Source organism: Pseudomonas sp. SWRI51, from assembly GCF_014268825.1.
Lineage (GTDB): Bacteria > Pseudomonadota > Gammaproteobacteria > Pseudomonadales > Pseudomonadaceae > Aquipseudomonas > Aquipseudomonas farsensis.
Genome location: NZ_JABWRG010000011.1, coordinates 1 through 57,671, shown reverse-complemented (window position 1 = coordinate 57,671; position 57,671 = coordinate 1). Strand labels below are relative to the sequence as shown.

46 protein-coding genes (1 of these 46 running past the window's edge) are annotated in these 57,671 nt (G+C 63.8%); 16 read left to right on the top strand and 30 right to left on the bottom strand.

Annotation, left to right across the window (positions count from 1 at the left end; genetic code table 11):
• On the top strand, positions 1–2,640 hold the 3' portion of the coding sequence (locus HU720_RS06340) for a DUF6543 domain-containing protein (RefSeq protein WP_186518234.1). 1,875 nt of this gene lie to the left of the window's left edge; 2,640 of the gene's 4,515 nt are visible here — the last part of the coding sequence; the start codon falls outside the window, past its left edge; its stop codon occupies positions 2,638–2,640.
• Between the two features lie 45 nt (positions 2,641–2,685).
• Here HU720_RS06340 and HU720_RS06335 read toward each other — a convergent pair whose 3' ends face one another.
• The 7 genes from HU720_RS06335 to HU720_RS06305 all read right to left on the bottom strand — a co-directional run bounded on the left by HU720_RS06335 (position 2,686) and on the right by HU720_RS06305 (position 13,163).
• Positions 2,686–3,459 carry an enoyl-CoA hydratase gene (locus HU720_RS06335; protein WP_186518232.1) on the bottom strand — a complete coding sequence of 258 codons (774 nt, stop codon included), beginning with the start codon at positions 3,457–3,459 and terminating at the stop codon, positions 2,686–2,688.
• Positions 3,460–3,472: 13 nt separating this feature from the next.
• Complete coding sequence (locus HU720_RS06330; RefSeq protein ID WP_186518231.1) at positions 3,473–4,600, bottom strand: acyl-CoA dehydrogenase; 1,128 nt, start codon at positions 4,598–4,600, stop codon at positions 3,473–3,475.
• A gap of 8 nt (positions 4,601–4,608) precedes the next feature.
• Positions 4,609–5,802 (bottom strand): acetyl-CoA C-acyltransferase, encoded by a 1,194-nt coding sequence (locus tag HU720_RS06325; protein WP_186518230.1) that lies wholly within the window; start codon positions 5,800–5,802, stop codon positions 4,609–4,611.
• 12 nt (positions 5,803–5,814) lie between these two features.
• Positions 5,815–6,582 (bottom strand): SDR family NAD(P)-dependent oxidoreductase, encoded by a 768-nt coding sequence (locus HU720_RS06320; RefSeq protein ID WP_186518229.1) that lies wholly within the window; start codon positions 6,580–6,582, stop codon positions 5,815–5,817.
• Between the two features lie 292 nt (positions 6,583–6,874).
• A complete protein-coding gene (locus tag HU720_RS06315) occupies positions 6,875–11,386 on the bottom strand; it encodes an NEL-type E3 ubiquitin ligase domain-containing protein (protein WP_186518228.1) in 4,512 nt (1,503 codons plus the stop codon).
• A gap of 51 nt (positions 11,387–11,437) precedes the next feature.
• Positions 11,438–12,481 (bottom strand): AraC family transcriptional regulator, encoded by a 1,044-nt coding sequence (locus HU720_RS06310; RefSeq protein ID WP_186518227.1) that lies wholly within the window; start codon positions 12,479–12,481, stop codon positions 11,438–11,440.
• A 121-nt stretch (positions 12,482–12,602) separates the two neighbouring features.
• Positions 12,603–13,163: an NAD(P)H-dependent oxidoreductase gene (locus HU720_RS06305; protein ID WP_186518226.1), complete on the bottom strand. Its 561-nt coding sequence runs from the start codon at positions 13,161–13,163 to the stop codon at positions 12,603–12,605.
• Between the two features lie 158 nt (positions 13,164–13,321).
• Between HU720_RS06305 and HU720_RS06300 the strand changes: the two genes are divergently transcribed.
• Positions 13,322–13,540, top strand: a complete 219-nt coding sequence (locus tag HU720_RS06300) for a hypothetical protein (protein WP_186518225.1) — start codon at positions 13,322–13,324, stop codon at positions 13,538–13,540.
• A gap of 36 nt (positions 13,541–13,576) precedes the next feature.
• Here HU720_RS06300 and dnaQ read toward each other — a convergent pair whose 3' ends face one another.
• The 3 genes from dnaQ to HU720_RS06285 all read right to left on the bottom strand — a co-directional run bounded on the left by dnaQ (position 13,577) and on the right by HU720_RS06285 (position 15,650).
• Positions 13,577–14,332, bottom strand: a complete 756-nt coding sequence (gene dnaQ, locus HU720_RS06295) for a DNA polymerase III subunit epsilon (protein WP_186518224.1) — start codon at positions 14,330–14,332, stop codon at positions 13,577–13,579.
• 84 nt (positions 14,333–14,416) lie between these two features.
• Entirely contained in the window at positions 14,417–14,863 is a 447-nt protein-coding gene (rnhA, locus tag HU720_RS06290) for a ribonuclease HI (protein WP_186518222.1), read from the bottom strand.
• A gap of 13 nt (positions 14,864–14,876) precedes the next feature.
• Complete coding sequence (locus tag HU720_RS06285) at positions 14,877–15,650, bottom strand: methyltransferase domain-containing protein (protein WP_186518221.1); 774 nt, start codon at positions 15,648–15,650, stop codon at positions 14,877–14,879.
• Between the two features lie 80 nt (positions 15,651–15,730).
• On the opposite strand from HU720_RS06285, the gene gloB reads away from it, so the two are divergent.
• From gloB to HU720_RS06250, 7 genes are all read left to right on the top strand, one after another.
• Positions 15,731–16,510 (top strand): hydroxyacylglutathione hydrolase, encoded by a 780-nt coding sequence (gloB, locus tag HU720_RS06280; protein ID WP_186518220.1) that lies wholly within the window; start codon positions 15,731–15,733, stop codon positions 16,508–16,510.
• A gap of 100 nt (positions 16,511–16,610) precedes the next feature.
• On the top strand, positions 16,611–18,035 hold the full coding sequence (locus HU720_RS06275) for a lytic transglycosylase domain-containing protein (RefSeq protein ID WP_186518219.1): 1,425 nt from the start codon (positions 16,611–16,613) through the stop codon (positions 18,033–18,035).
• Between the two features lie 276 nt (positions 18,036–18,311).
• On the top strand, positions 18,312–20,141 hold the full coding sequence (locus HU720_RS06270; RefSeq protein ID WP_202883357.1) for an extracellular solute-binding protein: 1,830 nt from the start codon (positions 18,312–18,314) through the stop codon (positions 20,139–20,141).
• Complete coding sequence (locus HU720_RS06265; protein WP_186518218.1) at positions 20,138–21,967, top strand: extracellular solute-binding protein; 1,830 nt, start codon at positions 20,138–20,140, stop codon at positions 21,965–21,967. Before HU720_RS06270 ends, HU720_RS06265 begins: the two co-directional genes overlap by 4 nt.
• Position 21,968: 1 nt before the next feature.
• Positions 21,969–23,042 (top strand): microcin C ABC transporter permease YejB, encoded by a 1,074-nt coding sequence (locus HU720_RS06260; RefSeq protein ID WP_186518217.1) that lies wholly within the window; start codon positions 21,969–21,971, stop codon positions 23,040–23,042.
• 1 nt (position 23,043) lies between these two features.
• Complete coding sequence (locus HU720_RS06255) at positions 23,044–24,063, top strand: ABC transporter permease (protein WP_186518216.1); 1,020 nt, start codon at positions 23,044–23,046, stop codon at positions 24,061–24,063.
• Between the two features lies 1 nt (position 24,064).
• On the top strand, positions 24,065–25,666 hold the full coding sequence (locus HU720_RS06250; protein WP_186518215.1) for an ABC transporter ATP-binding protein: 1,602 nt from the start codon (positions 24,065–24,067) through the stop codon (positions 25,664–25,666).
• Positions 25,667–25,801: 135 nt separating this feature from the next.
• Here HU720_RS06250 and HU720_RS06245 read toward each other — a convergent pair whose 3' ends face one another.
• Positions 25,802–26,263, bottom strand: a complete 462-nt coding sequence (locus HU720_RS06245; protein WP_186518213.1) for an MAPEG family protein — start codon at positions 26,261–26,263, stop codon at positions 25,802–25,804.
• Complete coding sequence (locus HU720_RS06240) at positions 26,260–26,613, bottom strand: DUF2834 domain-containing protein (RefSeq protein ID WP_186518211.1); 354 nt, start codon at positions 26,611–26,613, stop codon at positions 26,260–26,262. The genes HU720_RS06245 and HU720_RS06240 overlap by 4 nt, the downstream gene beginning before the upstream one ends.
• Before the next feature lie 107 nt (positions 26,614–26,720).
• Between HU720_RS06240 and HU720_RS06235 the strand changes: the two genes are divergently transcribed.
• Positions 26,721–27,539 carry a helix-turn-helix domain-containing protein gene (locus tag HU720_RS06235; RefSeq protein ID WP_238337648.1) on the top strand — a complete coding sequence of 273 codons (819 nt, stop codon included), beginning with the start codon at positions 26,721–26,723 and terminating at the stop codon, positions 27,537–27,539.
• Positions 27,540–27,607: 68 nt separating this feature from the next.
• On the opposite strand, the gene HU720_RS06230 is transcribed toward HU720_RS06235, so the two are convergent.
• From HU720_RS06230 to HU720_RS06215, 4 genes are all read right to left on the bottom strand, one after another.
• On the bottom strand, positions 27,608–29,794 hold the full coding sequence (locus HU720_RS06230) for a TonB-dependent siderophore receptor (RefSeq protein ID WP_186518207.1): 2,187 nt from the start codon (positions 29,792–29,794) through the stop codon (positions 27,608–27,610).
• Between the two features lie 304 nt (positions 29,795–30,098).
• Positions 30,099–31,397: a PAS domain-containing methyl-accepting chemotaxis protein gene (locus tag HU720_RS24500; protein WP_186518205.1), complete on the bottom strand. Its 1,299-nt coding sequence runs from the start codon at positions 31,395–31,397 to the stop codon at positions 30,099–30,101.
• A 44-nt stretch (positions 31,398–31,441) separates the two neighbouring features.
• Positions 31,442–33,223 carry a GGDEF and EAL domain-containing protein gene (locus HU720_RS06220; RefSeq protein WP_186518203.1) on the bottom strand — a complete coding sequence of 594 codons (1,782 nt, stop codon included), beginning with the start codon at positions 33,221–33,223 and terminating at the stop codon, positions 31,442–31,444.
• 279 nt (positions 33,224–33,502) lie between these two features.
• On the bottom strand, positions 33,503–34,420 hold the full coding sequence (locus HU720_RS06215; protein ID WP_186518201.1) for a LysR family transcriptional regulator: 918 nt from the start codon (positions 34,418–34,420) through the stop codon (positions 33,503–33,505).
• A gap of 282 nt (positions 34,421–34,702) precedes the next feature.
• Here HU720_RS06215 and lysA point away from each other — a divergent pair, with 282 nt between their 5' ends.
• On the top strand, positions 34,703–35,932 hold the full coding sequence (lysA, locus tag HU720_RS06210) for a diaminopimelate decarboxylase (RefSeq protein WP_238337647.1): 1,230 nt from the start codon (positions 34,703–34,705) through the stop codon (positions 35,930–35,932).
• Positions 35,933–36,108: 176 nt separating this feature from the next.
• Here the strand turns inward: lysA and HU720_RS06205 are convergent, their stop codons facing one another.
• The 14 genes from HU720_RS06205 to HU720_RS06140 form a co-directional block, all read right to left on the bottom strand.
• On the bottom strand, positions 36,109–36,804 hold the full coding sequence (locus tag HU720_RS06205) for a response regulator (RefSeq protein ID WP_186518196.1): 696 nt from the start codon (positions 36,802–36,804) through the stop codon (positions 36,109–36,111).
• Positions 36,801–39,455: a sensor histidine kinase KdpD gene (locus HU720_RS06200; protein WP_186518194.1), complete on the bottom strand. Its 2,655-nt coding sequence runs from the start codon at positions 39,453–39,455 to the stop codon at positions 36,801–36,803. Before HU720_RS06200 ends, HU720_RS06205 begins: the two co-directional genes overlap by 4 nt.
• A gap of 51 nt (positions 39,456–39,506) precedes the next feature.
• Complete coding sequence (gene kdpC, locus HU720_RS06195; RefSeq protein ID WP_186518192.1) at positions 39,507–40,070, bottom strand: potassium-transporting ATPase subunit KdpC; 564 nt, start codon at positions 40,068–40,070, stop codon at positions 39,507–39,509.
• Between the two features lie 12 nt (positions 40,071–40,082).
• A complete protein-coding gene (gene kdpB, locus HU720_RS06190; protein WP_186518190.1) occupies positions 40,083–42,137 on the bottom strand; it encodes a potassium-transporting ATPase subunit KdpB in 2,055 nt (684 codons plus the stop codon).
• Positions 42,138–42,147: 10 nt separating this feature from the next.
• Positions 42,148–43,842, bottom strand: coding sequence for a potassium-transporting ATPase subunit KdpA (gene kdpA / locus HU720_RS06185; RefSeq protein WP_186518188.1), 1,695 nt, complete (start codon positions 43,840–43,842; stop codon positions 42,148–42,150).
• Positions 43,843–43,851: 9 nt separating this feature from the next.
• The gene (gene kdpF / locus HU720_RS06180; protein WP_186518185.1) at positions 43,852–43,941 is read right to left on the bottom strand and encodes a K(+)-transporting ATPase subunit F; all 90 of its coding nucleotides are present in this window, start codon (positions 43,939–43,941) and stop codon (positions 43,852–43,854) included.
• 354 nt (positions 43,942–44,295) lie between these two features.
• Complete coding sequence (locus tag HU720_RS06175; protein ID WP_186518183.1) at positions 44,296–45,348, bottom strand: AI-2E family transporter; 1,053 nt, start codon at positions 45,346–45,348, stop codon at positions 44,296–44,298.
• A gap of 12 nt (positions 45,349–45,360) precedes the next feature.
• Positions 45,361–46,155 carry a DUF4892 domain-containing protein gene (locus tag HU720_RS06170; protein ID WP_186518181.1) on the bottom strand — a complete coding sequence of 265 codons (795 nt, stop codon included), beginning with the start codon at positions 46,153–46,155 and terminating at the stop codon, positions 45,361–45,363.
• Positions 46,156–46,257: 102 nt separating this feature from the next.
• Positions 46,258–47,112: an alpha/beta hydrolase gene (locus tag HU720_RS06165; protein WP_186518179.1), complete on the bottom strand. Its 855-nt coding sequence runs from the start codon at positions 47,110–47,112 to the stop codon at positions 46,258–46,260.
• On the bottom strand, positions 47,109–47,897 hold the full coding sequence (locus HU720_RS06160) for an alpha/beta hydrolase (RefSeq protein ID WP_186518177.1): 789 nt from the start codon (positions 47,895–47,897) through the stop codon (positions 47,109–47,111). The genes HU720_RS06165 and HU720_RS06160 overlap by 4 nt, the downstream gene beginning before the upstream one ends.
• Positions 47,898–47,986: 89 nt before the next feature.
• Positions 47,987–48,379, bottom strand: a complete 393-nt coding sequence (locus HU720_RS06155) for a hypothetical protein (RefSeq protein ID WP_186518175.1) — start codon at positions 48,377–48,379, stop codon at positions 47,987–47,989.
• A 95-nt stretch (positions 48,380–48,474) separates the two neighbouring features.
• A complete protein-coding gene (gene sixA / locus HU720_RS06150; RefSeq protein WP_186518173.1) occupies positions 48,475–48,933 on the bottom strand; it encodes a phosphohistidine phosphatase SixA in 459 nt (152 codons plus the stop codon).
• Entirely contained in the window at positions 48,930–49,277 is a 348-nt protein-coding gene (locus HU720_RS06145) for a DUF4389 domain-containing protein (protein ID WP_186518171.1), read from the bottom strand. Before HU720_RS06145 ends, sixA begins: the two co-directional genes overlap by 4 nt.
• Before the next feature lie 16 nt (positions 49,278–49,293).
• Positions 49,294–50,319 carry an NAD(P)H-dependent glycerol-3-phosphate dehydrogenase gene (locus HU720_RS06140; protein ID WP_186518169.1) on the bottom strand — a complete coding sequence of 342 codons (1,026 nt, stop codon included), beginning with the start codon at positions 50,317–50,319 and terminating at the stop codon, positions 49,294–49,296.
• Between the two features lie 175 nt (positions 50,320–50,494).
• On the opposite strand from HU720_RS06140, the gene HU720_RS06135 reads away from it, so the two are divergent.
• The 5 genes from HU720_RS06135 (at position 50,495) to fabB (ending at position 57,375) form a co-directional block, all read left to right on the top strand.
• A complete protein-coding gene (locus tag HU720_RS06135) occupies positions 50,495–52,609 on the top strand; it encodes a TonB-dependent receptor (RefSeq protein ID WP_186518265.1) in 2,115 nt (704 codons plus the stop codon).
• Positions 52,609–53,499: an ABC transporter substrate-binding protein gene (locus HU720_RS06130; RefSeq protein WP_186518167.1), complete on the top strand. Its 891-nt coding sequence runs from the start codon at positions 52,609–52,611 to the stop codon at positions 53,497–53,499. The genes HU720_RS06135 and HU720_RS06130 overlap by 1 nt, the downstream gene beginning before the upstream one ends.
• Positions 53,496–55,424: a response regulator gene (locus HU720_RS06125; protein WP_186518165.1), complete on the top strand. Its 1,929-nt coding sequence runs from the start codon at positions 53,496–53,498 to the stop codon at positions 55,422–55,424. Before HU720_RS06130 ends, HU720_RS06125 begins: the two co-directional genes overlap by 4 nt.
• A gap of 203 nt (positions 55,425–55,627) precedes the next feature.
• Positions 55,628–56,143, top strand: a complete 516-nt coding sequence (gene fabA, locus HU720_RS06120) for a 3-hydroxyacyl-[acyl-carrier-protein] dehydratase FabA (RefSeq protein ID WP_186518163.1) — start codon at positions 55,628–55,630, stop codon at positions 56,141–56,143.
• A gap of 11 nt (positions 56,144–56,154) precedes the next feature.
• Positions 56,155–57,375: a beta-ketoacyl-ACP synthase I gene (gene fabB, locus HU720_RS06115; protein WP_186518161.1), complete on the top strand. Its 1,221-nt coding sequence runs from the start codon at positions 56,155–56,157 to the stop codon at positions 57,373–57,375.
• Positions 57,376–57,671 lie beyond the last annotated feature (296 nt).

The window sequence follows — 57,671 nt, the reverse complement described above, 5'->3', positions numbered from 1 at the left end:
TTGCCAGCCGAAGACCGGCGTTTCTATAACCATGGGGGCTTCCAGGAACCGCACCTGTTCGTGCCGCTGGATGACACCAGCGCAATCCCCTTCGGCACACCTGCCCCGGCCCGCATAGCGGTCAACGATGCGTTACTGGCGCCGGCCAAAGGCCTGTATCTGGCCTGCGTAAATGAAGCCATCGCGCGGTTTTCCGAACACGCCACCAGCACTGCGCAAGCCCGCTGGGACAGCTGGAAAACCCTCGGCTGGCTGCTGTTTAACAGTTTGTTGCCACTGGCGGGCAGCACCCTTGGCAAAGTGGCCTGGCTTGCTCAGATGGAAGTGGCACTGGCCGAGTACGTCAACACAGAGGCCGAAAGCGACCCGCTGCAACACCGGCTGACGATGATCAACCTGCTGCTGAACATCGCCATGCTGCTGTTTACTCACTCGATGTTCCGCCTGCAGCTGGAACACGGCGAGGTGATCGAGCCTGAAGTCGAACCCGCGCTCCCCGCTACCCCCAATGAGCCCGTGCCCGCGCTGACAGTGAGCACCACTGACAGCATGACCCACCTGGACTTCAGCTGGACCAGTGCCGGCCAACAACTTGGCGCCGTGCACCGCGCCGCACTGGATGCGCTTCAGGCCAGCGTCAAAGCCAAGGTGCTCAGCTCGCCTATTGAAGTGGGCAACCTGCGCGGCCTTTACCTGTATGGGGCCAGCGCGTACACACTGCTCGATGGCAAGGTATTCGAGGTCGCGCTGGACCGTACTCAGGACAAGGCGCGTATCATGGGCCCAGACAAGAGCCTGGGGCCTTGGCTGCGCATGGATGAGGCTGGCCGCTGGCAATTGGACCTGCATCTGCGCCTGCGCGGGGGGCAACCACTGTCCAGCAGACTGCGCAAGTTGGCGCTGGACAAAAACGCTGCCATGGAGACGGTCAACGGGCAACTAAAAGCCGAAAAAGAGCTCATGGATGCCAAACACAAGGAAATGCAGACCATAGATAATCTGGTCGGTGCCAGCAGCGATGATGCCACCTTGCAGCGCCTGCAAACCAAGATGCAGGCGATTTCGGTGTTCTGGAGTACGCATCTGGAACACCTCAAGCAGCGCAACCAACTGCAGCCCGTCAAAGACTTCAAGCAGGTGCACGCGTACGCCCTGTACCAGGACGGCTATTGCCAACGCACGTTGCACAAGATCCTTCACGAGCGCTATCGCCCGCAACGCGAGCAACTGTTAGAGATTGGCCGCCAACAACAGCGCGGGGTAGAACTCACCGCAAGCGATGTCCGCATCGTCAAAGAGCGCCTGGACAACATCGCCCCCCTGCTCGACGACATGCTTGCCAACAACACCGTCTTGCAGCAGATCCGCGACGAGCTGGGCAAGCTGGCCAGTACCCAGCAAGCTGACATCAAGCGCTGGCATGAACTGTCTGCGACCACGCCCGCCAGCCCGACCAAGGAGCTGGTGCTGCGCTTCCTGCGCCTTGAGGGCATGCTCAACCGCGTCACCCTGGTCCATGGCATAAGCGACGAGGCGGTGCCATGGCGCAAACGATTCTGGGGCAGCATAGAGATGGCCATCGCCCAGCGCGCCCGGCTGTACAAGCTCACCGATGCCGACGAGGAAGTCAGTGCGCGGCTGCTGCGCAGCATCAGGGAGCAATTCAAGGCCGGCGAGCGGCAATTGGCGGTACTTGCATCGCTGCTGCCGGCAGAGGCCGCCCAGGCGACCCTGTTGCAGATGAAAACGGAAGTCGAATGGCTGAGCGGCCAGACCGAACATGACTTGGCCGAGCTACCGGACTACCCACCAACTTGCACACTCACGCAACTGCGAAGCAAGGTACCGGGGCTGATCGAAACCAGTGACCACGGGCTGCTACTGGCCGAACCACGCGCAGACGATGCCAATACGGTTGACGTTCCAGGCCCCGATAACAAGAGCGCCTCACGCACCTACCACCTCAAGCACGGCAGTTGGGTCGAGGTGCAGACGGCAAAGCCAGCGCAGCCGGCTGCCCCGCAGGCATCCCTCAAGCATCTGCTCAAAGGCAGCACCACCCTGCTTGCCAATGCCAATGCCGAGCTTGGCAAACTGCGCAAGAACATTACCCGCTACCTGCCGGTGGAGCTTGAAGAGTCGCTGCAGCACCACCGCGATTTGCTTGGGGCCAGGGCAAATGCCATCGAGGCGCGCCTGACCGCCGATAATGAAACCGATGAAGCCGCCCAGGGGCTCGACGCGGAAGGGGTGGCGCGCAGCTTGCGCGAAATGTCCGCAACATTGCAGACCCAAGCCACTGAACTGCGCATAGAGGCTGCGCTCAAGCAAGCGCCGCGCATGGGTGAGGTGCAGTTTCTGCTCGAGCACAAACAAGTGCAGATCCAGCCAGATCGCATGCGGGTGCTCCTGGCCAAGGTTGCCGGACGCCCGGCTGACTTCATCGACGAGTACAGCATCAGCCACAATGGCCAGGTGCTGTGGTATGCGCACTTCCACTACCCGGCGCAGAATACCGCGCGAGAAGGCTTCACCGAAGGGCACCTCAAAACGGCCGAACAACGGCTGATAAAGGGCCCAGAAGTGTATTACTACGGCATCACCCACGCTGCCGCACAGAAAGTGTTCTTCAACCTCTGAAGGCCATCACGCCGGGCGTGACCATGCCGCGCCCGGCCCTCCCCTTTAACGGTCCTTGAACTGCGCCTCGCGTTTGGCAATGAACGCGGCCATGCCTTCTTTCTGGTCTTCGGTGGCGAAGGCTGCGTGGAACACACGGCGCTCGAAACGCACGCCCTCGCTGAGGGTGACTTCGAAGGCACGGTTGACGCTCTCCTTGACCATCATGCTCACCGGCACCGACTTGGCAGCGATGCTGGCGGCGACTTTCAGCGCCTCTTCAAGCAGCTCTGCCTGCGGTACGACGCGGGCTACAAGGCCTGCGCGCTCGGCTTCTTCAGCGCCCATCAGGCGGCCACTCAAACACAGCTCCATGGCCTTGGCCTTGCCCACCGCGCGGGTCAGGCGCTGGGTGCCACCCATGCCCGGCAGCACGCCCAGGTTGATCTCAGGCTGGCCGAACTTGGCGTTGTCGGCGGCCAGGATGAAGTCGCACATCATGGCCAGTTCACAGCCACCGCCCAGGGCAAAGCCCGACACTGCGGCGATGATCGGCTTGCGCCGGTTGGCGATGCGGTCGGCGTCGCTGAACAGGTCGTCGACGTAGATTTGCGGGTATTGCAGCTCGGCCATTTCCTTGATGTCCGCGCCAGCGGCAAAGGCTTTGGCGGAACCGGTCAACACCACGCAACCAATATTGGCATCACGCTCGAGCTGGTCGAGCGCCTGGTTGATCTCGGCGACGATCTGCGCGTTCAGCGCGTTCAGTGCCTGCGGGCGGTTGAGGGTGATCAGGCCGACCTTGCCGTGGATGTCCAGCAGGATGGTTTCGAATGCCATGCGGGTTGCTCCTTCAAAGGTTGCGCGCAATGACCATGCGCTGAATGTCACTGGTGCCTTCGTAGATCTGGCACACCCGCACGTCGCGGTAGATGCGTTCGAGCGGGAAGTCGCTCAGATAGCCATATCCGCCGAGCGTCTGCAAGGCATCCGAACAGACCTTTTCGGCCATTTCCGAGGCAAACAGCTTGGCCATCGACGCCTCCACCAGCGCCGGGCGCCCAGCATCGCGCAAGGCCGCGGCGTGCAGCACCATCTGCCGGGCAACGGCAATGCGCGTGGCCATATCGGCCAGGCGGAAGGCCACTGCCTGGTGCTCCACCAGGGGTTTGCCGAAGCTCTGGCGCTCTTTGGCGTAGTCGCGCGCCACCTCGAACGCCGCGCGGGCCATGCCCACCGATTGGGCCGCGATGCCAATACGCCCGCCCTCAAGGTTAGCCAAGGCAATCTTGTAGCCTTGGCCTTCGTCACCCAGGCGATTGGCCAGCGGCACACGGACGTTGTCAAAGACGATCTGGCAGGTATCGGAAGCATGCTGGCCCAGTTTGTCTTCAACACGCGCCACTTGGTAACCAGGGCTATCGGTGGGCACGATGAAGGCGCTGATACCGCGCTTGCCAGCCTCGGGGTCAGTGACGGCAAACACGATCACCACCCCGGCGGTCTGCCCGGAGGTGATGAACTGCTTGCTGCCAGTGAGCACGTAATGGTCGCCATCGAGCCGGGCACGCGCTTTAAGGCCGCTGGCGTCAGAACCGGCCTGGGGTTCGGTCAGGGCGAAGGCACCGAGCATGCTGCCGGTGGCCAGCGGCGTTAGAAACTGCTGTTTCTGCGCGTCCGTGCCAAAGCGCAGGATCGGCACGCAACCCACCGAGTTGTGCACGCTCATGATGGTCGAGCAGGCACCATCGCCGGCGGCGATTTCTTCAAGGGCCATGGCATAAGCCACGTAGCCGGTGTCGCTGCCGCCCCACTGCTCCGGCACCAACATGCCAAACAAGCCCATCTCGGCCATTTCTGCGATGGCCTCCTTGGGAAAGCGGTGCTCTTTGTCCCATTGCTCGGCAAAGGGCTTCAGGCGCTCCTGGGCAAACCCGCGCACAGCGTCGGCGATCTGTTGTTGTTCGTCAGTTACCAGCATGCTTCACCTCAGTACAGGCATTCAACGGCCATGGCCGTGGCCTCGCCGCCGCCAATGCAGATGGCCGCCACGCCACGGCGCAGGTTGTTCTGGCGCAAGGCCGACAGCAGCGTCACCAGAATCCGCGCGCCCGAGGCGCCAATCGGGTGGCCCAGAGCGCACGCACCGCCATGGATGTTGACCTTGTCGTGGGGCAGGTCGAGCTGCTGCATGGCCGCCAGGGTCACCACAGCAAACGCCTCGTTGATCTCGAACAGGTCGACATCGCCAAGCGCCCAGCCGGTGCGTTGCAGCAGTTTTTCGATGGCACCGATGGGGGCTGTGGGAAACAACGCAGGCGTGTCGGCAAATGCCGCATGGCCATGGATCAGCGCCAGCGGCTTCAAGCCCCGTTGTTCCGCCTGCGAGCGGCGCATCAGCACCAAGGCAGCGGCGCCGTCGGAAATGGAACTTGAGTTGGCTGCCGTGACCGTGCCGCCCTCGCGGAACGCCGGTCGCAACTGGGCGATCTTGTCCAGCCGCGCCTTGGGCGGCTGCTCGTCGTGCTCGATCAGGCGCTGCTGCTTGCCTTCGGTCACTTGCACCGGGGCGATCTCGGCCGCAAAACGGCCACTGCTGATGGCCTGCTGGGCACGGGTCAGCGAGGCGATGGCGAAGGCGTCCTGGGCTTCACGGCTAAAGCCGCCATTCTGCGCGCAGTCCTCGGCAAAGGTGCCCATCAGACGGCCTTTGTCATAGGCATCCTCCAGGCCATCCATGAACATATGGTCAATGACCTTGCCATGGCCCATGCGGTAGCCGCCGCGGGCCTTGTCCAGCAGATACGGAGCGTTGCTCATGCTCTCCATGCCACCGGCGACGATCACCTCGGCGCTGCCGGCCAGCAACTGGTCATGGGCGATGATGGCCGCCTGCATGCCAGAGCCGCACATCTTGTTCAACGTGGTGCACGGGGTGTGCTTGCCAAGCCCTGCGCCCAGCGCCGCCTGGCGCGCCGGTGCCTGGCCCAGGCCTGCGGGCAGCACGCAACCAAACAACACCTGGTCGACGCTGGCGGCATCGATGCCGGCGCGCTCGACGGCGGCGCGGATCGCCGCGCTGCCCAGTTGCGGCGCAGTGAGGCTGCTGAGGTCGCCCTGCAGCCCGCCCATGGGCGTGCGCACGGCGCTGACGATTACGATGGGGTCATTGGCCAATGTCATGTGTTCGCTCCTTTACTTGGCTGCCATGCGCAGCGCGCCGTCCAGGCGGATCACCTCGCCGTTGAGCATGCTGTTCTCGATGATATGGCGGGCCAGGGCTGCGTATTCCTGCGGGCGGCCGAGGCGCGGCGGGAATGGCACACCGGCGCACAGTGAAGCGCGTACTTCTTCGGTCATGCCGGCCATCATCGGGGTTTCGAAAATACCTGGGGCGATGGTCATCACACGGATGCCGAAGCGCGCCAGCTCGCGGGCTGCGGGCAGCGTCAGGCTGGCGATGGCACCTTTGGAAGCGGCATAGGCGGCCTGGCCGATCTGGCCGTCGTAGGCGGCGACCGAGGCGGTGTTGATGATCACCCCGCGCTCGCCACCTTCATTGGCCGGGCCTTCGGCCATGGCCGCAGCGGCCAGGCGCAGCAAGTTGAAGCTGCCAATCAAGTTGACGTTGATGACCTTGGCAAAGCTGCCGAGTGCGTGCGGGCCATGCTTGCCCAGCACTTTCTCGGCGCCGACGATACCGGCGCAATTGACCAGCCCGTGCAGGCTGCCGAACGCTTCGAGGGTGGCATCCACCGCCGCTTGGGCAGCCTGTTCATCACTGATGTCGGCCACGGCAAAACGGGCGTTGCGGCCCAATTCTTCGGCCTTGGCCTGTACAGCCGCCGCATTGAGGTCAACCAGCATGACCCGGGCACCGGCCTCGATGAGCATCTGGGCAGTCGCAGCACCCAGCCCTGAGGCGGCGCCACTGACGATGAAATTGTGCTGAGCGATAAGCATGTCGAAGCTCCCATTGATGCCGCGCACACCAGGCTGCGCAGCTTACGGTCGGGCGATCTGGCTGGATGCCAGGCATGCTTCGATGTTCACGCGGCCAGGGCGGCCGGGCAATGGCCAAACCGATCAATTGCCATGATCGGTTTGGCCGGCCTGGCTCAAGACTGGTCAGGCTTGGCCTTGAGGGCAGAGGTAACTGCGCAACTTGCGCGCAACACTGGCAGATAGCGTGTTGGTGGCACAAAGCCCGCGCGCTACAAGAGGAATGCCTGGGTCAGAGAAACTGTGTAGATTTCTACGCCGTGAGTGCTTCGCGGGTCAGGCGCAGGATCAGGTCCTGACGGGCTTTGTTGCGGTCCGCCGCCAACTGGTTGGCGCGTGTGACGTACTGCTTGTCGTCCAGTTTTTCACGCTCGTCATCGAGCTTTTCCAGGCCGTCCCAAGACGCTTGCTCCGCCGCTGTGAAAGCCTCGGTATGCTGCGCCTCCAGGTACTGCACCCAGAAATCGCGCTGGCTGATGTACTCCGCCAGACCTTTACCGGCCTCCTCGCTGCGCACCGTTGCAGCTGCTGCATCCAGCTGCGCGCGGGTGACCCCGGCGATGGCGCCGAACTGCATGGTGCGGGGCTGCCCCGGCAGGTCCAGTTCGTCGGCAAGCCCGGTGCGGTAGGCCAGGCTGACCTCGATTTCATCTACCTCACGCCCTAGTGCACGAGCCGATGCCATGGCCTCCGTGGCGATGCGCTCGACACGGTCCAGGCGAAACAAACGCCGCGCCAAACTCAAACGCGCCCCCTGGGCCTGCTCGACCGACGCGTCGTGCAGCGCTTTGGCGACCAGCCCACGCACCTCCAGCACGCTATAGCACGACAGCACGCTGTCCACACACGTGCGCGGGTTGGCGGCCAGGCTGAACAACTCCTCGCGCAGTGCAGTGTCGCCGCGCGCTTGCGCCATAAGGCCCGAGACCCGTTCGGCCAGGGCCGTTTGAGCTTGCCGGTAGTCGCTGGTGCAGGTGAGCTCAGCCATCATCTGCATGAAGTGCTCGCTGCCAGGCTCAGCCTGCAAGGCGTCCCACAACGCCCCACGTATTTCGGTGTCGGCCTCGTCCAGACCACTGAGCCACAGGCTGCGCGCCTCTACTACCGTGGGAACGTCACTCGGTACTGCCAGTTCGTCCACGGCTGGCGCTCGCAGTTGAGCGGTGATGGCCGGTGGCAGAGGATTACCTGACAAACGCAAGCTCTGGCGTAACGACGGTGTGGCATTGAGCCAGATCTGTGGCATGGTCGAAATACTGTTGTTGCGCAGGTCGGCGGTTTCCAGGAAACCACACCACTCAAGCCCAGACGGCATGGTCAGCAAGCCGGTGCTACGCAGGTTCAACCTGCGCAGCCGCGACAGGCGCCCGAATTCCAGACTGATCGCGCCGAGCGGGTTGTAGCTCAGATCAAGCTCATGCACCCCGCTAAGTTCGCTCAATAACGCCGAACTGGTCGCCGTGATGCTTAGCTGGTTACGAGCCATGCGCAATATCCGCAAGCGCGGTGCACGCAAGAACATCGAAGGCCAGGTAGTCAGGGCGTTGTTGCTCAGGTCCAGCGCCCGAAGACGGCGAAAAGCCCGAGGAAAGCTTGCGGGTATGCGGTCGAGCCCGAGCCCCACCAGTGTTAGCGTGGTGATGTGGCTGAAGTCACAATCTGCGGGCAGTTCCGGCAAACTTCCAATATGCGAACCGATCAAGGTCAAACGCATCCCTAGTGCTGGGCCATGTGCGTTTGGGTCCAGCTCGCCAATCATCCGCCAGCAACGTCGAAATTCATTGGCGCAACGCCGGCGTGCAACGACGACACTCACCACTGCACTATCGCTGACCCAGGTTTGCAGTGCGACATCCAGGCGTCGATATTGTTGCTCCTGGATGAGTAGGTTGGCGAACGCCGAACGCGGCCGCGTCATCAGTGCGTTCACGTACCCCTCAACTTCCTGGTTAGTGAAGCCGGGATATAGAGCACGCACACGATCACGCAAACGCAGCAGGGTCCCGAACCCCGATCCGCGCCCGCTCATCTGATAGCCAACGCGCCCGTCAGGCAGGCGCTGCATGGGGCTGGGCTGCACGCCCGCCTCACGCAGCCCGGCATCGTTGAGCAGCCCCGCGCGGGTGGCTGGCAGCCAACGCTGCAAGTCGGCGTGCACCCGCGCAGCACCCTCGGCCCCGTCCCAGCCAAGCGCCTGCAGGCGGCTATCAGGGAGCACCGCCAGCAGCACCTCGGCCAGCCCGCAAGGCTCTGCGGGCTGCATCTCAAGCGCCTGTCCATTGCTGCCATAAAGCGCAAAGCGCCCTTCGCGGCGCACCATCACGTTGAGCGTGGCCTCTGCTTGCGGCGCCGGGTCATACCGCGACAAAAGGCGACCGGCAATTGGGTCGTCACGCAATTCGAGATTGACTGAAGCGGGCCAGTTGGCGTGCCGCCGCAGGAGGCTGAACACCACTTCCACCGTTTCGTCGCGATAGCTGTGCTCAAGGAACAGGCTCTCGCGTATGCGCACCAGCTTGGCCTCCAGCAGCAACTGCCGCGCCTGCTGGCTCAACGCCAGGGGAATACGTGACTCGCTTGACATGCGCAGGCGCTGCGCCGCGTCTGCCCGGTCCAGCAGGTGCAGCGCATAGGCATCCGGCAGGCCTGGGAAATCACGTTTGACCAGCCACAGCAGGTCGTCTGCACCGGCCGCGCTGCTGGCAAAGTGTTCGAGCAGCGCCTCGCCCAGGGCTGGCGCGTTTTCCAGCAGGTGTTCAGCCTGCTCGGCCCAAGGCGTGCCTAGCAGTGCCTCACGTTCAATGCACCAGTCAAACAGTTCGCGGTCGATGCCCGCAGCGACGCCTGTGCCAAGCTGCTCGAACAGGGCGCTGATACGGGCATCGATGGCAAAACGCTGCAACGTATCACGCAGCGCCACCGGCAACGGTCGGCGTTCGACCAGCAAGCCACGCAGGGCATCTTCATCCACATCCGCCACCCGCAGGATCTGCTCCACTCGCGACGCCTCAAGTGCCGCCGACGCAGGCCATAGGCGCCCAAGCAACAGGCTGGCGCCCTGCCATTCCAGCGGCCGTTCATGGTTCAAGCACCAAGCCTGCTCGCCATTGGACTCAAGCTCGGGGGCAAAGGCATCGTCGCGCGTTGGGTGCACTAACTGCCAACTGCTGCGCTGCGCAACCGGGCGCACCTGATAGCGATGGCCCTCATGCTCCCACCAACGCCGGTCGCCATCTTCGAACAGACCGTCGTCAGACAGCGGCGCATCGGCCACCTGAACACCTGATCGATAGGGAACCAAGGTGTTGGCATAAAACCGTTGCTGGCCCTGGGCGTTGAGCACCGGCTGCAATTCGTCGACAAATGCACTTCGGGCGAAACTACGCGCCGCCAGCGTCGCGCCGCCGGCTACCGCGGCCGTCACCACCACGGTTTCAGCTACCCCCAGGAAGTGCTCCAGCGCTTCGTGTTGATGCCCCAAGCCCCAGTCCTCGACGCCTTCACACACCTGCACCAGGGTTTGGCGGACCATATCAGCCAGCAGCAAAGCGCCCACCACCGGCACGAACAGACCTGCCAGGTTGAGCAATGTCAGGCCCACGACCTCCAAAGCCTCCGTCCGTTCGGTAGTGGCGGTACGGTCTGCTTGCGCAGTCGGTACTGCTAACTCGGCAGCATTCTCCTTGATACGCTGTACATGGCCACGCGCCACACCGACAAATAGATCGCCGTCAATTGCCTGCACGTTCGCTTGCATGTCAGGCACCGAGTCCATCAGGCGCGTTGCCAGTGTGGTCATGAAGGCGGCGCGTTCCTTTATCGCAACCCGTCTCAGCACGGCGGCGCTGAACGCGGGCTGCGCCATCTTGACTGCCAGGTGTCGGTTAGCAGCCGAAAAGTCCCGAAATTGGCGCAGGGGCTGTTCGTGGTCATCAGGCATATACAGCACAACACCCATGAGCTGCGGCATTGAAGTAACCGGGCCACGAGTACCGCCCAACCAAGTGCCGCTGATGCTGAACGCCAGTGCACCATCCAGCGCACACCCCAGCAATTGCAAGGGGCCGCAGAGCACCTGCTGGCCGAGGCTGTGGGTTATGGCCTTGCCGTCGGCGGCAGTGCGCAACATGCTCAGGTCGAAAGCACTGTGCTGGCCCTTGATAGCAGCAACCTCAACGTCGAACCCCAGCTGCCGCCGCCTGTCATCGGCCAGGCTGGTTGTGAATGCGTCATCCAGGACGCTGTCCAGGTGGGCGCGATACCCTGCGCCGACGTCAACCTTGCGGCAGACTTCGGCGATTTTTTGGCTCGCACTGGACACTACCCGTTCCATCTCACCCGATACCGGGTCAGCCGGGTGCACCAAGGCGGTTTCCTCGAAGAAGGATTCGTTCTCCTTGAAATTCTGCATCAGGTGCTGCAACGCCGGGGTGCGTACGAAGTAAGCGCTGAATTCCTGCACCTGGCCTTGAAAAACCTTCAGCCGCCGCCGCTCATCGCGCCACTGGGCAGTGCGCAGATCGACAGCAATGCCAAGCTCGGATGCCAGCGCGGACTCAAGCGCAGCAGTTGCGTAGTCGTCGAGGGGTTTTAGCGGCTTGAGCGCTTCGTGCACTTGCTGCTGGGAGACGCGCAGCGCCGCTGCCTGTTCGCGCAAAAGCCGAACTTGCGCAGCGCTCGCGCGTTTGAGCCAGTCAGGCAGAATTTCAGCAATGAACTGATCAGTGGCATGGGTGATTTTTTCGGATTCCGCGGGGTTGGTCATGGCAGCAGTCTCGGGCTGAAAAGCCCGGCAGATTGCCCCTGCCCTCCCCATTCAACGAGCCGGAAGTACCTCCCGGTGCAATGCATCTGGTGCATGGATCAGCGCTCGATAAGCTCCGGGATTGCAACCGAACCATTTGCGAAACGCCTTGTAGAAAGAACTGCTGTCGGCAAAGCCGAGGCGCTCGGCGACTTCGCCAAGGCTAGGCTCGTTCTGCGCCAGCCAGGCGACGGCCAACTCTCGGCGCACGCTGTCCTTGAGCCCCTGGACGGTCTGCCCCTCGTCGGCCAAGCGCCGGCGCAGGGTAGCCGGCGACACACATAATTGACGCGCAACCGTGTCGACGTCCGGCCAGGTGCAGGGGTCGCCACGCAGTAAGTCGTTGCGGATGCGCCAGCCAAAGCTGGTTGGGTCGCGGTATTTGACCAGGATGTTGCCAGGTGCTTCGGCGAGAAAACGCTGCAGTTCTTCGGGCGCACGCCGCAGCGGCATGTCCAGGCAATCAGCGGCGATGATCATCCGCGTGCGCGACCGGCAGAAATGCAGGGTCTGCGAGAACATTACCCGGTAATCGTCGCAGAACTGTGGCTCGGCGCAGCGCAGTTCGACAGCCATGATCGGCAGGCGCCGCCCGGCGAGCCAGCAGCCCACGCCGTGCACGATCATCCACAAGGTGAAATAGGTGAAGGCGCGGCGTGGCGCCTGGCGGGGCTCGCTGATGACAATTTCGGCAAGACTTTGCTGGCGCACCAGGGCCGGCTGCAAATCTTCGAGCATCAACCCGAGAAAGGTCAGCGCGGTATCCAGGCCTTCGCCCAAGGTCGGCTGGGCCATCGCTGCCCGGCACAGGAACGCCAGGCTGCCGCGGCGGAGGCCGCGTGGGTCCATGGCGAAGAACTCGTCATTGCAATACCGGGCCAGCAGGCGCCAGAGCCTTGCATAAGCCTCGGCGCTGACCCGCGCCTCGGGAAGCTCAAGCCGCTCGGCATCGATCCCGGCGCGTGCCAGCAACGCAGCGGCCGCCTGAGGCTCAGGACACGCCTGTAGCAACGCCTCACGTACCAGGTGCATGGAGATGGTGTCTTTTTCGCTCATCGGCCGTTCCTTGAAACATTCACCTCAAGCCTGCGCGGTTTTAGCTCGCCTCGCATGCTCAAGGGGATGCATCTTAGGCCGGTCGGGTACGCACAGCTAGCGGCGGAGCCGGGTACAGCCTTTATACCGAGCGGTTCAGCTTCACCCAAGAGGCGAATTTGTCGATGAACGCCTGCAGAAACGGCCGGGTCTTTTCGTTGAGCTTGTCGTGTTCGTCGAACAACGACGCGGCACCACCGATATAGGCCTCGGGCATTTGCATGCAGGGCATATCCAGAAACACCAGTGACTGGCGCACGGCGTGGTTGGCGCCAAAGCCGCCAATCGCCCCAGGCGAGACACTCACCACGGCGGTCGGCTTGCCGCTCCAGGCACTTTTGCCGTAAGGCCGCGAGCCCACATCGATGGCGTTTTTAAGGCAACCAGGCACCGTGCGGTTGTACTCGGGCGTCACGAACAACACCGCGTCGCTTTTGCTGATCTCGTTGCGAAAGCGCTGCCAGGCCGCAGGCGGGGTGTCGGTTTCGATGTCCTCGTTGTACAACGGCAGGTCGCCGATCTCGATGATCTTCAGGGCCAGGCTGGACGAAGCCAGCTCGGACAAGGCGCGGGCCACCTTGCGGTTGTAGGAGTCTTTGCGCAAGCTGCCGACGACAACCGCTACCGAATAAACCTGACTCATGGGGAATGCATCCTCTGCGAAGTAAAGGGACGTCAGTAGTTATAGATGACCGTTCCTCGGTGCTTTGGTTTTTTTCCATACAGCAGAAAACTTCCCGCACCTATTGCTGGTCTATGGCTACAGACATTTCCTACACGTTTCAGAGGGTTCCACCCAAAATGGCAGCAGTAATGGTCGGCCAGTTCCACGCCCGCGACGCCGAAGGCCGTATCTACCCCGTGCATGAATTCCAGGAGTCCACGCTCCAGGCAGATGGCAGCACCCTTGGTGCGCCGATCACCACCTATCGCCTGGCCATTGGCGACCGGGTCAATTATCTGGGTGAAGACCGCTTCGAACTGGCCCAGACCGGAATCGAGATCGTCCGTATTCCCTGAGCCTGCTTCAAGGGCCTGCGCGGCAGGCCCGGTGCATCAACCGGCAGCAGGCTCGGTCAACGCCTGCCACATCGACGGCCCGCCCGCCGACTTGGCCACCGCCGCCAGACGCTCGGCATGGGCCTGCAGTTCTTCCTCACTCGCCATGATCACCCGCCCCGGTGTGCGCCCGGTAATGCGGCGAATCTCGCTGCCGCGTGCGGCTTGGCCGTCCTCACCCACCGCGCCGTCAGCGGCCAGGGACAGGCTGGTCTGCCCACCGGTCATGGCTAGATAAACGTCAGCCAGCAGTTCGGAGTCGAGCAAGGCGCCGTGCAGCTCACGGCCGGAGTTGTCGATACCGTAGCGTTTGCACAGCGCATCCAGGCTGTTGCGCTGCCCCGGGTGGCGCGAGCGCGCCATCATCAGGGTGTCGAGGATCGGGCAGTGCTGGGAGATATCGGCGCGGTCGCGCTGGCCGATCAGGGCAAATTCGTTGTTGATGAACCCAACGTCGAACGCTGCGTTGTGGATGACCAGCGTGGAGCCCTGGATAAATTCGAAGAACTCGTCGGCCACCTCGGCAAAACGCGGCTTGCCGATGAGGAATGCGTCGGTGATGCCGTGCACGTTGATCGCGCCTTCATCACTCTCGCGGTCTGGCTGCAGGTAGACGTGAAAATGCCGCCCGGTCAGGCGCCGGCCCATGACTTCGACACAACCGATCTCGATGATGCGGTGGCCTTCGCCCACCGGCATACCGGTGGTTTCGGTATCGAGCACTACAAACCGTTTGTCTTGCTGCTGCTCCACGCGGTACTCCAACTGCTGCTGCCTGAATTCTGGGCCGAGAGTATAACTCAGCGGTCGGTAGCTTGGCGCCGCCTCGCGGCTGCCCTAGCGCTGTTTGCGCACTTCGTCGACGCCGCGGTTGGCCAACTGGTCGGCGCGTTCGTTGCCTGGGTGGCCGATATGGCCGCGGACCCACTTCCAGGTCACCTTGTGACGGTTGACCTGTTCATCGAGCATCACCCACAGGTCGGCGTTTTTCACAGGTTCTTTGGACGCGGTTTTCCAGCCGCGTTTCTTCCAGTTGACCATCCACTCGTTGATGCCTTTCATCACGTACTGCGAGTCGGTGGTCAGCACCACGTCGCATTCGCGCTTGAGCGCCATCAGCGCCTGGATGGCAGCCATCAGCTCCATACGGTTGTTGGTGGTTTCGCGCTCGCCGCCCCACAGCTCTTTTTCGACGCCCTTGCAGACCATCAACACGCCCCAGCCGCCGGGGCCAGGGTTGCCCTTGCAGGCACCATCGGTGTAAATCTCGACGCTATCGCTCATGTACCACTCGTGTTCAATGCTTGTCAGTGTCAGGGTGGGTAGCGCTGCGGTTGACCTTGGCCAGCGGCAGCGGCAGCAGCTTGCCCATGGGTTCGCGGCGCGCTGGGCGCAGCGGGCGCAGGCCCACGACAATCTTGCGCGCCACCAGCACGTAAACGCCGCCGCCGGCACTTTGCCAGCCACCAGCAACCCGCTCCCAGCCCGCCAGGCGCTGTTGCCAGGCAGGCGATGCAAGCGGCGGACGATAGCACCCGTACCTGCGTTTCTCCAGCGCAAAGCCCAGCAGGTTGAGCCAGTCGCCCACCCGCGACGCCGAGATGCAGCGCGCCTTGCGCAGCGCCCCGCGGCTGAACAGATGGCGCATGCCCCAGCTGCTCCAAGGGTTGATGCCGACAATCAGCAGATGCCCCCCAGGGCGCACCGAACTTGCGGCCTCGCGCAGCAAACCGTGGGGCGACAGGCTGAAGTCCAGGCCATGCTGCAGCACTACTACATCGGCGGCGTGCTCGGACAATGGCCAGGCTTGTTCCTCACAGACGATCTCGACACCCGGCAACGGCGCGCCAAGGCGCACATTGCGCTGCACCTGTGGTGCGCTGGGCGGCGCCTCGCTGCCGGGGCCGTAATGCACCAGGTAGCCGCCAAAGAAGCGCCCGAGCTCTTCGGCCAGCAGCTTTTCTTCTTCTTTGAGCATCAGTTGGCCCAACGGCCCGTCGAACCAGTCACGGGCCAGACGAATCAGCTCGACCCACTCGGGGTCGGCCTGGGCGAAGGCTTGATCGGTCATTGCGTTCTCCCTCGGAAGGTTCTCCGGCCGCGCCATCGCGGCTAAGATGAAGCCATGTCCAGGCTTGGCGAATCCGCACCATGATACAGATCGTTGCCCTACCCGCTTTCTCCGACAACTACATCTGGTTGTTACAGGATACTGCCAATCGCCGCTGCGCGGTGGTCGACCCCGGTGATGCCACGCCGGTGCGCCAGTGGCTGGCCGACAACCCAGGCTGGGTGCTGGAAGATATCCTGATCACCCACCATCACCACGACCACGTCGGCGGCGTCGAGGCGCTCAAGGCACTGACCGGGGCACGGGTATGCGGCCCGGCCAACGAAACCATCCCGGCCCGGGACCTGGCCCTTGAAGACAACGCCTGCGTCCAGGTGCTGGGCATGCAGTTTGAAGTGATCGCCGTGCCCGGCCACACCCTTGGCCACATTGCCTTCTACACCGAGCAAACCCCTGCCCCATTGCTGTTCAGCGGCGACACGCTGTTCGCCGGGGGCTGTGGACGGCTGTTCGAGGGCACCCCTGAACAGATGCACCATTCGCTGCAGCGCCTGGCTGCCCTGCCTGCTGCAACGGCCGTGTACTGCGCCCACGAATACACCCTGAGCAACCTGCGCTTTGCCTGCGCCGTAGAGCCTGAAAACCAGCGGCTGCAGCAGCGCTTTGCCGAGGTGACCCAGCTGCGTGCCGACAACCGCATCAGCCTGCCATCAAGTATTGGCCTGGAGCTGCAAACCAACCCGTTTTTGCGCACTGCTGAAACATCCGTTAAAGAAAAAGCAGACGAATGGAAGGGGCATTGCAACCCAACCCAAGCCACTGTTTTTGCTGCCTTGAGGTCATGGAAAGACGGGTTCTGATAACCCCAAGATATATCGAGAGGTTGCAGCAAAGGTTGACCCGGAGGGGACCGGTTCCTAGAATCGCCCAACTTTTTTGCCCGGATAACCCTTCCAGCCGATGTCTTCCCGTAGCCGCAGAACCTCTCATTCGGTCGCCCTGACGCGACTGGCACAGATCAGTGCACTGGCGCTGGCCGCCACACTGGTGGGCTGCCAGAGCACCCGTCAGCTCGACGAATCCGACAGTGTTCGCGCACACAGCTATCAGGCGCGGATCAAACACAAGCCGGCGCCGGTAGTGGTCAAGGCCAAGGAGCAACCGCAGGCGCCGCAAGACGTCTGGGAGCGTATGCGCCAAGGCTTCGCCCTGCAGGAAAACATGGACGTCAACCCGCGCATCGAGCAGCAGCGCCTGTGGTTCGCCAGCAACCCGTCGTTCCTCGAGAACGCCGGCGAGCGCGGCAGCCTGTACCTGCACTACATCGTCGAGCGCTTGGAAGAGCGCAACATGCCGCTTGAACTGGCCCTGCTGCCCGCCATCGAAAGCGCTTACAACCCAATGGCCTACTCGCGAGCAAGCGCTGCGGGCATGTGGCAGTTCATGCCGGCCACCGGGCGCCACTTCAACCTGCGGCAAACCAATTTCTACGATGGCCGGCGCGATGTCACCGCCTCCACCAACGCTGCGCTGGACTACCTCAACCGCCTGCACGACATGTTCAACGGTGACTGGCTGCTGGCGCTTGCGGCATACAACTCAGGTGAGGGCACGGTCAGCCGCGCCATCGAACGCAACGAAAAACTCGGCCTGCCCACCGACTACTGGAACCTGCCACTGCCGCAGGAAACCCGCGACTACGTGCCCAAGCTGCTGGCCCTGTCGCAAGTGGTCAACACCCCGCAGGCCTACGGCGTGAACCTCAACCCGATCGCCAACGAACCGTATTTCGAAGCCATTGCCATCAACGAGCGCCTCGACCTGTCGCGGGTCGCAGCCTTTGCCGATATCGACGAAGACGAGCTGATCCAGCTCAACCCGGCCTTCAAAAAGCGCATGACCGTGGACGGCCCCAAGCAACTGCTGGTGCCCACCGCCAAGGCGCAGCTGCTGTCGGCGCGCATGTCCAACCTCAAGCCTGAGGAACTGGTCAGCCTGCAACCGAACAAGGCCGTGTTCCAGGCAGCGCTTGCCGAAGCCAAGGCGCCGGCGGCGCGCAGCTACCGGGTCAAACGTGGCGACAACCTGGGCAGCATCGCCAAGGCCAACCGAGTGTCGGTCAAGCAGTTGCAAAGCTGGAACAGCCTGCGCGGCAACAGCCTGCGCGTTGGCCAGGTGCTGGCCCTGCGTGGCGGCAGTGCAGCAGGCAACCGGGTAGCGGACGCAAAACAACGCTCTACCCAGTACAAGGTGCGCAAGGGCGATTCTTATTACCTGGTGGCCAAGCGTTTCAACGTCGAGATGAAACACCTCAAGCGTTGGAACCCCCGCAGCGGCCACGCCCTCAAGCCTGGGCAAACCTTGACCGTCTATCTGGGTCACTGATCGGAACCGGCCCCAGCGCCACGATCTCCTGTAGGAGCGGCCTTGTGTCGCGAATGGGCTGCGTAGCAGCCCCACTATCTCGGCCTCATGCAAAATCGTCGGGGGGAGCTACGCCCCCTTTCGCGACACAAGGCCGCTCCTACACGCTGACCGCGTGAGGTTAGAATCGACACCCAAGCCCTTGCAGCGAAACGCTTGCCGGCACTCTTTTTCCAACCCAGACAAGCTGTTACTGTACTCCGACCCAAGCCCAATGCCCCTGGATCGGATGCCGACTTGATACGTCCCCTCCTGCTGTCTCTCAGCCTGGCCTTGAGCTTCCCCGCCGTCGCGATGGTGAGCGAAAGCCACGGATACGCGCAATTCGGCACGCTCAAGTACCCGGCCACCTTCACCCATTTCGATTGGGTCAACCCGCAAGCGCCCAAGGGCGGTACCTTGCGGGCCATGGCGTTCGGCACCTTCGACACGCTCAACCCTTACACGTTCAAGGGTTCAAGCCCGGTCACCACGCCTAATTTCCTGCAGTACGGCATCAATGAGCTGAACGAGCCACTGATGGTCGGTACCGGCATGTACGACCCCTCAGGTGATGAGCCGACCTCAAGCTACGGCCTGATCGCCCGTTCGGTCGAGTACAGCGAAGACCGCAGCTGGGTGGTGTTCAACCTGCGCCCCGAAGCACGCTTTCACGATGGCACGCCGATCACCTCGGCTGACGTCGCGTTCAGCTACCGTACCCTGCTCAAAGACGGCCACCCGCTGTATCGCACCAACCTGCAGGAAGTGCAGCGGGTCGATATTCTCGGCCCCCTGCGCATCCGCTTCGTGTTCAAACGCGCCGGCAACCCGCTGTTGATCCTGCGCCTGGGCGAAATGCCGGTGCTGCCCAAGCACTACTGGCAAAAGCGCGATTTCAAGGCCACTACCTTCGAACCACCGCTGGGCAGCGGCCCGTACCGCATCACCGAGGTGCAGCCAGGCCGGCGCGTGGTGTTCGAGCGGGTGAAGAACTACTGGGGCAAGGACCTGGCGGTCAACCGCGGCAAATACAACTTCAAGCGTGTCGAGTACGAGTTCTACCGTGACGCCACGGTGGCCTTCGAAGCGTTCAAGGCCGGCGAGTTCGACATCTACATCGAGCACCAGGCCAAGAACTGGGCCAATGGCTATAACTTCCCGGCCATTCGCCGTGGCGAAGTAATCAAGGCGCAGATCCCGCACCAGATCCCCACCCAGACCCAGGGCCTGTTCATGAACAGCCGCCGCGCGGCCTTCCATGACCCGCGCGTGCGCCAGGCGCTGGGCCTGATGCTCGACTTCGAATGGGCCAACCGCGCGCTGTTCAACGGCGCCTACCGGCGGGCCACCAGCTACTACCCGAACAGCGAGTTCACCGCCAGCGGCCTGCCCACCGGCAAGGAGTGGCTGCTGCTCAAGCCGTTCCGTGACCAACTGCCCCCGGCGCTGTTCACCGAGCCCTACCAGGTCAGCCACACCGATGGCAGCGGCGTCAGCCGCGCGACCCTGCGCAAGGCCCTGGCGCTGCTGGCCGAGGCCGGCTGGAAACTCAACGGCCAGCGCCTTGTCGACAGCAACGGCAAGCCGTTCACCCTCGAGTTGCTGCTGGTGAACCCGAACCTCGAACGCATCCTGCAACCGTATGTCGAAAACCTCGGCAGCATCGGCATCGACGCGCGCCTGCGCACCGTCGACCGTGCCCAGTACAAACAACGCCTCGACCAGTTCGATTTCGACATGATTCTGATGACCCTCAACCAGACCCTGAGCCCGGGCCTTGAGCAGTGGCTGTATTTCCACTCAAGCCAGGCCGCCGTCAAAGGCAGCAAAAACTACGCAGGCATTGACGACCCCGTGGTCGACCACCTGCTCGACACCTTGCTGGCTGCGCGCACCCGTGACGACCAGGTGGCCGCCGCACGGGCCCTGGACCGGGTACTGTCGTGGCACAACTACATGATTCCCAACTGGTACCTGGACAACCACCGCCTGGCCTACCGCAACCGCTTCGGCTTCGTCGCCACCCCGCCCTACACCCTCGGGCTGAACAGCTGGTGGATCAAGCCTTCGGAGAAAGCCCAATGACCTCGACGCTGCGCACGCTAACCGCCAGCCTGCTGCTTGCCTGTATCAGCCTGCCCACCCTGGCGGCCCCGCAACACGCGCTGACCCTGTATGACGAGGCGCCGAAATACCCGGCCAACTTCAAGCATTTCGACTTCGTGAACCCCGACGCGCCCAAGGGCGGCACCTTCCGCCAGGCAAGCTTCGGTGGCTTCGACAGCCTTAACCCGTTCATCAACAAAGGCGTGGCCGCAGACAACCTCAGCATCATCTACGACACCCTGATGCGCCAGAGCCTGGACGAGCCGTTCACCGAGTACGGGCTGGTGGCCAGCAAGATCGAAAAGGCCCCCGACAACAGCTGGGTGCGCTTCTACCTGCGCCCCGAAGCCCGCTTTCACGACGGCCACGCGCTGCGCGCCGAAGACGTGGTGTTCACCTTCAACACCCTGATCAAGGACGGCGCGCCGCTGTACCGTCAGTATTACGCCGACGTGTCCGAAGTGCTGGCCGAAGACCCGCTCAAGGTGCTGTTCAAGTTCAAGCACAAGAACAACCGCGAGCTGCCGCTGATTCTCGGGCAACTGCCGGTGCTGCCCAAACACTGGTATGCAAACCGCGAGTTCACCCGTGGCAACTTGGAAATCCCGCTGGGCAGTGGCCCGTATAAAGTCGCCGAAGTGAAGGCTGGGCGCTCGATCCGCTACGAGCGGGTCAAGGACTACTGGGGCAAGGATCTGCCGATCAATCGCGGCTTCTACAACTTCGATGCCATGACGTTCGATGTCTATCGCGACAACAACGTGGCGCTTGAAGCGCTCAAGGCCGGCGCTTTCGACTATGAACTTGAGGTCAGCGCGAAGAACTGGGCGACGGCCTACAATACCCCCGCCGTGCGCGAGGGCCGGCTGATCAAGGAAGAGCTGCCTAACGGCAACCCGGTGGGCATGCAAGGCTTCATTTTCAACCTGCGCAAACCGGTGTTCCAGGATGTGCGGGTACGCCAGGCGCTGAGCCTTTTGTTCGACTTCGAATGGACCAACAAGCAACTGTTCAATGGTGCCTACATCCGCACCGGCAGTTACTTCGAGAACTCCGAAATGGCCGCCCGCGGGCTGCCCTCGCCGGCCGAGCTGAAAATCCTCGAACCGCTGCGCGGCAAGGTCCCCGACCAGGTGTTCAGCGAAGCCTTCCACAACCCGGTCACTGACGCCAGTGGCATGATCCGCGAGCACCAGCGCCAGGCCTACAAGCTGCTGCAAGAGGCGGGCTGGAAGATCGTCGACGACAAGATGGTCGACAAGGACGGCAAGCCGGTGAACATCGAGTTCTTGCTCGCGCAAACCCAGTTCGAGCGCGTACTGCTGCCGTTCAAGCGCAACCTGGCAGACCTGGGCATCGGCCTTGATATCCGCCGCGTGGATGTCTCGCAGTACATCAACCGCCTGCGTTCGCGCGACTTCGACATGATCGTCAGCGGCTTCCCGCAATCCAACTCGCCGGGCAACGAGCAGCGCGAGTTCTGGTCCAGTTCTGCCGCCGACAACCCCGGTAGCCGCAACTTCATCGGCCTGCGCGACCCCGCCATCGACCAGCTGGTCGAACAGTTGATCAACGCCGATTCGCGCCAGAGCCTGATCGACCACTGCCGCGCCCTCGACCGGGTGCTGCAATGGGGCTACTACGTGGTGCCCAACTGGCACATCAAGACCAACCGCGTGGCCTACTGGAACCACATCGGCCACCCGCAGAAGTCGCCCAAGTACGACGTTGGCATCGACACCTGGTGGGTAAAGCCCGATGTCACCCCGGCGCCAAGCGCAGCCCCAGTCGGCGAGGCCAACTGACATGCTGGCCTACATCCTGCGCCGCCTGCTGCTGATCATTCCGACCTTGTTCGGCATCCTGGTGATCAACTTCATCATCGTCCAGGCCGCCCCCGGCGGGCCGGTGGAGCAGATGATCGCCAAGCTCGAAGGCTTCGACGGCGCCACCAGCCGCATTGCCGGTGGCGGCGCCGAAGTGTCGGTGGCCGGCTCCAACTACCGCGGCGCCCAAGGCCTGGACCCGGCGCTGGTGGCGGAAATCGAGCGCATGTACGGCTTCGACAAGTCCGCCCCCGAGCGCCTGTGGATCATGGTCAAGAACTACGCCCAGCTGGACTTTGGCGACAGCTTCTTTCGCGATGCCAAGGTCATCGACCTGATCGTCGAGAAAATGCCCGTGTCGATTTCCCTCGGGCTGTGGAGCACGCTGATCATGTACCTGGTGTCGATCCCGCTGGGGATCGCCAAGGCCGTGCGCCACGGCAGCCATTTCGATGTGTGGACCAGTTCCGCCATCGTCGTCGGCTATGCCATCCCGGCGTTCCTGTTCGCCATCCTGCTGATCGTGCTGTTTGCCGGCGGCAGCTATTTCGACTGGTTCCCGTTGCGCGGGCTCACCTCCAACAACTTCGACGAGCTGTCCACCACCGGCAAGGTGCTGGACTACTTCTGGCACCTGGTGCTGCCGATCACCGCGCTGGTGATCGGTAACTTCGCCACCATGACCCTGCTGACCAAAAACAGCTTCCTCGACGAGATCAACAAGCAGTACGTGGTCACCGCAAAGGCCAAGGGCCTGAGCCGCAACCGGGTGCTGTATGGCCATGTATTCCGCAACGCCATGCTGCTGGTGATCGCTGGGTTCCCGTCGGCGTTCATCGGCATCTTCTTTACCGGCTCGCTGCTGATCGAGGTGATTTTCTCACTCGACGGCCTGGGCCTGATGAGTTTCGAGGCGGCGATCAACCGCGATTACCCGGTGGTGTTCGGCACCTTGTTCATCTTCACCCTGCTGGGGTTGGTGGTGAAGCTGATCGGCGACCTTACCTACACCTTGGTCGATCCGCGTATCGACTTCTCCAGCCGGGAGCACTGACATGGCCCTCTCCCCCCTCAACCGCCGGCGCTTCGAGCGTTTCAAGGCCAACCGTCGCGGCTGGTGGTCGCTGTGGCTGTTCATCGTACTGTTCGGCCTGAGCCTGGGTGCCGAGCTTATCGCCAACGACAAACCCGTGGCGGTGCGCTATGACGGCGAATGGTATTTCCCGGCATTCAAGCGCTACCCCGAGACCACCTTCGGCGGCGAGTTCCCGCTGGAGGCCAACTACAAGAGCCCGTACATCCGCGAACTGCTGGCGAAAAAAGACGCCTTCGTGCTGTGGGCGCCGATCCCGTTCAGCTACCAGAGCATCAACTACGACCTGAAAGTCCCGGCACCCGCGCCGCCCTCGGCAGATAACCTGCTGGGTACCGACGACCAGGGCCGCGATGTGCTGGCACGGGTGATCTACGGCTTCCGCGTCTCGGTGTTGTTCGCCCTGACGCTGACGATCGCAAGCTCCATCATCGGCGTGATTGCCGGCGCCCTGCAGGGCTTCTATGGCGGCTGGGTAGACCTTGCCGGGCAGCGCTTTCTGGAGATCTGGTCGGGGCTCCCGGTGCTGTACCTGCTGATCATCCTGGCAAGCTTCGTACAGCCGAATTTCTGGTGGTTGCTGGGCATCATGCTGCTGTTCTCGTGGATGAGCCTCGTGGACGTCGTGCGCGCCGAGTTTTTGCGGGGGCGCAACCTTGAGTACGTGCGCGCGGCGCGCGCCCTTGGCATGCGCAATGGCGCAATCATGTACCGGCACATCCTGCCCAACGCGATGATTTCGACCATGACGTTCATGCCGTTCATCCTGACCGGCGCCATCGGCACCCTGACCGCCCTGGACTTCCTTGGCTTCGGCCTGCCGGCAGGTTCGCCGTCGCTGGGCGAGCTGGTTGCCCAAGGCAAGTCCAACCTGCAAGCCCCGTGGCTGGGCATCAGCGCCTTCGCCGTACTGGCAGTGATGCTGAGCCTGCTGGTATTCATCGGCGAGTCCGCCCGCGATGCCTTCGACCCGAGGAAATGACATGAGCCAAAGTACCCTGATCGAAGTGCGCGACCTGGCAGTGGAGTTCGTCACCGGCGACCAAGTCAACCGCGTGGTCGACGGCATCAGCTTCGACATCCGCAAAGGCGAAACCCTGGCATTGGTGGGCGAAAGTGGCTCGGGCAAGTCGGTGACGGCGCACTCGATCCTGCGCCTGCTGCCCTACCCGCTGGCGCGCCACCCGAGCGGCAGCATCCAGTACGAAGGCAAGGACCTGCTACAACTCGGCGAGAAGCCTATGCAGCGTATCCGCGGCAACCGTATTGCGATGATCTTCCAGGAGCCGATGACCTCGCTGAACCCGCTGCACAGCATTGAAAAGCAGATCAACGAGATTCTGTTGCTGCACAAAGGCCTGACCGGCAAGCAAGCCACCGCGCGCACGCTCGAACTGCTCGATCTGGTGGGTATCCCTGAGCCGCATAAACGCCTCAAGGCCCTGCCCCATGAGCTGTCCGGCGGCCAGCGGCAGCGGGTGATGATCGCCATGGCGCTGGCCAACGAGCCTGAACTGCTGATTGCCGACGAGCCCACCACCGCGCTCGACGTGACCGTGCAGTTGAAGATTCTCGACCTGCTCAAGGAACTGCAGGCACGCCTGGGCATGGCCCTGTTGCTGATCAGCCACGACCTTAACTTGGTACGCCGCATCGCCCACCGTGTGTGCGTAATGCAAAGCGGCAAAATAGTCGAACAAGCCGATTGCGCCACGCTGTTCAGCGCGCCGCAGCACCCGTACACGCAAATGCTGATCAACGCCGAACCCAGCGGTGCCCCGGCTGCCAACCCGCAAGGCGCGCCGCTGCTGGAGGTCAAGGACCTGAAGGTGTGGTTCCCGATCAAGAAAGGCCTGCTGCGCCGTACCGTGGACCATGTGAAGGCGGTGGACGGCATCAACTTCAGCCTGCCCCAAGGCCAGACCTTGGGTATCGTCGGTGAAAGCGGCTCAGGCAAATCCACCTTGGGCCTGGCCATCCTGCGGCTGATTGCAAGCCAGGGCGGCATTCGCTTCCATGGCCAGGCGCTGGAGGGTTTGAACCAGAAAGAAGTGCGGCCCCTGCGCCGTGAAATGCAGGTGGTGTTCCAGGACCCCTTCGGCAGTTTGAGCCCGCGCATGTGCGTGGCGGATATCGTCGGCGAGGGCTTGCGGATTCACAAGATCGGCACGCCCGAAGAGCAGGAGGCGGCGATTATTGCCGCGCTGGAGGAAGTGGGGCTGGACCCGAAGAGCCGGCATCGTTACCCCCACGAATTCTCCGGCGGCCAGCGCCAGCGCATTGCCATTGCCCGGGCGTTGGTGTTGAAACCTGCGCTGATTCTGCTGGACGAACCCACCTCGGCGCTGGACCGCACGGTACAGCGGCAGGTGGTAGAGCTGCTGCGCAACTTGCAGGTGAAGTACAACCTGACCTATCTGTTCATCAGCCATGACCTGGCGGTGGTCAAAGCATTGAGCCATCAGTTGATGGTGATCAAGCAGGGGCAGGTTGTCGAGCAAGGTGATGCCGGGGAGATATTCAGGGCGCCTCAGGCGGGGTATACCCGGCAGTTGCTGGAGGCGGCGTTCTTGTGCGCTTCCTGAGTTTGAGATACTAGTCAACCGGCCTGTAGGAGCGGCCTTGTGTCGCGAAAGGGGTGCGAAGCGCCCCCAGGTTTTGCGCTCCACCCTCATATCGCCGGGGCTGCTACGCAGCCCTTTCGCGACACAAGGCCGCTCCTACAGGGGGAGGCGGGACATTCCATGGTGGTACAGGCTTGTGGTGACCTCATCGCCCACCAGCCCACCCAACCCGATCAAGCACGCCACCCCAATCGCGTAACTTAGCGTCCGCCAAGGTTGTAGCCCAGCGAGATAGGTCACGGTATGCAGCACCCGCGCAACCGTGAACACACCACAAATCCAGGCCGTGGCCACCCCAGGCACGTGCAACGCAACCGCCAGCCCACCCAACGCCATGAACAGCGGGATGTTCTCCAGATCATTGCGCCAAGCCTGCATGCCGCGGATCACCTCAGGCCGCTCCACAGCCAGCGCAGGTCGGCCAAAAACCGCCGCATCCTCCACATTCACAAACGCCCGGAACCGCATGCGGAAATACCCCTGATAACAAGAAATCGCCAGCATCTTGATCATCAACAGCACCACACACCCCGCGTACATCGCCATGGCCAAACTCATGCTGCATCCCTGCGGGCAAAGCCCTTGACCACGATGTACAACAGCGGCCCCATCGAAACGAACACCGCCGTCAGCGCCAGGTATGGCAGCACGCCAACCCAAGACCCGCCCCGGGCACGATGGTCGCTCACCATCCACATGCAGCCCAACCCGGCCATCACATACAGGTCGATCACAACCTGCGCCGTGTCGGGCCGGGCCATCAGTTCCAGGCCGAAAGCGACCAGCGACTGCTGGGCGCTCAGCATCGTCCAGCCGGTATAAGCTGCGAACCCAAGCAGTGCCAACAACGCCAGCCAGCGCCCTGCCGAATACCGCCTGAGGTTTTCTGTTGCCGTGCCATCGTTCATGCTCGCCTCCTTGGCCAACCTCCCCGCACACTAGTGGTAGAGTTTCCCCCGCCTCAATGACCTCACAGGTCATGGACGCTTCCCCCAAGGACAGCCAGAGTCGAAGCATGAGCACTCTCCCCTTTCATCCTGCGCACCCGCCTGCCGCGACCGAAGCGGGCGAGCACCTGCGCCGACTGCGCCAGCAAGCCCGGCTCAGCCAAATGGACCTGGCGCTGCTTGCCGGCGTGTCACAGCGCCACCTGAGCTGCGTGGAAACCGGCCGCGCCAAGGCCAGCCCGAGCACCCTGCATGCGCTGCTCAGCGCCCTGCAAGTGCCACTGGAGCAATGCAACGCAGTGTTCCTCGCCGCAGGCTACGCACCGCGCTATGGCGCCTGCGCGCCCGACGCCCCGGCACTGAAGATGGTCAACGACGCGGTGCGGCATATCCTCCAGGCCAACAACCCCGCGCCAGCCATCGTCATCGCCAGCAACTGGGACATCATCGCCGCCAATACCAGCGCTGGCTTGCTGTTCGCCATGGCCGGCGTGCCAGCAAACGGCCATGAGGGGTTGAACTTGCTGGACACGCTGCTGCGCCCAGGCGGGCTGGGCGACCACCTGGTGAACGCCGATGAGATTCGCGCTATTGCTTGGCAGCGAGCAGCCAGGGAGGCGTTGGGCAACGCTGAACTGACAGACCGACTCAAAGGTTTGCCGGTGCCGACTGCGGTAGCGGCGGATGGGCAGTTGGCACCGGTTGTGTTGACCAAGGTTCGCGTCGGTGGCTCTGAGTTGCGGTTTCTATCCACCTTTACAACCTTCGGCATGCCGCTGGACATCACCGTTGCCTCACTGCGCATCGAGCATCTGCTGCCAGCGGACGACGACACCTGGCACGCCATGCGCACAGCTTATGAAGGCTGGCAGTCAGGCCAGTCTTGAGTAGGGCGGCGCAGTTGTAGATAACCCGTGCACCGCTGACTCGGTGGTTCAGCACGGGCGCCGCCAGCTCAGAAGTCGATAGTGCCCGAGAACTTCACCAGACGCGGGTCGCCCTGGGTCATGTAGCCACCGTTGGCCGAGGCCCAGTAGTTCTTGTCAGTGAGGTTTTCGACATTCACTCGCAACGTCAGGTCCTTGTCCGAGACCTTCAGCTTGTAACGAGCCCCGGCATCGAAGCGGTTCCAGGTTGGCAGGCTGAGGTTGTTGGCAGCATCGACGAATTGCCCGCCGGTTCGCAGCATACGGGCGTTCAGCGCAAGCCCCGGTACACCCGGCACATCCCAATCGACGCTGGCATTAAGTTGGAAGGTCGGAACGCCGATGGCGTGGTTGCCATCATTGGCCCCGTTCAGGGTCTTTTTCTGCTCAGAAGCCATGCGGGTACCGCCGGCCATCAGGCGCAGCCCCTCGGCAGGTTCGCCGAAGACGCTGAGCTCGATACCCTTGTTGACCTGTTCGCCATCGCGAATGTAGGTGGTGCCTTGGGTGTAGCCGTCGGAAGGTTTCTCGATGCGGAACACCGCCAGATTGGCGCCGTAGGTTTGCTTGTCGAGTTTGATACCGGCCTCGAGCTGCTTGGTCCTGCCCGGCGGGAACATGGTGCCTGCGTTATCGGCAGTAGCCGGTGCCGTCGGCCCCTGGGCCAGACCTTCTATACGGTTGGCGTACAGCGAGACGCTGTCACTTGCCTTGAACACGATGCCGTACACAGGCGTCGTGACGCCCTTGTCGTATGCCTCGCCGTTGCGGCTGCCATCTCGAAAAGGCCGGGTCGCAGAGACCGGCCAGGTGCCATCGTAGAAGTAGTTCTCCACGCGCAGTTGCTGGCGGCGCACGCCGTAGGTCAACAGCAGGCGGTCGTCGAAAAGGCCAACGGTGTCGGAGATTGCAATGCTGCGGTTGCGGGTCTTGCCGGTTACGCCCGGGTCGCCCATATCGCCACCCCAACTCGTAGGTGCAGTGGGTTTGGCAATTGGCGAGGTGTCATAGATGTTGGTCCCGCGAGCGCCATAGAACACGTATGCGTTTTGCGCCTGGGTCCACATGGTCGTGGCGCCCACAGCGATCTGATGGCTGAGCGGGCCGGTCTGCACGCGGCCGTTCAGGCCGGTACTGAAGCTTGTATTGTCCTCCCCGTGGACGATGTCGGACGGGGTGATGTTGGCCGCGCCACTGTTGCCCACCAGAACTGGCGTGCCGTAGGTCCCCTGCTCGCGGGTGTGACGAGCGCCACCTGCCAAGTAGGCCGTCCAGCTTTCGTTGAGGTCCCACTCGCCCCGGACCATGCCGAAGGTATCTTCGGACTCGCTGTAGCTCCAGTTCTGGCCATAGTTGTGATCGGCGTCTGGCGCCGTTGGCACGCGGGTCGCGCTACCTGGACGCACAGAGTTGCGCAAGTGGTTGATACGCTGTTTCTGGTACCCGAAGTCAGTGGACAAACGCAAAGCATCGCCCCGGTAATCAAGCCCCGCGACAAACAACTTGGTGCGCTGATCCTGGTCATCGACGGCCGTTTCGCCCTCGCGCTGGCTCAGGTTCAGGCGGGCACCAAAGCGGTTGTCTTGCCCGAACCGCTGGCCGATATCCAGGTGTTCCCCGACGCGCCCGTCGCTGCTGATGTCCTGGGTGTAACGCCGGGTAGGGAGATCTTCGGCGCGTTTTGAGCGCAGATTGACGTTGCCGCCCAGCCCGGAACCGGTCGGGCTGACGCCATTGAGAAAAGCGTTCGGGCCTTTGAATACCTCGACCCGCTCCGCGCCGTCGGTGGACATGATCTGACGCGGCAGAATGCCATACAGGCCGTTGAAGGAAATGTCGTCGCCACTGAGTGGCAGCCCACGGATGACAAAAACCTTGGACTGGTTGCCGAAACCGAACGACTCCCGCACCGAGGGGTCATTGGCGAGCACATCGCCGATATCTTCGGCCTGTTGGTCCTCGATAACCTTGGAGGTGTAACTGGTCATGCTGAACGGGACGTCCATGTTGTCCTGATTACCCAGCACGCCCATCTGGCCACCGCGGGCCACCTGGCCGCCGGCGAACGCCTCGGGCAGCGCGTCGGTCGTTGCTTTGACCGCATCCGCGTTGATGTCGGTGGCGTCCAGTTGGATGGGTTCGGCGGCGTGCGCCACAAGCGTTAGGGAACAGCAAAGCGCCAGCAATGCTGGACGGGAGGGGAAGCGGGAGACCATGGGGGATTTCCTGACTTGAAGGATGGGTGTACGAGATTGCGAATGTTAACGCATATCAATTACAAACATCATTCAAGTGGTTACCCATCACCTCGTTTGGGTATCCACCGGTCTTGAGCCCGCATGCAGCGGGTAGGCTACGACGACCGCGCTGAGAGGTATTGGACGGATGTGCTGGGTTGGCCTGATAGCGGCCTGGCCCTGATGTCTGTCAGTCAGGGCCATGGGGCCGCATTGCGCCCCTTCGCGGTGGTTCGCAAAGCGAGCCCAATGGTTTTTCACTGGCCCGGGCGGGCCACACCTGTCACGCGAGGTCCTGGCTCACCCGGCCCACCGCCTCGACCACGCGCCGCGCCCCAGACTGGATCGCGCCAATTGCACCGCCGGCCTGGGTGGCCAGTTGCAGGCCATGGGCCGCTTGCCCGCGGCTGCTTTCGATCTCGTTCACCGCCTGGTTGGCCAGGGTCTGGTTATGCGCAACCACCGCGACGATTTCCTCGGTCGCGCTGCTGGTTCGCGCGGCCAGTTGGCGCACTTCGTCGGCGACAACCGCAAAACCTCGGCCCTGCTCCCCGGCACGCGCCGCTTCAATGGCGGCGTTGAGCGCCAGCAGGTTAGTTTGCGCGGCGATGCCGCCAATGGTCTGCACGATCGAACTGATCACCACCGATTGCTTGCCCAGCGCATCGATGGTGGTCCCCGCCGAATGCAGCTGGGCGCTGACCGCCTGCATGGTCTGCTCGACCTGCTGCACCACCGCGACGCCCTCGCTGGCACCGGTGTCGGTGGTCTGCGAAACCTCCAGCGCCATCTGCGCGGCCTGCTTGACCGCCTCCTCGCGCTGCACCTGATCGGTCACTACCGAGGCAAATTTCACCACCCGCAGCAGCCGGCCCTGGGCGTCGATCACCGGGTTGTAGCTGGCTTCAAGCCACACATCACGGCCTTGGCTGTCCAAGCGCAGGAAGCGGCCGGTCATGTACTGGCCGGCATTGAGCGTCCGCCACAGGTCGGCGTAAGCCGGGCTGTTGACGAAATCAGGGCTGCAGAAAATCCGGTGGTGCTTGCCCACGACCTGGTCCAGGCGATACCCCATGGCGGCGAGGAAGATCGGGTTGGCATCGAGCACCTTGCCGCTCAGGTCGAACTGGATCACCGCCGTGGAGCGCAGCAACGCCTGCAGCAGCGACTGGCTCTGCTGCCCGGCATCCAGCTCCTGGGTGACATCGCGGCCTTGGCCGACGACCTGCAACAAACGCCCCTGGGCGTCCATTTGCGGGTACCAGCTCAGGCGCAGCCAGGCATCACGGCCATCGGCGTGGCGCAGCAGGTAATCACCATGCTGCACCTCGCCGCGGCTCAGCGCTTGCGCCAGCGTGCCGTAGTGCGGCTGCGCCAGCCACTGCGTCAATGCCTTGCCGGCCATGGCTTCTTGCGCCAGCCCCAACGCCGCAGCAGTTGCGGCGTTGCCTTGAACCACGCGCATGCTGGCATCGAGCAACAGAAAAATCCCGGCTTGCTCCTGCTGGGCCAGACGTTGACGCAAAACGACGAGCTCGGCTTCACGCGCAGCGAGCGTGGCCTTCAATTGCCGGTTGAACATGACACACCTGCTTGAGGAGGGTAGATCGAAATGAAAACGGGAGTTCAGGCCACCGACCCTATGCGCCGGGTAGCTCCAAACCAATGTACGAAGGTTGCCACCGGCATCGGCCGGCCCAGATAAAAACCCTGAGCCTCATGGCAGCCCCAGGCGGCCACCTGTTCCAACTGCGCGGCACTCTCGATGCCCTCGGCAGCCACCCGGTAGCCCAGGCGCGAGGCCAGCTCTACCAATGAACGCACCAACTGGTTATCACGGGCATCGACGCAGCCCTTGTGCACCAGCGAGCGGTCCAGCTTGACCAGCGTGGCGGGGATGCGGCTGAGGTAGGCCCAGTTGCTGTAACCGGTGCCGAAGTCGTCAATGGCGATATCGATACCGGCCAGGCGCGCACGTTGCAGTTGCTGCTGCACTTCTTCGAGTTGCTCGATCAGTGCGCTTTCGGTGAATTCCAGCTGCAGCCGCGCCGGGTTGATGTCCAGGCGGTGCAGTTCGGCAAGCAGTGCATCCATGAAAGCCGGGCTTTCAAGGTCACGGGCCGTGATGTTCATGCCGATGCTTAAATCCAGCATCTCGGTCTGCTGCAACAAACGCAGCACCGCACGCATCACCCACAAGCTGATCTGGGTGATCAGCGCGGTCTTTTCGGCCAAAGGGATGAACTCCGCCGGAGAGATCTCGCCCAGTTCCGGGTGGTGCCAGCGCAATAGCGCCTCGGCCGAACGGCAATCGCCGCCGGGAAGGTGCAGGCGTGGCTGCAGATGCAGGCTGAGTTCGCCGTCATGCTGCAAGGCCACGGTCAGCGCCGCCAGCAAGGTAAAGGCGCGGCGCTGGGCGGCGTCAACCTCTGGCTGGTACAAGGCGCAGCGGCCGTGGCTACGGCGTGCGGCATCCGCTGCACTGACCACCCGGCGCAGCCACTCCAGGCCTTCTCGATCATCGCTGCGCGCACTCAGCGCGGTAATGCCGATGCCGGCATCGAGCAGCACAGGGATCTGGTGGCACTGCACCGGCGCCTGTAACGCTTCGATAATGCCCGCACACAGTGGCTGAACCTGTTCGGGGTCGTCGACGATGGTGGCAAAACGCGTCGGGCTGATCTTGTACAGCGACTGGCTAAAAGGCAGCTGCGCAACGATGCGCGCCTTGACCTGCAACGTGAGGTCGTGGGCAAAGTTGTAGCCCAGCGCCTGGGTGATGTCGTTCAAGGTTGCGGCGGGCAGGATATCGATGGCCAGCAGGGTCAGGGCCTGGCCGCGGTCGAAATGGGCCTCGACGTCGCACTCCAGCTTGAGCCGGTTGAACAGGCCGGTCGGTTGGTCGAAAAAGTTGCTGCGCCGCACACTGGCGAGGATTTTCATCACCATGTCGGCGAACGCGACCAGCATGGCCTTTTGCTCTGGCGCCATCGGTGGGCGTGGCACGGTATCGATGATGCACAGGCTGCCGATGGCTATACGCTGCTCGACCACCAGCGGCGCCCCGCAGTAGTAGCGGATACCCGGCTCGCCGGTTACCAGCGGATTGTCGGCAAAGCGCGGGTCCTCGCACGCATCGGGCACCTCCAGCGGCTGGGCCTGCAGGATGGTGTGGGCGCAGAACGACACATCGCGGGAGGTGCTGGCACTGTCCAGGCCAGTCCTGGCCATGAACCATTGCTGGCATTCGCTGACGATCGACACCAGGCAGATAGGCGCGGAAAAATAGCTGGAAGCAAGCTTTACCAGCGCCTGGAGTTCGTGGTTCTGGTCTTGCTGGGCGACACACCATTCGACGACCTGGGCCAGGCGGTCTTTCTCATTGATGGGCACGGGAGCGGTTTTCATGGTGTTTTGCCTGCCCTGAAGAGGGTGTTAAGCACGAAGATATAGCACTTTGCTATCAATGAGACTGGTGTACAGACAAACGGTTCCGCTATGGAGCAAGTAATGGCTGAACGGTAGCGCATATATTTGTACAAGGATAGGAATTTGTACAAGTATCGTAATTAGGATAACGCGCTTCGAATTTCGGATCGGTGGCCGCCCTGCGGCCATTTCGCGGCGCAAGGCCGCTCCTACAGGGGGTTGTTGATCGCCGCCTGAGTTGTACAAGCTTCGCGCGCGTCAAAGTTCAGGGGGCGTCAGCGAGGCCATCATTGCCTGGGCCTGGGCGCGTAACGCAGTACAGAATGGCGCCACCACCGCCGACGCCGGACGGTGCTCCGGGCGGATCAGCATGACCCGGTACGGCACCGAAATATCCAGCCTGCGCATCACCAGACCAGCCTGCCCCGCCTCCAGCCCGCTGAGCGGGTTGATAATCGCCACCCCCAGGCCCTGACGTACCATCGCACACACCGACGCTGCGCTGGTGGTCTCGATCACTGTGCGCCGGTTTACCCCGGCCGCCCGAAACTGCTGGTCGAGTTGCTGCCGATAGGTGTCCAGGCTTGCAAGGTTGATGAAGTCGACCTCGTGGAAGTCGCTCAACTGCAGCACCGCCTTGGCCCGTAATGGATGGCCTTGGGGCAGCACGCAGACCATGTCGGCGCTGAACAGCAACTCGCCCACGGCACCCCGCGGCACCTGTTCGACTTCGGTGAGGCCAAGGTCGTGCTGCTGGGCCACCAGCGATTCCTCGAGCAGCGGCGATTCCTGCGCAGTGATACACACGCTGACGCCCTTGTGCTGCTGATAGAAGCGCTGGCAGGCAAGCGGCAGCAGGGTTTGCGAGAACAATGGCAGGCAGGTGACAGACAGCCGGCCTTGCTCGAAGTTGCGGATGGCCTGGGCGAAGCGGTCTATGCGTTCAAGGCCGATGAAGGCCCGTTCGACTTCATCCACCAGCAGCAAGGCCTGGGCCGTGGCCACCAGGCGCCCGCCTTCGCGCTCGAACAGGTTCAGGCCCGTGACCTGCTCCATGCGTGCCAGCTCACGGCTGACAGTGGGCTGCGAGGTGAACAGCAGGCGCGCGGCACCGGTGACGCTGCCGGCGGCCATGATGGCGCGAAATACTTCGAGGTGGCGCAGGGTCAGTTTCATGGGAGGCTCACGGCAAGGGTCATGGAAGGCGCCATTCTGTGCTGGCCTCATCGCAGGCTGGCGCCAGCTCCTACAAAGACTGCGCCAGCCCGTAATAGAGATGCCTGAGTGAGAACCCTGTGGGAGCTGGCGCCAGCCTGCGACAGGGCCGCTGCGGCTACACGCAGAGTGTGTCCAGTGGCTTAGTCCATATCAGATATGAATCTCCTCAACAAAAATAGCTATTTTTCTGAATCGGCTATTTCAATCACGCTTGAAGCATTCCATCAAAGGACCACCCCGATGACCTTCCCTCTCCTGGCCACCGCTATTCGCCAGCACGGCTCGCCCCTCTGGGCCTACGACAGCCACATCATCAACCAGCGCATCGACCAGTTGCTGCAGCACTTCGACACGGTGCGTTTCGCGCAGAAAGCCAACCCGAACCTGCACGTGCTGCGCCTGATTCGCGAGCGCGGCCTGAAGCTCGATGCGGTGTCGCTGGGTGAAATGGAGCGGGCCTTCGCCGCCGGTGCCGAGGTTGGCGGCGAGCCGGCCGGCGTGGTGCTGACCTGCGACGTGCTCGATCAACCCACTTTGGCGCGTGCGGTAGAGACTGGCATCGAGGTTAACGCGGGTTCCATCGACATGCTCCGCCAGTTGGGCGAGCACTCACCGGGGCATCGGGTGTGGCTGCGCATCAACCCAGGCTTCGGCCATGGCCACAGCCGCAAGACCAACACCGGCGGTGAAAACAGCAAGCACGGCATCTGGCACCAACAGCTGCCCGAGGCGCTGGCCTGCATCAAACAGTACGGCCTGCACTTGGTGGGCGTGCACATGCACATCGGCTCCGGGGTCGATTACCAGCACCTGGAAGCGGTGGCCAGCGCCATGGTCGGGCTGATCGGCAAGCTGGGCATGGATATCGAGGCATTTTCCATCGGCGGCGGGCTGTCCACGCCATACCGCGAGGGCGACCAGCCGGTAGACCTGGCGCGCTATGCCCGCACCTGGGCGGTGGCAAGGGCCGAGGTCGAAGCGATGCTCGGCCATGCCGTACGCATGGAGATCGAGCCGGGCCGGTATGTGGTGGCCGAGTGCGGTTACCTGGTGGCCGAGGTCCGTGCGGTCAAGCAAATGGGCGAGCGCAATTACATTCTGGTCGATGCGGGTTTCAATGACCTGATGCGCCCGGCCATGTACGGCGCCTACCACCGCATGAGCCTGTGCGACGCCAACGGCCAGCCGCTGGACGGTGCGCTGCAAGCCACCGTGGTTGCAGGGCCGCTGTGCGAGTCGGGCGATGTGTTTACCCAGGACGATCAGGAACTGACCCCGCAGCAACTGCCCCAGGCCAAGGTCGGCGACCTGTTGGTAATTCATGACGCCGGGGCCTACGGCGCGTCGATGTCGTCGAACTACAACAGCCGGCCGCTGCTGCCGGAGTTTCTGATCGAGCAAGGCGCACTGCGCATGATTCGCCGTCGCCAGAGTGTGCAGGCGCTGTTGGCCTTGGAGTTGGGGCTCTGAAATAGCCTGCCATTGGCAGGTAGCCAGGCTGTGCTGAGCACGGCCTCTGTAGGAGCGGCCTGGTGTCGCGAAAGGGCTGCGCAGCAGCCCCGGGATCTCGGGCTCATGCAAAATTTTCGGGGCTGCTGCGCAGCCCGTTCGCGACACAAGGCCGCTCCTACTGCCCCAGGAGCTTCCTACCCGCCCGGCGCCACCAGCCGATACCCCACCCCCGCCTCGGTGATGATGAACCGAGGCGCAGTGGGGTCATCGCCGAGTTTCTGCCGCAAGTGCCCCACCACAATGCGCAGGTAATGGGTGTCATCGACATGGGTCGGGCCCCAGATGTCCTTGAGCAACTGCTGCTGGGTGATCACCCGTCCCGGGTGCGCGGCCAATTGCGCCAGCAGCGCATATTCCTTGCGTGTCAGCCCCACCTCCTCCCCGTCGAGCAGCACCCGGCGGTAGGCAAAGTCCACCCGCAGCGGGCCGAAGCTGGCCGCAGCCGGGGTATTGCCAGCCTGTGGCACCTGGCGCAGCAGGGCGCGAACGCGGGCGAGGAACTCCTGAATGCCGAACGGCTTGGTCACGTAATCGTTGGCACCGCCATCCAGCGCGTCGACCTTCTGCACCTCGCTGGCCCGCACCGACAGCACCATCACCGGCACCGCGCTCCACTCGCGCAGCTCGCGCAGTACCTGCTGGCCGTCCATGTCCGGCAGGCCAAGGTCGAGCACCACCAGGTCCGGCTTGCCCAGCGCGGCCTGGGCCAGGCCTTCGGCGCCAGTGGCGGCTTCGAGCACCTTGTAGCCTTGGGACACCAGGCTGATGCGCAGAAACTTGCGGATCTGCGGTTCGTCGTCGATCACCAGCAGGGTCGCAGCTTGGCTCATGGCATTTCACTTTCGGCGTCTGGTTGAGTAGGCAGCGGCAAGCATAGGGTGATGCAAGTGCCCTGGCCATCGATGCCCTCGCCCACCAGAATGCGCCCGCCATGGGCGCCGATCATGCCCTGGCAGATCGCCAGGCCAAGGCCCGTGCCCTGCCCGCCCCTGTCGCCACGGGCCGCGGTGTAGAACATGTCGAAGATTTTCTCGCGGTCCTCGGCAGGGATGCCAGGGCCTTGGTCGCTGACGGCCAGATGCAACTGGTCGTTGTGCACTGACACCTGCATGAGCAAACGCCCGTTCACCGGCGAAAAGCGTGCGGCGTTCTCCAGCACGTTGACCAAGGCTTGCTCGATCAGCGCGGCATGCACATACAGCAGCGGCAACTCGGCGGGCACCTCGGTGTGCACCTGCAGCGGCGCCAGCACGGCGCGCAGGCGTTGCAGTGCGCTGCCCACGATATCGGCCGGTGCCACCCAGTCACGGGCAAGCTTGAGGCTGCCATGGCCAAGGCGGGTCATGTCCAGCAGGTTCTGGATATAGCGGTCCAGCCGCTCGGCTTCGTTACGAGTGCCCTCAAGCAGCTCGCGGCGGTCATCGGCCGCAATGGCGTCGCCCAATGCCAGCAGGCTGTCGATGCTGCCGCGCATGGCCGTCAATGGCGTGCGCAAGTCGTGGGATACCGAAGCCAGCAAGGCGCTGCGCAGCTGCTCGGTCTCGCCACGCAGGCGCGCCGCTTCAAGTTGCTCGGCCAAGCGTGCCCTGGCCAACGCCTGAGCCAAGGGTTGCGCCAGCGCCATCAGCAAGCGCCGCCGGGGGGCGGCCAACGGCGCGCCATCGCGTGGGCGCACCCCAAGCAACGCCAACGGCTGCTCATCCACTGCCAACGGCCACCACCACCAGCGGCCATGGGGCAAGGTGTCACTGCCAAAGCCTGCGCCCTGACCATGCTGCCAGGCCCATTGTGCGGCAGCGCGTTCGTTGTCGGTAAACGCCGGGGCAGCGCCGCTGGCAACCTGCAGCAAGCCATCGGCGCTGCGTTCGAGCAGGCACACCTGCACATCCTGCCAGCCGTCCAGGTGCTGGCCGGCGGCGTTGAACACCGCCTGGCGATCAGCGGCCACGGTCAGGCGGCGCGACAGGTCGAGCAGTTGGCTGGTCTGTGCCTGGGTCTCGCACAGCGCCTGTAACTGGCGGCGCTGCCGCGCAGCAAGGTTGCCGGTGAGCGCGGCCATCAACAGGAAGAACACCAGGGTCAGCACGTCTTCTTCGCGCTGGATACTCAGCGAGAAGTTGGGCGGGATGAACAGAAAGTCGTAGGCCAGAAACGACAGTGCTGCACACGCCAGCGCCGGGCCCAGGCTGCTGCGCACCGCCACCAGCAATACCGCTGCCAGGAACACCAGGGAGATGTTCGGCAGCGCCAGCACGCTGGCAACCGCCCAGGCCAGCCCTGCCGCCAGCAGCGTTGCCATCAGCGCCAACAGGTAATGCCGCCACACCCACACGCGCCTGACCGCAGTACGCCCAGGTTGCGGCTGGGCATCGCGGTCGAGCACGTTGATTTCCAGGCCATGGCTTTCGCGCAGCAAGCGCGCCGCCACCCCAGCCCCGAACAGGCGCCGACGCAGCAGGTCGCGGGACTGGCCAACCAGCACCAGGCTGGCGCGACGCTCGCCGGCATGCTGGATGAGCGTGCGTGCCACTTCACCGGCACGCAGCAACACCACCTCACCGCCCAGGCGCTCGGCCAACTGCTGAGCCGCTTGCAGGCGATGACGGGCGCTTTCGTCGCGCAGGCGGCCGTTGTCCACATGCACCACACTCCATGGCAAGTGGCGGCGCTGGGCAACGCGGCTGGCATGGCGCACAAGACGCTCGGCCTGATCGTCGCCGTCGATCCCCACCAGCAGCCGGCCACGCAGGGCCGGGGCCTCCTCGCCGCGCTGGCGGTAGCCACTGGCAAGGTCGGCGTCCACCTGGGCGGCGGCGGTGTGCATGGCCAGCTCACGCAAGGCGGTGAGGTTGGTCTGGGAGAAATAGGCATCGATAGCCGCCCGGGCCTGCTCGGGCACATACACCTTGCCCTCGCGCAGGCGCTCAAGCAGCTCGCGTGGCGGCAGGTCGATCAATACCAGCTCGAAGGCCTCCTGCAGCACCCAGTCCGGCAGGGTTTCACGCACTTGCACACCGGTGATGTCGCGGACCTTGTCGTTGAGGCTCTCCAGATGCTGCACGTTGACCGTGGTGTACACGTCGATGCCGGCGGCCAGCAACTCCTGCACATCCTGCCAACGCTTGGCGTGGCGGCTGCCGGGGGCATTGCTGTGTGCCAGCTCATCGACCAGCACCAACGCAGGGGCGGCCTTGAGCAGGCCATCGAGGTCCATTTCTTCAAGTTGCACGCCACGGTATTGGCTGCGCAGCAACGGTTGCTGGGGCAGGCCGCCAAGCAGGGCTTCGGTTTCGGCGCGGCCATGGGTTTCGACAATACCCACCAATATGTGCACGCCCTGACGCAGCTGTGCATGGGCGGCCTGGAGCATGGCGAAGGTCTTGCCGACCCCAGGGGCTGCGCCGAGAAACACCTTAAGCCTGCCACGGCCTGCACGCGGCAGGCCGGCCAGCAGGGCATCGGCGCGGGTGGGGTTACTCATGTCGGGTCCTTGTGTCGGGTATGGGCCATCGCGGGGCACGTGCTGGGGCGCTTAGTTGCCTGGCAGCGGCGCCAGGCGCTGCAACGCCTGGTTCAGCGCCAGCACATTGACCACCGCCGGGCCGACCAATGGCTGCAGGGTGGCCTCATCCACCAGCGCTTGCAAGCGCGCTTCAGGCACCTGGCGCGCAGCCGCCACCCGCGGCAGCTGGTAGGCGATGGCCGCAGGTGGCAGATGCGGGTCCAGGCCGCTGGCGGAGGTGGTCAGCAGCGCCTGGGGCACTGGGCCAAGGCTGGCTTGGTACAGCGTTGCCGCATCGGCACGAACCCGCTCGGCCAGCGCCGGGTTACCCGGCCCCAGGTTGCTCGCGCCGCTGGCGACCGTGGCGTACGCGCCGGCCGAGGGCCGCGGGTGGAACCAGCCATCGCCGCTGAAACCCTGTGCAATCAACGCCGAGCCGCGCACCTGGCCTTGGCCGTCGCGCACCAGGCTGCCGTTGGCCTGCTCGGGGAAGGCCAGTTGGGCGATGCCCGTCACCGCCAGCGGGTACAGCGCGCCGGTGACCAGGGTCATCAGCATCACCAGGCTCAGGGCCGGGCGTAGGTAAGCAGTCATGATGGTTCTCCTTCAGACCAGGTGCAGGGCATTGAGCACGACGTCGATCAGCTTGATCCCGGCAAACGGCACCAGAATGCCGCCAAGGCCGTAGATCAGCAGGTTGCGCCGCAGCAGTTGGGCGGCGCTTGCGGCTTGCACGCGTACCCCGCGCAGGGCCAGCGGAATCAGCACGATGATGATCAGTGCGTTGAACACGATGGCCGACAGGATCGCGCTTTGCGGGCTGGCCAGGTGCATCAGGTTGAGCACGCCCAATTGCGGGTAGATGGCCGCGAACAGCGCCGGCAGAATGGCGAAGTACTTGGCCACGTCGTTGGCGATGGAAAAGGTGGTCAGCGCGCCGCGTGTCACCAGCAGTTCCTTGCCCACCTGCACCACGTCGAGCAACTTGGTCGGGTCGCTGTCCAGGTCGACCATGTTGGCGGCCTCGCGGGCGGCCTGGGTGCCATCGTTCATGGCCATGCCGACGTCAGCCTGGGCCAGGGCCGGGGCATCGTTGGCGCCGTCGCCGCACATCGCCACCAGCCGGCCGTCGTTCTGCTCCTGGCGGATGCGCGCCAGTTTTTTCTCAGGCGTGGCCTCGGCCAGCACGTCATCCACGCCAGCCTCGGCGGCAATGGCAGCCGCCGTCAGCGGGTTGTCGCCGGTGACCATCACAGTGCGAATGCCCAGCTTGCGCAGCTCGGCAAAACGCTCGCGAATACCCGGTTTGACCACATCCTTGAGGTGGATCACACCGAGCAGGCGCTTGTCGACACAGACCAGCAACGGCGTGCCGCCGCTTTGTGCGATGCGCTCCACTTCTCGGGCCAGCGGCAGGGGCATTTCCAGGCGCTGCAGGCCGACGAAAGCCAGCACCGCATCCACCGCACCTTTGCGATAGCGGCGCTGGTGCAGATCGATGCCCGACAGGCGCGTTTCGGCGCTGAAGGCAATGGCGTCGTACTGCCCGACGGCCGGCTCGACAAAGTCGTGCAACTGGCGCAGAAACTCGACGATGGATTTACCCTCGGCAGTGTCATCGGCCAGCGAGGCGAGCAACGCGCCCTCCCCCAGCTCCTTGGCGGTGATACCGGGTGCAGCGTGCAGCGCGCTGCAACGCCGGTTGCCAAACGTGATGGTGCCGGTCTTGTCGAGCAGCAGCGTGTGTACGTCACCCGCCGCCTCCACCGCCCGGCCAGAACGGGCAATCACATTAAGCCGTACCAGGCGGTCCATGCCAGCAATGCCGATGGCCGAGAGCAGGCCGCCGATGGTGGTGGGGATCAACGTGACCAGCAACGCTGCCAGGAAGATCAGCGGCAGGCTGCCGCCGGCAAAGTGGGCGAACGGCTGCAGCGTCACCACCACGATCAGGAAGATCAGGGTCAGGCCGATCAGCAGGATATCCAGGGCAATTTCGTTAGGGGTCTTCTGCCGCTTGGCGCCTTCGACCAGCGCGATCATGCGGTCCAGGGTCGACTCACCGGGGTTGCTGGTGACGCGAATCAACAACTGGTCCGAGACCAGCCGGGTATTGCCGGTGACCGCCGAACGGTCGCCGCCGGATTCGCGGATAACCGGCGCGGATTCGCCGGTAATGGCGGCCTCGTTGACCGCTGCGATGCCTTCGAGCACCTCGCCGTCTGCCGGGATCATCTCGCCTGCCACCACCCGCACCACATCATCCTTGCGCAACTGGCTGGCGGCCACCGTTTCGAAACGGCCATCGGCCTTGCGGCGCAGGGCCTGCAGGCCCTGGCTGCCCGCCTTGAGGCTGTCGGCCCGAGCCTTGCCACGGCCTTCGGCCAGCGCCTCTGCGAAGTTGGCAAACAGCACGGTGAACCACAGCCACACGGCGATTTGCACGGCGACGCCAGTGCTTACGCCGCTGTTCGGGTCCAGGCACAGCAGCGTGGTCAGCGCAGCGGTCAGGGCCACCACCAGCATCACCGGCGAGCGCCTGAGCTGGCGCGGGTCGAGCTTGAGCAGCGCCTGCAGCAACGCCGGGCGCCACAGGTTGGCCAAGCGGGTCTGGTCCTTGGCGCCGGTTGCGGCTTGCACATCAGGAATGGGCATGTTCATGGTCAACTCCTCAGAAACCCAGGCTCAGGTGTTCGGCAATAGGCCCCAAGGCCAAGGTCGGCAGGAAGGTCAGGCCGCCCACCAGCAAGATGGTCATCAGCAGCAGGCTGGTGAACAGCGGGCCGTGGGTGGGAAAGCTGTTCAGCCCTTGGGGCGCGCTGTTTTTTGCCGCAAGGCTGCCGGCCAGCGCCAGCACCGGCAGGATGTAGCCGAAGCGGCCGATCAACATGGCCAGGGCGATCATCAGGTTGTGGAACACTGTGTTGGCGCCAAAGCCTGCGAAGGCCGAGCCGTTGTTGGCGGTGCCTGAGGTATAGGCATACAGCAGCTGGCTGAAGCCATGCGGGCCGGGGTTGCTGACCGCAGCAGCGGGGCCTGGCAGGCTGGCAGCGATGGCGCCGAGCACCAGTACCCCGACCGGCATCACCAGCAGCGTCGCCACCAGCAACTGCACCTCGCGGGCCTGCAGCTTCTTGCCCAGGTATTCCGGGGTGCGCCCGATCATCAGCCCCGCCAGGAACACCGCAATCAGCACGAACAGCAGCATGCCGTAGAGGCCTGCGCCGACGCCGCCGAAGATCACTTCGCCGACCATCATGTTGACCATCGCGACCATGCCGGTCAGCGGGTTGAGGCTGTCGTGCATGGCGTTCACCGAACCATTGGAGGCGGCGGTGGTGGTCACCGTCCACAGTACCGAGCCGGTGGTGCCGAAGCGGCTTTCCTTGCCTTCCAGCGGTGCGCCGAGCTGTACCTGGGGGTTGTCCAGCGCAGGGTTGGGCTGCTGTTCGGTCCACAGCGCGGTAGCGCCGCCGATCAAGAACAACGCCAGCATGCAGGCCAGGATCGCGCGGCTCTGGCGCAGGTCCTTGACGTAGTGGCCGAAGGTGAACACCAGTGCCACCGGGATCAGAATGATCGACGCCACCTCGAACAGGTTGCTCCATGCCGTGGGGTTTTCGAACGGGTGCGCCGAGTTGACGCCGAAGAAACCGCCACCATTGGTACCCAGTTGCTTGATGGCAATCTGGCTAGCCGCAGGGCCGAGCGGGATGGTTTGCTCCGCGCCTTGCAGGGTGATGGCGTGGGCGTAGTCGGCGAAGGTTTGCGGCACGCCTTGCCACACCAGCAGCAGCGCCAACACCAGGCACAGCGGCAGCAGCCCGTAGAGGGTGGCGCGGGTCAGGTCGACCCAGAAGTTACCCAGTTGCGTGGTGGAGCGGCGGGCAATACCGCGACACAGGGCGACCAGTACGGCAAGGCCGGTGGCGGCGCTGACGAAGTTCTGCACGGTAAGGCCGAGCATCTGGCTCAGGTAGCTGAGCGAAGCTTCGCCGCTGTAGGCCTGCCAGTTGGTGTTGGTCATGAAGCTGACGGCAGTGTTGAGCGCCAACGACCATTCCTGGCCCGGCAGGTGTTGCGGGTTCAGCGGCAGGCTGCCTTGCAGCAGCAGGACGGCGAACAGCAGCGCACCGCCGGCCAGGTTGAAGGCCAACAGAGCAAAGGTGTACTGCTTCCAGTTGTGTTCCTGGGCCGGTTTGACCCCGGCCAGGCGGTAGCAACCCCGTTCGATGGGCCTAAGCAGCGGCGACAGCCAGGTGCGCTGGCCTTCCATGACGTTGTAGTAAAAGCGGCCGAGCCAGGGGGCTGGAAGCAGCACCAGGGCGAAGAATGCCAGCAGCAGGAGGTAGTCGTAGCTGTGCATGGTGGCTCCTTAGCTGCGGTCGGCGCGCAGTAGCGCCGTTAGCAGGTAAACCGCCAGGGCCACTGCCAGCAGCAGTGACAGGGTGTCGAGGATGTACATGGGGGATCTCCCTTGGCGCGCGGGTTGGAGGGCGCTGATGGGGAGATTGTCGGAGGGGTGGGCGTAAAGGGGCGAGATATGGGGCGGCGGTTGCCAATAAAGGAATCGTAAAGTTTTGCAGGGGGTGTTGTTAGGGGGGAGCTAGCGGCGCTTCGCAGATGAGCCCGCCCCACGGACCGCGCCATGCCGCTACCGGGTCGCCCGCGGTCAGTGTAGGAGCGGCCTCGTGTCGCGAAAGGGGCGCGCAGCGCCCCCTGCATTTGCGCCCCCCTAATATTACAGGGGCAGCTTCGCTGCCCTTCGCGACACAAGGCCGCTCCTACACAATGACTGCGCCGCTTGGGGTTTATGTGGCTAGCGCTGCACCACATCCGCCCCGGAGTTGCGGCTCCAATCCAGCAGCAGGCTGTACCCCACCGCCAACAGGGTCGGCCCGATGAACAGCCCGATGAACCCAAACGCCAGCAACCCGCCAAACACCCCAAGCAGCACGATGACCAGCGGCAAGTTACCGCCGCGGCTGATCAGGTAGGGTTTGAGCACGTTGTCCACGCCGCTGATGATGAAGGTGCCCCACACGCCCAGAAACACCGCCATGCCGTAGTCGCCCTTCCACACCAGCCACGCGGTGGCCGGGATCCAGGCCAGCGGCGGGCCCATGGGGATCAGGCTGAGCATGAACGTCACCAGCCCCAGCACGATGGCCCCCGGCACGCCGGCAATCAGAAAACCGATCAGCGCCAGCACGCCCTGCGCCGCCGCGGTGCCGATCACCCCGTTGACCACGCGCTGCACGGTGCCGGCCACCAGCTCGACGTAGTACTCGGCGCGCTCGCCCACCAGCCGTTGCAGCAAACGCTGCACGAAGGCAGCCAGCCGCGGGCCGTCACGGTAGAAGAAGAACACGAACACCAAGCTCAGAGTCAGTTCCAGCACTCCGCTGCCAATCTGCGCGCTGCGCGCCAGCAGCCAGTTGCCGACCTGGCCGAAATACGGCTTGGCCGAGGCCAGCAACGCGGCGCCCTGCTGATCGAGCGACTGCCACCAACTGACCAGCCGCTCACCAATGAACGGAATGCCGCTGACCCAGGCCGGTGCATCCGGCAGGCCTTCGACCTGGATGTCGCGCACAAAGGCGGTGGCATCGCGCACATGGTCGGCCAGGTTGAACCCCAGCCACACCAGCGGCAGCGCCACGATCAGGATCCAGGCGCAGGTCAACAGGCTCGCCGCGAGGGTTTCGCGCCCGCGCAGCACGCGGGTCAGCAGGCGCATCAGCGGCCAACTGGCAAACGCCAGGATTGCCCCCCACAGCAGCGCCGAGATGAACGGCGCCATCACCCATAACGCGGCGCCAAGCAGCACCAGCAGCAGGATCTGGACCAGCAGGCGATCATTGTTGACCATGGCGGCGCTCACTTAACGGATCAGTTCCAGGTGCAAGCCTTCGGTCGGCGCGTTGCCGACCTCCAGCCTGCTGCTGCGCACACCGGCCTTGACCAGTTGCTCACGCCAGGCCTCGGCGCCTTCGCCGCTGAGGCTGGCGCGCAAGGTGCTGTCCAGGTTCAGGCTGCGCGCCAGCAACGTGGCCCAGGCGGGCTGCGGCTGTGCCAGGTCAGGGTAGTCGAGCTTGCCGGTATCGCGCAGCTCGCGCAGCACCGTGGCGGCGGTGGGCAGAATGTCGCCCAGCGGGCTTGCGGCGACGAACTCTTCGACGTGCAGGTAGGCGCGGCGGTTGCCACGGGTGACGCTGTACAAGGCCACCAGCGTGTCGGCCTGCTCGGCGGAACGGCGCAGCAGAATGAATGCCTGCTGTTCGTCGCCGCCATTGAGCCGGGCGTTGGCAAACACATCGTTGGCCCAGATGCTGGCCTCGCCGCAGTCGCGGCCCTGGCACCAGAACAGCGGATAGCCGCCGTCGTGCTGCAGGGTCTCACGGGCACTGGTGAACGCTTCGCGGGCGCTGCGCTCTACCGGCAGTTCGTAGGTGACCGAACTGACCTGGCCGCGGCTTTCGACTTTTTCTTCGACCCGCAGGCGGCCGCTGATCTTGCGCAGCGGGCCCATGGGGTAAATACGCTCCTGCTCGACCGCCGGGCGTTGGTCGACCACCTTGGCGTCGACCGGAACCGGCAAGGTGCCCGCCCACAGCAAGGGGCTTGCGAGAACTAGGCAGGCAGCGATGGCGCCACGTAACACTGGCGTTGTAGTCATCGGCAGCCCTCGTGGCTGCGCTGCGCGGATGCATGAATGTCTGGCATGTACATGGTTGTCTCCCTTTCAACCCGCCAAGCCTCGACACTTGCCTGGTGCAAGTCAAGGAAAGCCAAAGAAGCGATTGAAACAGTCTGCAACAAGGGCTGCACCGCCCTCATCATTCAGGTGCAGGTGATGACCACCTGGCAGCACCACCTGCTCGAAGGGTAGCTGCTCCAGCAACTGCGTGTGGCGCGCCAGCATGCCGTCTGCCGCAACCACCAGGCAGGCCGGGCATTGCACCCGTTTTACGAAGGCCATGGCCTGGGCCTGGCTCAGGCGTTGTGGCGACGGCAGCGTCAGACGGCTGTCACTGCGCCAACTGTAACCGCCAGGCACCGGCATCAGCCCGCGCTGGGCCAACAACTGCGCGGCCTCGCGGCTGACGGCCACCATGCCTTTGATGCGTGCTTCAACCCCTTGTGCCTGGGTGGCGTAGACACTCTTGCGTTTGCCCTCCAGGCGCAACTGCGCGCGCAGCGCCATACCCAGGCGCTCGGCCGGGTCTTGCTCGGCGGCAGTGGGCGGCAGCACGCCGTCGATCAATGCCAAGTGGCTGACCCGCTCGGGCAAGGCGCCTGCCAGCTGGACGCTGATAACCGCCCCGAGGGAATGGCCAAGCAGGGCAAAACGCTGCCAGCCGAGCTGTTCGGCAACCCGCAGCACATCATGGGCATAGTCCGCCAGGGCGTAGCTGGCGCCCGGCGGGCGATGTTCGGAATAGCCATGCCCGGCCAGGTCCAGGGCGACGATACGCAGGCCTTTTAACTGCGGTGCCAGGCGCGCGAAGCTGTTGGCGTTGTCCAGCCAGCCGTGCAAGGCAATCACCGGCAGGCCTTCGTGCGGGCCGAACAGGTGCGCGGCCAGCTCGATATGGCCCAGCGACAGACGCACTTCTTCAACCGGCTGGCTCATGCCTGGCTCCAACGTTCGAACAGGTTCATGAGCAGGCTGGCGGTGTCCAGCGGGCGCTCCAGCGGGAACATGTGCCCACCCGGCAGGCTGTGGTACTCGCCACGCGCCATGCCGCGCACGCCTAGGGCGTGGTGGCGGCGGATCACCCGGCTTTGGGCGCCACGCACCATCGCCAGTGGTACCTGCAACTGGCGCGGGGGCAGCGGGCTGGCGTGGGGGATATTGCGGTAGATGCTGATTTCGGTGGCCGGGTCAAAGCGCAGGCGCAGACCGCCGTCGGCCTGCTCCAGGCCATGCTGCAGATAGGCTTCGAGGCATTCTGGGTCGAAGTGGCGGAACAACGCTTTGCCGGCGAAATAGCGCCGGGCGCTGTCCAGGTCGGCAAATGCCTCGCGCCGGCCCAGGGTGCGCCCGGCAGGCGTGATGCGGTCGATAAAACCCCAGCGCTTGGCCGCCTGGATCAGCCACTGATCGGCGCGGGTCAGCACCGGCGAGTCGAGCATCACCACGCCGCGGTAATACTGCGGGCAGCGCAGCGCGGCGTGCAGGTGCAGCACGCCGCCCAAGGAGTGGCCAACCCCCCATACCGGGGCATCCTGCTGCTCCAGGTGGTGCAGCAGCTCGTCCACGAGGTTCTGCCAGTTGTCGTTCACCGGAAAGCGCGGGTCATGGCCGTGCTGACCCAGGTGCTGCACCGCATAGGTAGGCGCCAGCGCGGCGAACAGCTTGCCGTAGGTGGCAGACGGAAAGCCGTTGGCGTGGGCGAAGAAGATCTGCTGCGACATGGCCGCCTGCTCTGCACGGGAAAGGTTGCCCCATTGTCGACAAGCCAGGCACTGGCGGCAACGTCCGGAAAGGTCATCGCAGAGGGCGTTCAGGTCATCCCAGGGGAGGTGAAACTGTCCAGTGAGCGGCGCAGGCAAGCCTGCACGTAGGCCATCTGGTGCTCCAGCGCCTCGCGCGCCAGGCGTTGCTCCTGTTGCTGGAGCTTGAGCCGGCGCAGCGCCAGGCAGCTGGTCTGCAGCAGATGCGCCATACCCACACACGCGTCTTGCAGGCGCATCAGCTCGTCTTCGCCGTCGAACTGCACGCCCTGTTCGGTGCCTAGCTGCCTGCGCACCGAGGCCATCAACTGATACATCTTGGCATCCGCCGAATCGCGCAACAGGCTGTATTCGGCGAAACCCAGTACGCGGTCGTCCTGCACTTTCTCAAGCGTGGGCTGCAGATCAACCGAACACACAAGGTCCATCCATCGGTTGCTCATGCCACTTCTCCAAGCGTCGCGTTATTGCTTCCTGGCAATAACGCTAGCAAGGGCATGAACAGCGCCACAACTGGCAAAAGTATCAGTTGCCAAGCTCAACCGCAGTGGTGAAGACCCTGAAGTGTCATCAACCCCGCCAACGGCCATTCACCGCCGAGTTGCGCAAGGCTTGCGGTGCTCATGGGTGCCGGCTGCTGGCGGTGGCCGTGCTCCAGCAGGCTGACCAGCACCCCCACCAGAGGCTGATGGCTGACCAGCAGCACCTGCTCCAGGCCCAGCCGCTCAAGCTCGGTAATGACCTGCTGCGGGTCGCTTTCGGGGGTCAGCCAAGGCGCCGTACGCACTGGTTCGGTAAAGCCGAGGGCCTCACGCACCAAGGCTGCGGTCTGCTGGGCGCGAACATACGGGCTGGCGATGATTGCCTGTAACGGCTGGCCAAGCAGGCGTGCGGCGCTGAACAGCACCTGCTCACGGCCGTGCTCGGTCAACCGCCGTTCAGCGTCGGTGTTGGCACGTGGCTGCGCCTCGCCGTGGCGCAGCACCCACAGCTTCACAGCTTGGGCTCTTCGTCACGCACCGGGTGCGGCGCCGGGGCCACGGTGTGCGGGGCTTCGCCCTCGGCGGCACGCGGCGCCGGCCAGTCAGCGAACGGCCAGGGCTTCTGCTCGGTGTGGAAGGTGCCGAAGCGGCCGATCTGTGCCAGATACTGGCTCAGGCTGTCGCCAAAGTTCATCAGGCTGGCGCTCGGCGCGCCGTAGATAATGCGGTAAACCAGTTGCACCAGCACCAGCCCGCCCAGCAGCAGCTCGGCCAGTTGCCAGATCACCAGGAACATGAGCATCCACAGTATCCGCAGGATGATCGACTCACGCTGGGCGTTTTCCGGCGTATCGTTCATGTGTCGCTCCTTCGTGTCAGTTGAAACCGCTGGTAGAAATGAAATCGACGTCGGTCTTGGGCTCGGCGCGCATCAGGTGTTCGATCACCTGGGTCAAGGTCCGGCCTTCGAAGAGAATGGCATGCAGCCCGGCGACCAGCGGCATGTACACACCCACCTCCTGCGCCTTGGCCTTGAGCACCTTGAGGGTGTTGACCCCTTCGGCCACCTCGCCCAGGCGGTTGACCGCCTCTTCAAGGGTGAGACCCTGGCCCAGGGCGTGGCCCACCTGGTAGTTGCGGCTTTTGGGCGACGAACAGGTAACGATCAGGTCGCCCACACCGGCGAGGCCGAGGAAAGTCATCGGGTTGGCGCCAAGGCTTACCGCAAAGCGGGTCATTTCGGCCAAGGCGCGGGTGATCAGCATGCTCTTGGTGTTCTCGCCCATTTCCAAGGCGACGGCCATGCCGGAAATGATCGCGTAGACGTTCTTCAGCGCACCGCCAAGCTCAACCCCGAAGCGGTCGGCACTGGCATAGACGCGGAACGTGCGCCCATGCAGCACCGCCTGCACGCGCTGGCACAGTTGCTCGTCTTCGCTGGCGACCACGGTGGCGGTCAGGGCGTGCTCGGCGATCTCGCGGGCGAGGTTGGGGCCAGACAGCACGCCGATTCGCGCTTTGGGTGCGATTTCTTCGACGATCTGGCTCATCAGCTTGAAGCTCTGCGCCTCGATGCCCTTGGTCAGGCTCACCAGGCACTTGCCGCCCAGCAGCTCGGCATGCGGCGCCAGCACGCTGCGCAGCGCGCTCGATGGCAAGGCGACAAACACCAGGTCACTCCCCTGCAACGTGGCCAGCAGGTCGTTGACCGGCGTTACCCCATCATGCAGGCGAATACCTTTGAGATAGCGCGGGTTCTCGCGGTTGTTGCGCATTGCCTCGGCCTGGGCCGGGTCACGCATCCACTGCCGCACGGGGTGGCCGTTTTCGGCCAGCAGGTTCGCCACGGCGGTGCCGAAGCTACCTCCACCCAGAACTGCAACAGGTTGCTGTTCAGTCATATCCAGTCCGTTTACCCATAAAAAGTGGCGACCGGGGCATTATAGGGGCAAGCCGCGAGCCTCAAGCTACCAGAGACAAGAAAAGCAACAACACCGGCAACGCCTTGGCCGCTTATAGCCTGCAACTTGGCTGCTCGGGTAACATGCCGGCTCAATTTTGAAACAAGGTCGTACCGTGTTCCCAGGCACGCCCCCCTACCCTCGCCTGCTGCTGCTTACAGCCCTGCTCGGCGGGCCTGCCATGGCCGACGACCTGTTTATCGACAACCAGGACCTGCCGCAGGTTCTGACCGCCACACGCCTGAAACAATCCCCAGCCGCAGTACCGGGCAGCATGACCGTGCTCGACCGCGAGCTGATCCGCGCCAGCGGCGCGCGCGACATCCCCGAAGTGCTGCGCCTGGTGCCGGGCATGATGGTCGGCTACGGCGCCGGCAACCAGCCAACGGTCAATTACCATGGCAGCAACGTCAACGACGCCCGGCGCATGCAGGTATTGATCGACGGCCGCTCGGTGTATCGCGCAGGCCTTGCAACGGTTGACTGGAGCGACATTCCGGTGGCGCTCGAGGACATCGAGCGTATCGAGGTATTCCGCGGCCCCAATACCGTCAGCTATGGCGCCAACGCGCTGATGGCGGTGGTCAACATTCTCACCCGCAACCCCGCCGACAGCCACGGTACGCGGCTCAAGCTGACCCGCGGTACAGACGGCATCAACGACTACTATGCCAGCCACGGCCTGGGCTGGGCTGACGGCGACCTGCGCCTGTCGGTGTCGGGCCAGCAGGACGACGGCTTCGACCAGGACGCGGTCGGCCATGACTACCGCGACAGCCGCCGCCTGAACCGCATCAACCTCAGCGCCAGCCATTACCTGAGCCACGACCAGACCCTGGACTGGCAACTGGCGGCCAAGGAAGGCAGCAACCAGCGCCCGTATACCTACCAGCCAATATTCGGCGCCTACAGCCTGGGCAACGATGCCGACGTCGATGCCAAGGACTACGCAGGCTCCATGCGCTGGAGCATCGATCTCAACCCGGATCACAGCCTGTACGTGCAAGGCTCGGCCCAGCACTTCGACCGCCAGCAAGTGTGGAGGGCGTGCGACGCGGCCATCGCCTTCAACCCAGACCTCACCCGGCTGTGGCAGCTCAGCCCCGCCTACGCCGAAACCGTTGCCCGCAACCTGTGGACCGGCAGCGTGCCGGCCAGCGCCGACCCGGTACTCAATGCCCTGGGCCAGCAGGTTCAGGCAAGCTGGGCGGCAGGCGGCAGCAGCCCGGTGTGCGGTGACGTCGACCAGAGCACCCGCGAAACCCGCTACGACCTTGAAATCCAGGACACCCTCAACCTGACCGACAGCTTGCGCATGGTCAGCGGCATGAACTACCGCTACGACAAGGCCGATTCGCAGACCTACTTCAATGGCAGCATCGACGACCAGACCTGGCGCCTGTTCGGCCAGCTTGAATGGCGCCTGGACGAACACTGGATCGTCCAGGGCGGCGCAATGCACGAGCGCTCGCAACTGTCGGGCAACTCGCTCACCCCTCGGGTTGCAGTGAACTACCTGATCACACCGCGCCACGGCCTGCGCGCGGTGTATTCCGAGGCGATCCGTTCGCCGGACATGTTCGAGAACAATGTGAACTGGAGCTACACGGTCAAAAACCTCACGCCGCGCCAGCCCGGTGTGCAAAACGGCCAGTTCTTCGTCAAGACCCGCGGCCCGGGCAACCTCGACCAGGAGCGCATGCGCTCGCGCGAACTGGGCTACAACGGCTATTTCAGCGACCTCGACCTGAGCATGGACATCAAGCTGTTCTACGACGAGATCACCGGGATGATCAGCGAGCCGTTGAAGAACAACCAGTTCATTGCCAGCAACGCCAACAAGGCTCGCTTCAGTGGCAGCGAGGCGCAGTTCGACTGGCAACTGAGCCGCCGCGACCGCCTGCGCCTGACCTACGCTTACGTCGATGCCTGGGCCAGCAACCCCGCCGACAGCCGCCTGACCGCGCGCAACAGCGGCTCGGCAGGCTGGATGCGTGAATGGGGCCAAGGCTGGTCGAGCGCCCTCTTCTATTACGGCGACGACGCGCTCAACGCCTACCGCTACGAGCGCATCGACCTGCGCCTGGCCAAACGCTTCAGGGTTCAAGGCAGCAACCTTGAGCTGGCCGCGCTATGGCAACAGCGCCTGGACGATGAGCCGACCACCGTGGCGCAGAACCGCTACGACAGCCGCCAACGCCTGAGCGTCAGCGCGGAGCTGGAATTCTGATGCTGATACTGCTGCGTTTACTGCTGCTGTGCCTGCTGCCCCTGGGCTCGTTGTCTGCCAGCGAAGTGCTGCTGGTGGGCGCCGACGACCAGCCTGGTATCCGCAGCTTCGTCAGCGCCCTGCAACAGCGCCGCGCCGACGACCAGGTGCAGTTTCGCGCGGTGGAGCAAATGCCTAAACCGGGGCAGTTGAAGGCCGGCACGCGCCTGGTGCTGCTGGACACCCCGGCCATGGAATGGCGCATGAGCGAGAGCGCCGGTCCACCTGCCCTGGCCCTGCGCGTCAGCCGGGTCCAGGCCGAGCGGCGTTTGGGCACGTCGCGCCCGGCCTATCTCAGCTTGCTGTGGAGCGACCCGCCACTGGCCCGGCAATTGCGTCTGGCCCGCTACCTGCTGCCACAGGCGCGCCGCATCGGTGTGCTGTACGGCGAGCACAGCGCCTTCTTGCTCGATGAACTGCGCCAGGCCGCACGCCCGATGGGCCTGGAAATCGTCGCCCAGAGCTGGCACGACCTGCGCGACAGCCGCCCGTTGCAGCAACTGCTGGCCAACAGTGACGTGCTGCTGGGCCTCGACGACCCTGAACTGTACAACTCCAAATCCGCCAAGAACGTACTGCTGAGCAGCTACGGCCGGCAGATGGCGCTGATCGGCCCGAACGCCGGGTTTGTCCGCGCCGGCGCCCTGGCCAGCACCTATAGCGACCAGGACGACTGGCTGGCGGTGCTCGACGAGTTGCTCGACCAGCCGCCGGCACACTGGCCGCGCAGCCTCTACCCCGCACGCTTCGGTGTCAGCGGCAACCAGCAGGTTGCCCGCGCCCTGGGCCTTGAAGCCATCGCTGCCGAGGCCGCCGCTGCGGTCATTGCCGCAGGAGAACCCACCCCATGAGCAAACTCCTGAGCTGGGACATCCATACCCGCACGCAGATCATCAGCCTTGGCCCGGCGCTGCTGCTGACGCTGTTGCTGATCGGTTTCTTCACCTTCGTGCGCATCCAGGATTTGCGTCAGGAGCTGAACCATACCGGGCAACTGATTGCCAACCAGCTGGCACCGGCCTCGGAGTACGGGGTGATCTCGGGCAACAACGAGGTGCTCGACAGCCTGATGCGGGCCACGTTGAGTATCCCCCACGTGCGGTTTCTGGAGGTGCAGGACAGCCGCAACCATATTCTGGTGTATGTCGAGCAAGCCGATGAAAGCGCCAACCGGGCGCAGCGCGTCGAGGTGTTCCAGGCGCCAATCCGCTTGCAGCAGATCCGCCTGGACGCCGATTTTCTGCAGGGTAAGCCGCAACTACCGAGCCTGGGCGATGACTACTTGGGGCGGGTGATCGTCGGCATGTCCGACGATGCCTTCAGCGAGCGTCAGCAGGAAATCGTGATCAAGGCCGGCATTCTCGCCCTCTTCGCCCTGGTGTTCACTTTCCTGCTGGCGCGGCGCCTGGCCATGAGCCTGTCGCGGCCCATCAGCGATATGGGCCATGCCGTAAAGGCCATCCAGCAAGGCGACTTCAACGCGCCGCTACCTGAGGTTGACGACACCGAGCTGGGCCATCTGGCGCGGCACATCAACAACCTGGCCAGCGCCCTGAACCTCGCAGCCCACGAGCAGCAGCAGGCCATGGGCCAGCTGATTCAGGCCCGCGAAGAGGCCGAGCAGGCCAACCGGGCCAAATCCGACTTCCTGGCGATGATGAGCCATGAGCTGCGCACCCCCATGAATGGCGTGCTGGGCATGCTGCAACTGCTGGAAACCACCCGTTTGACCGGCGAGCAGGCCGAGTACACCGCCGTGGCCAGCGAATCCACCGGGCATTTGCTCAAGGTGATCAACGACATTCTCGATTTCTCGCGCATCGAGCGCACCACCCTTGAGCTTGAGCACATCGACTTCAACCTGGCCGAGCTGATCAGCAGTTGCGTGCAGTCGTTCCAGCACACTGCCCAGCAGCGCGGCCTGCAACTGCGCCTGCAACTGCCCGAGGACGCAGCGCCCGCGCGGGTGGTCGGCGACCCGACGCGCATCCGGCAGATACTGCTCAACCTGGTGGGCAATGCGCTGAAGTTCACCGAACAAGGCGAAGTTACCGTGCAGGCGCGCTGGCAACTGCTCGAGCGCCAGGTGTTGTGGTTCAGTTGCGCGGTGCGCGATACCGGCATCGGCATTGACAGCGCTCGCCTGGAAACCATGTTCGTGGCCTTTCAGCAGGCCGACAGTTCGATTTCGCGGCGCTATGGTGGCACCGGCCTTGGCCTGTCGATCGCGCGCACCCTGGCCGAGCGCATGGGCGGCCAGCTAAAGGGCACGAGCCGCGTGGGCATTGGCTCGACCTTTACCTTGGAAATGCCGCTGGCGCTGTCCAGCAGCCCGGCGCCGCGCCTGTCAGGCGCAGCCAGCCCCATGACCGCGGGCAAACACGGCGGGCGGATACTGCTGGTGGAGGACAACCTGGTCAATCAAAGCGTGATGGAGGCCATGCTGCGCAGCCTTGGCTTTGACGTGGGGCTGGCCACCGACGGCGCAGAGGCGGTCGAGCTGATCAGCCAGCAGCCGTTCGATGCGGTGCTGATGGACTGCCGCCTGCCACTGGTCGATGGCTATGAGGCCACCCGGCGTATCCGCCAGTTGCCACAGGGCGAAGGGCTGCCGATCATCGCCCTGACCGCCAATGTACTGGAGGGCGATCGCGAGCGTTGCCTGGCTGCAGGAATGAACGATTACCTGAGCAAACCGTTCAAACGCACTGACTTGCAGCTCACCCTGCGCCGCTGGTTGCCCGGTCAGGAAGCTGCGACTGGCGATAAATGCTAAAGTGCGGCAGTCTTAAAGACTGGACAGGACCGACGCAGGCCCTGAAAATGCATTTCAGTGCACACCTGTACTCATTTGCCAGGTGCGCTGTGACTTTCACCACAACGCAATAGTCTACCTGTAGGCTGCCGCCTCGGATGCCAAGCATTCGGGCCGGCCGGGAAGATTCGTCCCCTGCCACAGGGGGTTATTGAGGAGCTCGCATGACCAAACAACACGCCTTTACTCGGGAAGACCTGCTGCGCTGCAGTCGCGGTGAGCTGTTCGGCCCAGGTAATGCGCAACTGCCCGCGCCGAACATGCTGATGGTCGATCGCATCACCCATATCAGTGAAGAAGGCGGCAAGTACGGCAAAGGTGAATTGGTCGCCGAGCTGGATATCAACCCGGACCTGTGGTTCTTCGCCTGTCACTTCGAAGGTGACCCGGTGATGCCAGGCTGCCTGGGCCTCGATGCCATGTGGCAGCTGGTAGGCTTCTTCCTCGGCTGGCAGGGCTTGCCAGGCCGTGGTCGTGCCCTGGGTTCGGGCGAAGTGAAATTCTTTGGCCAGGTTCTCCCTACTGCCAAGAAAGTCACCTACAACATTCATATCAAGCGCGTCCTGAAGGGCAAGCTGAACATGGCCATCGCCGATGGTTCGGTCAGCGTCGACGGCCGCGAGATCTACACCGCCGAAGGCCTGCGGGTCGGCGTGTTCACCTCCACTGAAAACTTCTAAGGGTTATTCGCATGCGCCGCGTCGTTATCACTGGTCTGGGCATCGTGTCGTGCCTGGGCAATGACAAAGCTACTGTCACCGAAAACCTGCGCAACAGCCGTCCGGGTATCCGTTTCAACCCGGAATACAAGGAAATGGGGCTGCGCAGCCAGGTTTCCGGCTCCATCGACCTGAACCTCGAAGAACTGATCGACCGCAAGGTCTATCGCTTCGTTGGTCACGCCGCTGCCTACGCCTACCTGGCGATGCAGGACGCGATCAAGGACTCTGGGCTGACTGAAGAGCAAGTGTCGAACCCGCGCACCGGCCTGGTTGCCGGCTCCGGTGGCGCTTCCACGCTGAACCAGATGGAAGCCCTGGACACCCTGCGCGAAAAAGGCGTCAAGCGTGTCGGCCCATACCGCGTAACCCGCACCATGGGCAGCACCGTTTCGGCGTGCCTGGCCACACCGTTCAAGATCAAGGGCCTGAACTACTCGATCTCGTCGGCCTGCGCGACCTCGGCACACTGCATCGGCACCGCCATGGAGCAGATCCAGTGGGGCAAGCAGGACATCGTGTTCGCTGGCGGCGGTGAAGAAGAGCACTGGAGCCAGTCGTTCCTGTTCGATGCCATGGGCGCCCTGTCGACCAAGCGCAACGAAACCCCTGAGCTGGCCTCGCGCGCCTACGACGCTGACCGTGATGGCTTCGTCATCGCTGGCGGCGGCGGCATGGTGGTGGTCGAGGAGCTGGAGCACGCTCTGGCCCGTGGCGCCAAGATCTACGCCGAAATCGTCGGCTACGGCGCGACGTCCGACGGCTACGACATGGTCGCCCCGAGCGGCGAAGGCGCCATCCGCTGCATGCAGCAGGCGCTGGCCACCGTCGACACCCCGATCGACTACCTGAACACCCACGGCACCTCGACCCCAGTCGGCGATGTCGCCGAAATGAAAGGTGTGCGTGCAGTGTTCGGCGACAAGGCTCCGAAGATCAGCTCGACCAAGAGCCTGTCCGGCCATTCGCTGGGCGCAGCTGGCGTGCACGAGGCGATCTACTGCCTGCTGATGATGGAAAACAACTTCATCGCCGGCTCCGCCAACATCGACGAGCTGGACCCGGAAGTCGCCGACCTGCCGGTCCTGACCAAAACCGAAGAGAACGTCAAGTTCGATACCGTCATGAGCAACAGCTTCGGCTTCGGCGGCACCAACGCTACCTTGGTGCTCAAGCGCTGGACCGGCAAGTGATTGCCTGACATGCTTGCCTGAAACGCCCCGGCTTTTGCCGGGGCGTTTTTGTTTGTGGTGCGGGGAATGCTTGGCTGGGGGCCTTGAACGACTTCTTGGGAGGTTCTATGGTTTTGTGCAAGCCTGGGCTGGCCTCATCGCAGGCTATCGCCAGCTCCCACAAAGGCCATGTTCAACCGCAACCTTGCTGGTTGGACCCAATCCTGTGGGGAATGATAGACAGTTGTGGCGAGCGGGCTTGTCCCGCGTTGGGCTGCGCAGCAGCCCTGAAAACCCAAGGGGCTGCGGCGCAGCCC

Excerpts from the sequence above, each read along its gene's own strand:
- HU720_RS06335 (WP_186518232.1), bottom strand. The coding sequence starts at position 3,459 with ATGGCATTCGAAACCATCCTGCTGGACATCCACGGCAAGGTCGGCCTG.
- HU720_RS06330 (WP_186518231.1), bottom strand. The coding sequence starts at position 4,600 with ATGCTGGTAACTGACGAACAACAACAGATCGCCGACGCTGTGCGCGGG.
- HU720_RS06325 (WP_186518230.1), bottom strand. The coding sequence starts at position 5,802 with ATGACATTGGCCAATGACCCCATCGTAATCGTCAGCGCCGTGCGCACG.
- HU720_RS06320 (WP_186518229.1), bottom strand. The coding sequence starts at position 6,582 with ATGCTTATCGCTCAGCACAATTTCATCGTCAGTGGCGCCGCCTCAGGG.
- HU720_RS06315 (WP_186518228.1), bottom strand. The coding sequence starts at position 11,386 with ATGACCAACCCCGCGGAATCCGAAAAAATCACCCATGCCACTGATCAG.
- HU720_RS06310 (WP_186518227.1), bottom strand. The coding sequence starts at position 12,481 with ATGAGCGAAAAAGACACCATCTCCATGCACCTGGTACGTGAGGCGTTG.
- HU720_RS06305 (WP_186518226.1), bottom strand. The coding sequence starts at position 13,163 with ATGAGTCAGGTTTATTCGGTAGCGGTTGTCGTCGGCAGCTTGCGCAAA.
- HU720_RS06300 (WP_186518225.1), top strand. The coding sequence starts at position 13,322 with ATGGCAGCAGTAATGGTCGGCCAGTTCCACGCCCGCGACGCCGAAGGC.
- rnhA (WP_186518222.1), bottom strand. The coding sequence starts at position 14,863 with ATGAGCGATAGCGTCGAGATTTACACCGATGGTGCCTGCAAGGGCAAC.
- HU720_RS06285 (WP_186518221.1), bottom strand. The coding sequence starts at position 15,650 with ATGACCGATCAAGCCTTCGCCCAGGCCGACCCCGAGTGGGTCGAGCTG.
- gloB (WP_186518220.1), top strand. The coding sequence starts at position 15,731 with ATGATACAGATCGTTGCCCTACCCGCTTTCTCCGACAACTACATCTGG.
- HU720_RS06275 (WP_186518219.1), top strand. The coding sequence starts at position 16,611 with ATGTCTTCCCGTAGCCGCAGAACCTCTCATTCGGTCGCCCTGACGCGA.
- HU720_RS06265 (WP_186518218.1), top strand. The coding sequence starts at position 20,138 with ATGACCTCGACGCTGCGCACGCTAACCGCCAGCCTGCTGCTTGCCTGT.
- HU720_RS06260 (WP_186518217.1), top strand. The coding sequence starts at position 21,969 with ATGCTGGCCTACATCCTGCGCCGCCTGCTGCTGATCATTCCGACCTTG.
- HU720_RS06255 (WP_186518216.1), top strand. The coding sequence starts at position 23,044 with ATGGCCCTCTCCCCCCTCAACCGCCGGCGCTTCGAGCGTTTCAAGGCC.
- HU720_RS06250 (WP_186518215.1), top strand. The coding sequence starts at position 24,065 with ATGAGCCAAAGTACCCTGATCGAAGTGCGCGACCTGGCAGTGGAGTTC.
- HU720_RS06245 (WP_186518213.1), bottom strand. The coding sequence starts at position 26,263 with ATGAGTTTGGCCATGGCGATGTACGCGGGGTGTGTGGTGCTGTTGATG.
- HU720_RS06240 (WP_186518211.1), bottom strand. The coding sequence starts at position 26,613 with ATGAACGATGGCACGGCAACAGAAAACCTCAGGCGGTATTCGGCAGGG.
- HU720_RS06235 (WP_238337648.1), top strand. The coding sequence starts at position 26,721 with ATGAGCACTCTCCCCTTTCATCCTGCGCACCCGCCTGCCGCGACCGAA.
- HU720_RS06230 (WP_186518207.1), bottom strand. The coding sequence starts at position 29,794 with ATGGTCTCCCGCTTCCCCTCCCGTCCAGCATTGCTGGCGCTTTGCTGT.
- HU720_RS24500 (WP_186518205.1), bottom strand. The coding sequence starts at position 31,397 with ATGTTCAACCGGCAATTGAAGGCCACGCTCGCTGCGCGTGAAGCCGAG.
- HU720_RS06220 (WP_186518203.1), bottom strand. The coding sequence starts at position 33,223 with ATGAAAACCGCTCCCGTGCCCATCAATGAGAAAGACCGCCTGGCCCAG.
- HU720_RS06215 (WP_186518201.1), bottom strand. The coding sequence starts at position 34,420 with ATGAAACTGACCCTGCGCCACCTCGAAGTATTTCGCGCCATCATGGCC.
- lysA (WP_238337647.1), top strand. The coding sequence starts at position 34,703 with ATGACCTTCCCTCTCCTGGCCACCGCTATTCGCCAGCACGGCTCGCCC.
- HU720_RS06205 (WP_186518196.1), bottom strand. The coding sequence starts at position 36,804 with ATGAGCCAAGCTGCGACCCTGCTGGTGATCGACGACGAACCGCAGATC.
- HU720_RS06200 (WP_186518194.1), bottom strand. The coding sequence starts at position 39,455 with ATGAGTAACCCCACCCGCGCCGATGCCCTGCTGGCCGGCCTGCCGCGT.
- kdpC (WP_186518192.1), bottom strand. The coding sequence starts at position 40,070 with ATGACTGCTTACCTACGCCCGGCCCTGAGCCTGGTGATGCTGATGACC.
- kdpB (WP_186518190.1), bottom strand. The coding sequence starts at position 42,137 with ATGAACATGCCCATTCCTGATGTGCAAGCCGCAACCGGCGCCAAGGAC.
- kdpA (WP_186518188.1), bottom strand. The coding sequence starts at position 43,842 with ATGCACAGCTACGACTACCTCCTGCTGCTGGCATTCTTCGCCCTGGTG.
- kdpF (WP_186518185.1), bottom strand. The coding sequence starts at position 43,941 with ATGTACATCCTCGACACCCTGTCACTGCTGCTGGCAGTGGCCCTGGCG.
- HU720_RS06175 (WP_186518183.1), bottom strand. The coding sequence starts at position 45,348 with ATGGTCAACAATGATCGCCTGCTGGTCCAGATCCTGCTGCTGGTGCTG.
- HU720_RS06170 (WP_186518181.1), bottom strand. The coding sequence starts at position 46,155 with ATGACTACAACGCCAGTGTTACGTGGCGCCATCGCTGCCTGCCTAGTT.
- HU720_RS06165 (WP_186518179.1), bottom strand. The coding sequence starts at position 47,112 with ATGAGCCAGCCGGTTGAAGAAGTGCGTCTGTCGCTGGGCCATATCGAG.
- HU720_RS06160 (WP_186518177.1), bottom strand. The coding sequence starts at position 47,897 with ATGTCGCAGCAGATCTTCTTCGCCCACGCCAACGGCTTTCCGTCTGCC.
- HU720_RS06155 (WP_186518175.1), bottom strand. The coding sequence starts at position 48,379 with ATGAGCAACCGATGGATGGACCTTGTGTGTTCGGTTGATCTGCAGCCC.
- HU720_RS06145 (WP_186518171.1), bottom strand. The coding sequence starts at position 49,277 with ATGAACGATACGCCGGAAAACGCCCAGCGTGAGTCGATCATCCTGCGG.
- HU720_RS06140 (WP_186518169.1), bottom strand. The coding sequence starts at position 50,319 with ATGACTGAACAGCAACCTGTTGCAGTTCTGGGTGGAGGTAGCTTCGGC.
- HU720_RS06130 (WP_186518167.1), top strand. The coding sequence starts at position 52,609 with ATGCTGATACTGCTGCGTTTACTGCTGCTGTGCCTGCTGCCCCTGGGC.
- HU720_RS06125 (WP_186518165.1), top strand. The coding sequence starts at position 53,496 with ATGAGCAAACTCCTGAGCTGGGACATCCATACCCGCACGCAGATCATC.
- fabA (WP_186518163.1), top strand. The coding sequence starts at position 55,628 with ATGACCAAACAACACGCCTTTACTCGGGAAGACCTGCTGCGCTGCAGT.
- fabB (WP_186518161.1), top strand. The coding sequence starts at position 56,155 with ATGCGCCGCGTCGTTATCACTGGTCTGGGCATCGTGTCGTGCCTGGGC.